Source organism: Planctomycetia bacterium (genome assembly GCA_021413845.1).
Lineage (GTDB): Bacteria > Planctomycetota > Planctomycetia > Pirellulales > PNKZ01 > PNKZ01.
Genome location: JAIOPP010000083.1, coordinates 1 through 57,671, shown reverse-complemented (window position 1 = coordinate 57,671; position 57,671 = coordinate 1). Strand labels below are relative to the sequence as shown.

38 protein-coding genes (1 of these 38 running past the window's edge) are annotated in these 57,671 nt (G+C 57.4%); 23 read left to right on the top strand and 15 right to left on the bottom strand.

Annotated features, from left to right (window positions below; genetic code table 11):
- The 3 genes in view from K8U03_14845 to K8U03_14835 are tightly spaced (at most 19 nt apart) and all read left to right on the top strand, a layout consistent with a single transcriptional unit that may run on beyond the window.
- On the top strand, positions 1–269 hold the 3' end of the coding sequence (locus tag K8U03_14845) for a DUF1592 domain-containing protein (protein MCE9606172.1). Its footprint begins 2,206 nt before the window's first position; 269 of the gene's 2,475 nt are visible here — the last part of the coding sequence; its start codon lies beyond the left edge, outside the window; the stop codon is at positions 267–269.
- Positions 270–284: 15 nt separating this feature from the next.
- Positions 285–1,688, top strand: a complete 1,404-nt coding sequence (locus K8U03_14840; GenBank protein ID MCE9606171.1) for a DUF1552 domain-containing protein — start codon at positions 285–287, stop codon at positions 1,686–1,688.
- 19 nt (positions 1,689–1,707) lie between these two features.
- Positions 1,708–3,174 carry a hypothetical protein gene (locus tag K8U03_14835; GenBank protein MCE9606170.1) on the top strand — a complete coding sequence of 489 codons (1,467 nt, stop codon included), beginning with the start codon at positions 1,708–1,710 and terminating at the stop codon, positions 3,172–3,174.
- A gap of 26 nt (positions 3,175–3,200) precedes the next feature.
- Here K8U03_14835 and K8U03_14830 read toward each other — a convergent pair whose 3' ends face one another.
- Positions 3,201–4,772, bottom strand: a complete 1,572-nt coding sequence (locus K8U03_14830) for a PQQ-binding-like beta-propeller repeat protein (GenBank protein MCE9606169.1) — start codon at positions 4,770–4,772, stop codon at positions 3,201–3,203.
- Positions 4,773–4,842: 70 nt separating this feature from the next.
- Entirely contained in the window at positions 4,843–6,042 is a 1,200-nt protein-coding gene (locus K8U03_14825; GenBank protein MCE9606168.1) for a right-handed parallel beta-helix repeat-containing protein, read from the bottom strand.
- Between the two features lie 198 nt (positions 6,043–6,240).
- Here K8U03_14825 and K8U03_14820 point away from each other — a divergent pair, with 198 nt between their 5' ends.
- The 7 genes from K8U03_14820 (at position 6,241) to K8U03_14790 (ending at position 13,314) form a co-directional block, all read left to right on the top strand.
- Complete coding sequence (locus tag K8U03_14820; GenBank protein MCE9606167.1) at positions 6,241–7,479, top strand: GntR family transcriptional regulator; 1,239 nt, start codon at positions 6,241–6,243, stop codon at positions 7,477–7,479.
- A 347-nt stretch (positions 7,480–7,826) separates the two neighbouring features.
- Positions 7,827–8,939: a glycosyltransferase gene (locus K8U03_14815; protein MCE9606166.1), complete on the top strand. Its 1,113-nt coding sequence runs from the start codon at positions 7,827–7,829 to the stop codon at positions 8,937–8,939.
- Positions 8,939–10,102, top strand: a complete 1,164-nt coding sequence (locus K8U03_14810) for an FAD-binding oxidoreductase (GenBank protein MCE9606165.1) — start codon at positions 8,939–8,941, stop codon at positions 10,100–10,102. The genes K8U03_14815 and K8U03_14810 overlap by 1 nt, the downstream gene beginning before the upstream one ends.
- 8 nt (positions 10,103–10,110) lie before the next feature.
- Complete coding sequence (locus tag K8U03_14805) at positions 10,111–10,905, top strand: pyridine nucleotide transhydrogenase (GenBank protein ID MCE9606164.1); 795 nt, start codon at positions 10,111–10,113, stop codon at positions 10,903–10,905.
- The gene (locus K8U03_14800; GenBank protein ID MCE9606163.1) at positions 10,902–11,720 is read left to right on the top strand and encodes a sugar phosphate isomerase/epimerase; all 819 of its coding nucleotides are present in this window, start codon (positions 10,902–10,904) and stop codon (positions 11,718–11,720) included. The genes K8U03_14805 and K8U03_14800 overlap by 4 nt, the downstream gene beginning before the upstream one ends.
- A gap of 71 nt (positions 11,721–11,791) precedes the next feature.
- A complete protein-coding gene (locus tag K8U03_14795) occupies positions 11,792–12,604 on the top strand; it encodes a glycosyltransferase family 2 protein (protein MCE9606162.1) in 813 nt (270 codons plus the stop codon).
- A gap of 539 nt (positions 12,605–13,143) precedes the next feature.
- The gene (locus tag K8U03_14790; protein ID MCE9606161.1) at positions 13,144–13,314 is read left to right on the top strand and encodes a hypothetical protein; all 171 of its coding nucleotides are present in this window, start codon (positions 13,144–13,146) and stop codon (positions 13,312–13,314) included.
- Positions 13,315–13,428: 114 nt separating this feature from the next.
- On the opposite strand, the gene K8U03_14785 is transcribed toward K8U03_14790, so the two are convergent.
- The 4 genes from K8U03_14785 to K8U03_14770 all read right to left on the bottom strand — a co-directional run bounded on the left by K8U03_14785 (position 13,429) and on the right by K8U03_14770 (position 16,878).
- Complete coding sequence (locus K8U03_14785) at positions 13,429–14,745, bottom strand: hypothetical protein (protein ID MCE9606160.1); 1,317 nt, start codon at positions 14,743–14,745, stop codon at positions 13,429–13,431.
- Between the two features lie 18 nt (positions 14,746–14,763).
- Complete coding sequence (locus K8U03_14780) at positions 14,764–15,504, bottom strand: hypothetical protein (protein ID MCE9606159.1); 741 nt, start codon at positions 15,502–15,504, stop codon at positions 14,764–14,766.
- 27 nt (positions 15,505–15,531) lie between these two features.
- Complete coding sequence (locus K8U03_14775; protein MCE9606158.1) at positions 15,532–16,266, bottom strand: hypothetical protein; 735 nt, start codon at positions 16,264–16,266, stop codon at positions 15,532–15,534.
- 273 nt (positions 16,267–16,539) lie between these two features.
- The gene (locus K8U03_14770; GenBank protein ID MCE9606157.1) at positions 16,540–16,878 is read right to left on the bottom strand and encodes a hypothetical protein; all 339 of its coding nucleotides are present in this window, start codon (positions 16,876–16,878) and stop codon (positions 16,540–16,542) included.
- A 633-nt stretch (positions 16,879–17,511) separates the two neighbouring features.
- On the opposite strand from K8U03_14770, the gene K8U03_14765 reads away from it, so the two are divergent.
- The 4 genes from K8U03_14765 (at position 17,512) to K8U03_14750 (ending at position 28,950) form a co-directional block, all read left to right on the top strand.
- The gene (locus K8U03_14765; GenBank protein MCE9606156.1) at positions 17,512–18,873 is read left to right on the top strand and encodes a hypothetical protein; all 1,362 of its coding nucleotides are present in this window, start codon (positions 17,512–17,514) and stop codon (positions 18,871–18,873) included.
- Positions 18,874–19,501: 628 nt separating this feature from the next.
- On the top strand, positions 19,502–21,028 hold the full coding sequence (locus tag K8U03_14760) for a hypothetical protein (protein MCE9606155.1): 1,527 nt from the start codon (positions 19,502–19,504) through the stop codon (positions 21,026–21,028).
- Positions 21,029–21,118: 90 nt separating this feature from the next.
- Positions 21,119–25,210, top strand: coding sequence for a hypothetical protein (locus tag K8U03_14755; GenBank protein MCE9606154.1), 4,092 nt, complete (start codon positions 21,119–21,121; stop codon positions 25,208–25,210).
- Positions 25,211–25,308: 98 nt separating this feature from the next.
- Positions 25,309–28,950, top strand: coding sequence for a hypothetical protein (locus tag K8U03_14750; GenBank protein ID MCE9606153.1), 3,642 nt, complete (start codon positions 25,309–25,311; stop codon positions 28,948–28,950).
- 33 nt (positions 28,951–28,983) lie between these two features.
- Here K8U03_14750 and K8U03_14745 read toward each other — a convergent pair whose 3' ends face one another.
- Entirely contained in the window at positions 28,984–29,811 is an 828-nt protein-coding gene (locus K8U03_14745; GenBank protein MCE9606152.1) for a hypothetical protein, read from the bottom strand.
- Positions 29,812–30,735: 924 nt separating this feature from the next.
- On the opposite strand from K8U03_14745, the gene K8U03_14740 reads away from it, so the two are divergent.
- Positions 30,736–30,921 carry a hypothetical protein gene (locus tag K8U03_14740; protein MCE9606151.1) on the top strand — a complete coding sequence of 62 codons (186 nt, stop codon included), beginning with the start codon at positions 30,736–30,738 and terminating at the stop codon, positions 30,919–30,921.
- Between the two features lie 24 nt (positions 30,922–30,945).
- A complete protein-coding gene (locus K8U03_14735; protein MCE9606150.1) occupies positions 30,946–31,491 on the top strand; it encodes a transposase in 546 nt (181 codons plus the stop codon).
- 161 nt (positions 31,492–31,652) lie between these two features.
- Here K8U03_14735 and K8U03_14730 read toward each other — a convergent pair whose 3' ends face one another.
- From K8U03_14730 to K8U03_14695, 8 genes are all read right to left on the bottom strand, one after another.
- Positions 31,653–36,824 carry a ThuA domain-containing protein gene (locus tag K8U03_14730; protein ID MCE9606149.1) on the bottom strand — a complete coding sequence of 1,724 codons (5,172 nt, stop codon included), beginning with the start codon at positions 36,822–36,824 and terminating at the stop codon, positions 31,653–31,655.
- 63 nt (positions 36,825–36,887) lie between these two features.
- Complete coding sequence (locus K8U03_14725) at positions 36,888–38,231, bottom strand: sulfatase (protein ID MCE9606148.1); 1,344 nt, start codon at positions 38,229–38,231, stop codon at positions 36,888–36,890.
- 130 nt (positions 38,232–38,361) lie between these two features.
- On the bottom strand, positions 38,362–39,849 hold the full coding sequence (locus K8U03_14720) for an arylsulfatase (protein MCE9606147.1): 1,488 nt from the start codon (positions 39,847–39,849) through the stop codon (positions 38,362–38,364).
- Entirely contained in the window at positions 39,846–41,222 is a 1,377-nt protein-coding gene (locus K8U03_14715; GenBank protein MCE9606146.1) for a sulfatase-like hydrolase/transferase, read from the bottom strand. The genes K8U03_14720 and K8U03_14715 overlap by 4 nt, the downstream gene beginning before the upstream one ends.
- Complete coding sequence (locus tag K8U03_14710) at positions 41,219–42,700, bottom strand: arylsulfatase (protein ID MCE9606145.1); 1,482 nt, start codon at positions 42,698–42,700, stop codon at positions 41,219–41,221. The genes K8U03_14715 and K8U03_14710 overlap by 4 nt, the downstream gene beginning before the upstream one ends.
- Complete coding sequence (locus K8U03_14705; protein MCE9606144.1) at positions 42,697–43,593, bottom strand: alpha/beta hydrolase; 897 nt, start codon at positions 43,591–43,593, stop codon at positions 42,697–42,699. Before K8U03_14705 ends, K8U03_14710 begins: the two co-directional genes overlap by 4 nt.
- 17 nt (positions 43,594–43,610) lie before the next feature.
- Entirely contained in the window at positions 43,611–45,572 is a 1,962-nt protein-coding gene (locus tag K8U03_14700; protein ID MCE9606143.1) for a hypothetical protein, read from the bottom strand.
- A gap of 105 nt (positions 45,573–45,677) precedes the next feature.
- Positions 45,678–47,060: a sulfatase gene (locus K8U03_14695; protein MCE9606142.1), complete on the bottom strand. Its 1,383-nt coding sequence runs from the start codon at positions 47,058–47,060 to the stop codon at positions 45,678–45,680.
- 511 nt (positions 47,061–47,571) lie between these two features.
- Here K8U03_14695 and K8U03_14690 point away from each other — a divergent pair.
- The 7 genes from K8U03_14690 (at position 47,572) to K8U03_14660 (ending at position 57,550) form a co-directional block, all read left to right on the top strand.
- Positions 47,572–48,123, top strand: a complete 552-nt coding sequence (locus tag K8U03_14690; GenBank protein MCE9606141.1) for a sigma-70 family RNA polymerase sigma factor — start codon at positions 47,572–47,574, stop codon at positions 48,121–48,123.
- Positions 48,120–49,724 (top strand): LamG domain-containing protein, encoded by a 1,605-nt coding sequence (locus K8U03_14685; GenBank protein MCE9606140.1) that lies wholly within the window; start codon positions 48,120–48,122, stop codon positions 49,722–49,724. Before K8U03_14690 ends, K8U03_14685 begins: the two co-directional genes overlap by 4 nt.
- 167 nt (positions 49,725–49,891) lie before the next feature.
- Entirely contained in the window at positions 49,892–51,883 is a 1,992-nt protein-coding gene (locus K8U03_14680) for a hypothetical protein (GenBank protein ID MCE9606139.1), read from the top strand.
- A gap of 79 nt (positions 51,884–51,962) precedes the next feature.
- Complete coding sequence (locus tag K8U03_14675; protein ID MCE9606138.1) at positions 51,963–52,694, top strand: sialate O-acetylesterase; 732 nt, start codon at positions 51,963–51,965, stop codon at positions 52,692–52,694.
- A complete protein-coding gene (locus tag K8U03_14670; protein ID MCE9606137.1) occupies positions 52,691–54,358 on the top strand; it encodes an arylsulfatase in 1,668 nt (555 codons plus the stop codon). Before K8U03_14675 ends, K8U03_14670 begins: the two co-directional genes overlap by 4 nt.
- Positions 54,359–54,441: 83 nt before the next feature.
- Entirely contained in the window at positions 54,442–56,424 is a 1,983-nt protein-coding gene (locus K8U03_14665) for a BNR repeat-containing protein (protein MCE9606136.1), read from the top strand.
- Positions 56,425–56,650: 226 nt separating this feature from the next.
- Positions 56,651–57,550, top strand: coding sequence for a c-type cytochrome (locus K8U03_14660; protein ID MCE9606135.1), 900 nt, complete (start codon positions 56,651–56,653; stop codon positions 57,548–57,550).
- Positions 57,551–57,671: the final 121 nt, after the last annotated feature.

Genomic DNA, 57,671 nt, shown 5'->3' with positions numbered 1-57,671 from the left:
CCGACCCGACGCTCGATCCGAGCGGCCGGCTTGCCGACGGCCGCGCCTTTCAAGACAGTGCGGAACTCCGCAAACTGCTCGTCGCCGATGTCGATAAGTTCGCCGCTGCGTTGAGCGAAAAGCTCGCTACCTACGCGCTGCGGCGGAGCCTGACGTTCGTCGACCGCGAGGCGCTCAAGCCGATCGTCGCCCAAGCGCGGCGGCAAGATGATCGTCTCGTTTCGTTCATCGAAGGGCTTGTGACATCCCCGTTGTTTTCCAAACGCTAACCCTCGGTCGCACCCATGGCTCACATTCGATCTCAGCGATGGCTTCTCGATCGCCGCCGCTTCGTGCGCGGAGTCGGCGCTGCGCTGGCGCTTCCGTTGCTCGATGCCATGCTTCCGATTCGAGCTCGCGCTGCCGCCGCAGATGTGACGAAACCGCGCCGGAGCGTGTTCGTCTATATTCCCAACGGCGTCAACGGCATGACGTGGCAATGCACGCAAGCGGGCCGCGAGTTCGACTTGTCCCCGTCGCTCAAGCCGTTGGAAAAGCATCGGGCCGACTTAACGGTCTTCAGTGGGTTGCATCATCCGAATTGCCTCGGTCAGGCACACGTTTGTGCCGACACTTGGCTGACCGGGGCGAAGATCGAGGCGCAGAGCGGTCGCAAATACGAAAACTCGATCTCCTGCGACCAGCTGATGGCCGAGGTCGTGGGCCGACAGACACGCTTCCCTTCGCTGGAGCTCTCGGTTTCCGCGGGAACCGGTCAGCCGTTCAACTCGACGACGCTGGCGTTCTCGCGCGACGGCGTGCCGCTGCCGGCGGAAGACAATCCCAAGCTGGTATTTCAACGGTTGTTCGGCGAGGCGGTCGGCGGGGTCGAAGCGCAACGGGCGCAGCTCACCAAGCGCCGCAGCGTACTCGATGCGGTGCTCGAAGATGCGAAGTCGCTCCGGCTCGGCCTCGGGCAAGTCGATCGCTCGAAACTCGATGAGTATCTGCACTCGGTTCGCGACGTCGAGCAGCGCATCGAACGACTCGACTCTTGGCTCAACGTCCCCAAACCGGTCTTAAAGCGCAACGACTCCGAGCCGTTCCAGCGAGACGTTTCCAAGGCTCAGGCCGGCGACTATTGGCGCACGATGTTCGACCTGATCGTGCTGGCGCTGCGCACCGACATGACTCGCGTGGTGACTTATATGAACGGCAGCGAAGTCATCGGACTCGCCATTCCGGAACTCAAGATCACACAAGGTCGTCATAATCTTTCGCACCACAACGGCGATCCCGTCGTGCTCGAACGGCTGGCGAATAGCGACGCGTTCATCATGCAACAGTTTGCGCACTTTCTCGACTCGCTGCGTGCGGTTCACGACGGCGACGAGCCGCTGCTGGATCGGACGATGGTTCTGCTCGGGAGCGGCATGAGCTACGGGCACAGCCACAGCAACAGCAACTTGCCGATGCTGCTCGCCGGCGGCCGGGGCTTAGGACTCAAGCATGGGCAACACATCGACTACAACCGGCCCCACTTGAAGGACGGCTACACGCTCAGCTACGACGAATGGCGCGCGTTGTGCGGCAAGCCGAAGGATGAAAAGGCGCGCCTCAGCAACGTCTTGCTGACGATGCTGCAGAAGATGGAAGTGAACGCCGAGAAGTTCGTCGACAGCCTCGGGCCCGTGAGTGAATTGGTCTAGTTGTACGAATCGAGTTGCTATGTTTCGCAAATTGGGATTAGGCAGCGTCGTCGTCGCTGCGATTCTTTGCAACCGGCTTACGGCCGGTGCCGACGACCTCGTCTTTCCTGCGCTGGGCTCGGCCCAAAGCGTTCGAGGGGAATTGGTCGGGGCGGACTTCATTCATCGCACCGGCCGCTTTCGGACCACGGACGGCGAGTTGAAGCATTTCAGCATGCCGCCGTACGCCATCATGAGCTACCGCGGCACCGAGTCCGACTTGCGCGATGTGCCGCTCGGAACGGAAATGGAATTCCTCTTGCTGCCCGATGAAGATGGCGGGCTCACACGCCTAGTCGGCACGAAACACGCAGGAACATTCGACGCGGCGCAGCGGAAGCGCTTCATCGAGTTCACGACGGCGCGAGGGATCGCCGGCCGGGTCGACCGCACCGCCGGCAAGACGCTGACCGTGACGTTTTTCAGCGGCGATCCCGAGTTGTTCGCCACGACCTGGGACCGAGATTTCGCGCAGGGAAAGGAGGTGCGCGTCTGCGTCGGCAACGACGAGCTGCGCACTTGGCAACCTACTTCGTGCTCCGAACGGGGAACGATCGTCGAGGTCGGGAGCGTGCCGGTCGAAGGTTATGGGTGCAGCGGGCGACGCGTCGTGATCCAAGTGAACAACATGCTCGAAGGATTTCGTCGCGGCCGAGTCGTGCGCGTCTTCGGGGCGGGTTGGAAATTGCAGAACCAATTTTTTCAAGAATGCTTGATCAACTACGGCTACATGCATCGGCCGACTCCCGACTTCCGCGAGTGCCTGGCTAAGCACTATCCCGATCAATTTCCGTATCGCACCGACTACGGAAATCGACAGCTCCCTTGGTTTCAAGCGAAGGAAGGCAGCCAGCCGCCGATGTATTCCGAGCATGTGATGTTCGGAGAACTAAGCGATGTCGATGCCGCGAACGGAAGCGGCGAGTTCAAGGCCGAGCCGACCGGCGAGGCGGTGAAGTTCACGATGCTCGACACGGGCTCCAGGTCATCTGCCGTCCGATTTCAGACCGACAGCTTCGAGGAAAGCCGGTCGAAACTCGCGGACTTGCAACTCGGCGTTCGCTACCGCTTCCACATGTACCAAGATGCCGAGGGTCGTTTCACTCGTTGTGGTTTCATCTGCGACGACTACAGCCAGGCGACGCTCAACGGCTTCCGCTATCGAATCCGCAATCTCGATCTCGAGCGAGGACGCGTGGAAGTCCAGTGGCAAAGCTTGCCGGTATTGAACTACCAGAAAGATACGGAAACGCCGCCGCCTTACGGGCAGAGCGTTCTACGATTGGTCCCGGAGACGCGAGTCTGGAAAGGGAAGACCGCGGCGGCGTCCAAAATGCTCAAGGTCGGCGACATGCTCAAGTTCAACGCCACGGGCGAGTTCGCCGGCCGCCCGTCGCACTGCGTCGACGTCTGGATCGACGACGGCTCCGGCGGCAAAGCTCGCTAGCGCTTCGCTGCGGTCGTGCATCCGGCTTATTTGCCGATGCAATACAAATACTTATCCGAACGGATCAACAGTCGCGAGCCGTCGACCGAAGGACTGCCGTTGAAAATGCTGCGATCGCGCAGTTCGTTCGCCGCCAGTTGCTCGAACTCCGGCTTGGCCGCTAAGACGAACGTCTTGCCGTCGCGCGTGAGGTAATACAGCCGGCCGTCGGCCAGTAGCGCCGAAGAATAAACCTGACCCGCACGTTCCAACCGTTGCTCGTAGACGATCTCGCCGCTATCGGCCTTGGCGCAGTACGCCGTGCCCCGCTGCTCGTGCATCCAATACAAATGGCCGTCTAAATAGACGGGAGAAGAAACGTTCGAGCCCTTCATGCTCGTCCATAGGCGATGCGACGACGTCACGTCGCCGTCGCCGCCGGCTCGTACGGCCAAGGCCGCCACGCCCGAGCGACCGCCGAGGCAGTACACCACCCCCTCGTGGGCCACGACGCTCGGGACCATGTACCAACCGATGTCGGTCTTGCACGACCAAAGTTCCTTGCCCGTCTCGGGATCGAATGCCAAAACCTTACCTTGCGTCGCGACGATCAATTCTTTTCGTCCGGACGTAGCGGTGATCACGAGCGGCGTGTTCCACGCTTCGCGAATGCCGCCGGTGCGCCATTTTTCGGCTCCGGTTTTTCGATCGAGCGCGATGAGCGATTCGCTTTCGACGCTGGCGTTGATGAAGACGAGGTCCTTGTAGAGGACGGGAGAAGCCGAGGTACCCCAGCCGTTCGTCTTCTCGCCGACATCGGCTTGCCACAATTGTTTGCCGGCGTGATCGAATGCGAACACGCCCGACTTGCCGAAGAACGCGTAGATCCGCTCCTCGTCGATGGCCGGCGTGTTGGCGGCAAAACCATGATCGCGAATCCGGCTCTCTTCAGGAAGTTTCGCGGGCACAGGCGTGTTCCATATCAAGCGGCCGTCGGCGCGGTTCATCGCGAGCAGATTGCGTTTCAGTTCTTCGAGGCTTCCTCCCTCTTCACCGGGAATGAAGTAACCGGTGTAGCAAGTGAGGTAGATCCGATCGCCGAACACGACCGGGCTCGATGCGCCGGGGCCAGGGAGTTCGACTTTCCACGCGATGTTCTCGTCGGCGCCCCAAGTGAGCGGCAGCCCCTTAGCCGCACTGGTTCCCATCCCGGTCGGGCCGCGGAACCCAGGCCAATCGCCGTCGGCGGAGGCCGTCGATTGAGACGCAAACTGTGCCGGCGGCGCCGCGCGTGCGGCTTCGTTGACGGCGACGGCTACCGTCGTCTTCGCCGAAGCAATAGGTTTCGGCGCTTCCAACGATCGGACTGGCTCGACCGAGGCAGGGGATGCCGGCAGCTTTGCGATCGGCGCGATGGGCTTGGTCGACTTCGCCGACGCGACGGGCTTAGCCGGCTTGGCGGGTTTGGTCGACGCAACGGCTGCCGAAGCTTTGGGAACCTCGGCCGTGTCCAGTTGCTTCTGTTCGCTACAACCGAGCCACGACAGCGACCCGATCAAGAGTGCGAAACCGTGAGGTCGACGGAACAGGCGACTATCGAAGAAGCGGCGAGCGAGCATCGTTAAATTCCAAGAGAGAGATAAATCGGTTCGATCGTTTGATTCATATTCGATCATCATCGAGCGGCATTCACCGACGATCGTTCGTGTTTCGAGCGGCGTCGGTTGGTAATGTGGAATCGATGCGCGGCCCGAATCCGCTTGCCGGACTGTCGGCGATTAACTGCAGGTCTTTTTTTGCCTCGTTTCGAAAACCGGGTGCTTGGTCGTAAACACCACCGGACTCGGCCGTCGGTAGTTGCACTCTTCGTTGCGTCGTCTCCGGTGCGTCGAGGCAGTACCAAAAGTTGTCGGTGAAGCGAAAAGTTTCCGGTGCCGTCCGAGGGCCGATGTTCACCGCGGAAACGAGCTCTTCGCTTCTAAACGCCACGATATTCTTCATAAACGAACCGTTGCGGCACGTCAAAAATTTCGAGTCCTGATTTTCCTGAAGGATGCGAATCAGCCAGCGAGACGGCCGGAAGAAAGTGTTGTGGCGAACCGTCGCTCCGTCGACCCCGACGAAAGCCACGGGTGCCATCGAGCCGACGAACATACAGTCTTCGACGATGAGATCTTTGGCTTCGTATCCGGCCTGTGCGGGACGAAAGTACGGAAGTCCGGTACTGCCGCCGAGGTTGACGGCCCGGCCCCCCGCGTTTTCGAAGCGGCAGTAGCGCACGGTCACGTCGCGACTGCCCCCTTTCATCTGCACGCCGTTCGCGCCGATCGGGTCGCCGTCGCGAAACGTGCCGTGGGTTACGATGCCACGATGACATCCGACCATGTCGATCGCGGATCCTCGCTTCCCCCACCGCTCGACGGTGCAACGCTCGACGCGAAAATCGTCGAGGCCGGAGAGTTTGATTCCATCATGGTTCCGATCGGAGCCGATATCGCGCACCGTGAGCCCGTGAAGCGAAACGTGATGTGCCGGCGTATCGTGCGAGTCGCCGTCGTCGATGTTCAGCCCGTTCGCGCGTCCCTTCTCTAAAACGAGGTCGCGCAATTCGACGTAGGCAGGATCGGAAAGATGGAGGCAGGAGTTTCCGCCCGAGATAATCGGCGGCCGCATGCGGTCGGCCGCCGCGAGCACGATCGGCCGGTCTTGCGTTCCTTGCAGGCGTGAAAAAGCGAGCCCCCCTTCGTAAGTGCCGGGGGCGATCGCGATCGTAGTCCCCGGCCGAGCTTCGGCGACTGCCTGCTCCAGTTCTTCTCGCGTCCGCACGTTCACGGTCGCGCTGCGATCCTGAGCATTCGCTACGGCGGACACCAGCAAGAACGCCGACATCAGCGACAGCCGACTGCTGCGTTTCATAAAAGGTGCTGTTTTGATGTTCGGCCTATTCGATCGCAAGCGGAACGAGGGGAGATTGCTCAGGCAGTCGACAAACTTATGCTACCACCTCTCCTTTCAGGAAAGTAGAATGAGACCGATTACACCAAGCGGTTGTGAAACTTGTATATCGATGGTTATAGGTTCCGGCCGATGAAAAAAACTCGCAACCTCGGCCGCGCGAAGGCCCCACTCGCACCGGTCAAATTCCGCCGGGTCGAGCGACCGCTCAGCATGGTGAACCAAGTCGAGCTCGCCTTGCGCCAGGCGATCGCCGAGAACCGGTTTCCGAGCGGCAAGCTGCCGACGGAAGTCGAGTTGGCCGAGCAGTTGGGCGTGAGCCGAGAGACGGTGCGGCTCGCGGAAGAGGCGCTGCAGCGCGAGGGGCTGCTGATCAAGATTCGTCGCCGCGGCACGTTCACGCAACCTCCGCGCGTCGCCGGGCAAATCAAAGGGACGGAGACACAAAAGCTCCTAGGATATCTCCAGACCGATTTCACGGCCGCCGGCGGAGCGGAAGAGGTAGCGAACCGCGCGATCAGCGGGCTGATCTTGCAAGGCGTCGTGGCGGAAGCCGGCGCGTCCGGATACCGGCTCGTCGTGCAGCATACTCCGCACCTACATTGGCGCAAGACCGCGAAGAAGCTCACCGAAGAGGGACGGCTGCTCGGTTTGATCTGCGCTTCGTACGACGAAGAGAAGATGCTACGCAACATCGCCGCCTCGGGCCTGCCGACGGTGCTCGTCGACGGAGACACGAACGTCCCTCGCATCCATTCCGTTCGGGACGACAGCTTCGAAAGTGCCCGCGAAGCGATCCGATATCTGGCGCAACTCGGGCACCGGCGCATCGCCTACGCGAATTGGGCGCGCGTCGAGATGAATCCCGTCCGGCCGCTGGGGTATCGCAAAGGACTTCGCGACGCCGGGCTATCGCGCCGACGGCGGTGGGAGATTCTCACCGAGCTGACCGAGGCCGGCGCCGCCACGATGATCGACGAATTGCTAAGCCAGACGCCGCGCCCCACGGCGCTGTATTGTTTCAATAATACGCTGGCGAAGTTTGCGATCGCGGAACTACGGCGACGCGCGCTGCGCGTGCCGGAAGACATGAGCGTCGTCGGAGCAGGGGGCGAGGACGTACCCGAGCTGACTTGCCATCAAGTCGATTGGTATGCCATGGGTCGAACGGCGGTGCAAATCCTGCTGCGCGCGATCGCCGCCGACAATCGTGCCCGAGACGAACATTACCTCTACCCACACACGCTCCGACCCGGTCGCACGACGGCGGCGCCTCGCTCCGACACGGCCGCTTTAAATCCCCGCCGACGACCGCCGATTACTCTTTCCACCCGCCGGCTTTCAGGAACTCGGTCGCCTGCTGCTCCGTAAAGGTATGCGCCTGCGATTTTGGATATGGCGTACCGGCAACTTCCTGATCATTACCGACACAAAATCGAATCCATGGATAGCATTGCTAACAAAACAGGCGCCGAGACCCTTAAGGCAGAGGTCAGGCCCCATTCAAAAACGTGTTTCGAGCATGCTGCGATAGTCGATCGATCCGTCGCTAATACGAGTCTAATCGGCCTTGTCGTGCTGCTAGCGTCGTCTCGCGACGCACCGGAATCTCGATTGAAATTGACCTGCTATATCGCAGTCTATAAAGTCTGTGCCGCTTGAAGGGACGGCATCTTTCAAAGAACCATGTGTTTTTGCTCGACGAGAAAACGGCGCTTATGAAACGACAATCGGCAACTTGCGCCGGCTTGGAATCCGTCGATGCACCGCTGATCCATCTCAACCGCCATCGACAGGCGCCGGCAGATCAGCGCGCCTTCGGCTCCGTTTTTCTGTCGGTAGTGTTCGTCGTACGCAACCAATCCAATTTGATTGAAGGCATCTTATCGGATGCCGCCGAGCGTCTGTCCGCGGTCGTGGGGGATTACGAACTTATCGTCGTCGATAACGCATCGAGCGACGAGAGTGTCGCGATACTTAAAAACCTCACCGGCGAGAGCGGCCTTGCCAACGTACAGGTTTACGCCCTCACGAAAGAAATCGATGTCGATGCGGCGACGTGGGTGGGGCTGGAGAATGCCTTAGGCGACTTCGTGGCGGTGATCGATCCTCTTACGGACGACATCGCCTTCCTTCCCGAGATGCTCGATAAAGCGACGAAGGGTGCCGACGTAGTTTTCGCGAGCAACAAGAATCCGCCCATTCAGAGCCTAGCCTATCTAGGCGCTTTCGCCGTCTTTAACAATCTCTACAAATGGCTTAACGGCATTCATCTAGGTAAAGAGGCGCCTCAGTATCGCCTCCTAAGTAAGCGAATCGTTAATTTCATTCTTCAGCATCCCCAACCCGTTGTGACTTATCGTCACTTGCCCGCCACGGGTGGATTCTCAAGAGTTAATCTCGAATATTCATCAACACCTAAGACTTCGCACACCAAGCGGCTTGTAGAAAGCATTGACCGTGGGATACGCTTATTGGTCTCGACTACGAGAGCTCCGCTACGGCTTGCTACTATTTTATCCTTGTTTGGGGCCGCCTCCAACGTGCTCTATTCCGTCTATGTGGTAAGCATTGGGCTGTTGAAATCGGGTGTGGCACCGGGTTGGATCAGCCTCTCACTCCAACAGTCAGGCATGTTCTTTCTAATTTCGCTGGTCCTGCTCGTACTCAGCGAATACATCCTTCAATTGGCAAGCCTGGCGACTGCGGGGCCTCTGTACCACATCGGGCAAGAATTCACGAGCGTACGAATGACTCGGCGCGAAAAGCTTAATATCGAGACCGTTGCGTCCGTGGGCATGCCCGGCTTCACTTCCGAACGAGCGGCATGATGGTTCTTGCCGATCTCACGCAAGATGCGGTAATCATCGGTGGAGGCTTCTACGGGGCTGCGATTGCGGTCTATCTAGCGAAGACGCGAGGCCTAAAACGCATTCTTTTGGTCGAACGCGAGCCCGCGTTACTCACTAGAGCTTCGTACAATAATCAGGCGCGCGTCCACAACGGCTATCACTACCCGCGCAGTTTCATTACCGCGTATCGAAGTCGAGTGAATCTGCCGAAGTTCGTTCGTGACTGGCCGCAAGCGGTCAAGCAAGACTTTACGAAGCTGTATGCGATAGCACGCCGTAACTCGAAAGTCACGGCCAAACAGTTCGAGCGATTCTGCGGAGAAATCGGCGCCAAGATCGAGCGCGCGGCTCCTGAGCTGCGAAACCTCTTCGAACCGCGCCTGATCGAGGACGTGTTTCTCGTCGAAGAGCATGCGTTCGACGCCGGCAAACTAGCCGTTTGGGCAAAAAACGAATTGCTTGAGAATGGAGTTCGGGTTCGCCTCAACACGCGAATCACGGCGATCTCTCGAGGGTCGAATCGGAATTTAGTCGTTACTGCGCAGCCGGAGCACGGAACCGAAGAACTCATAAATTGTCGGTATGTCTTTAATTGCACTTATAGCGGTCTCAACCAATTCAGAGGCGACTTCCCCGGTACCCGAACGGGCCTGAAACAGGAAATCGCGGAAATGGCGCTGATGCAAGTTCCACCGGTGCTTCAACATTTGGGAATTACGGTCATGGACGGTCCGTTTTTCTCGATGATGCCTTTCCCGGCTCGAGGACTGCATACGCTTTCGCACGTACGGTATACGCCGCACCTAAACTGGCGCGACGAGCTTGGAACCGACCCCTATCAGAAAATCGATCGCTACGATCGAGCGACTCGGGTCGACCGCATCGTCAGAGACGTGGCTCGGTATCTTCCGGCCGTTGCAGATGCGAAATACGTCGACTCTCTCTTCGAGGTCAAAACCGTTCTCGTTAAGAACGAGGGAGATGACGGTCGCCCTATTTTGTTCGAAAAACATGAGGAATTGCCCGGATGCTTTTCGGTGTTGGGGGGAAAAATCGACAACATTTACGACGTTCTGGAAAAGCTCGACACCGAAAAGCTCGACACTGAAGAGCTCTGCACGGACTCGCTCAATAATGCATAGATGACGCTATGACCAATGCACTCATCGGACATTCCGGATTCGTGGGGACTACGCTTCTGAAACAAGCGGTCTTCGAAGCCACTTACCGTTCGACCGACATCGGCGAGATTGCCGGCAAAGTATTCGACAAGATCGTGTGCGCCGGTGCGCCCGCTCAGAAATGGATTGCCAACCGAGAGCCGGAGGCGGATCGCCGAAAGATCGACGCCTTGATCGAGCATTTGAAAACCGTCAGGTGCGAGACCTTCATCCTGATCAGCACCGTCGATGTGTTCAAATGCTCGCTGGGAGCGGATGAAAAGACCTCGATCGACGAATCGGGTCTCAACGCCTACGGACTGCATCGTCGGCTTCTAGAAAAATTCGTCGAGAGCCGGTTTCCGAATTCTTTGATCGTGCGATTACCCGGGTTGGTAGGGCCGGGCCTTCGAAAGAATGTCATCTTTGACTTTTTGAACGGAAATAATCGAGGTTCGATCGAGAGTCGCGGCGTGTTTCAGTTCTATCCGATGGTCAATCTCTGGTCCGACATACAAACCGCACTAAATGCGCAGCTGCGTCTAGTTCATCTGACGGCCGCTCCGATCAGCGTGGCCGATGTATCTCTACATGGCTTCGGTAGACCGTTCGACCAGAGGCAGAGCGGCACGGTTGCGACCTACGATATGCGCACCTTGTACGCCGAACTGTTCGGTGCCGCGGGAAATTACCAATACGATGTGCGCGAGACGATTCAGGCGATTAGATCTTATGCCCAGTCCGAGCCGACAACCTTGAAACCAGCACCGGCGGCGATGACATGAGGCTGGCGATATCCAACATCGCATGGAACGTCTCGGAGGACGAGGAAATCGTTCGCTTGCTTCCTCGCTATGACGTCGACGCAATCGACGTTGCTCCAGGCAAGTATTTTCCTGATCCAGTTAAAGCAAGCGATCGTGATATCGCGAACACGAGAATGTGGTGGGCTGATCGCGGTATCGAGATTACCGGCATGCAATCGCTGCTGTTCGGCACCGTCGGCTTAAACATTTTCGATTCAACGAATGTTCAAGAGGCGATGCTTGCGCATCTTGCTGCCATCTGTCGAATCGGTGCCGGCCTGGGAGCGACAAGATTAGTATTCGGCTCGCCCAAGAATCGCGATCGATCGAAAGTGGCCGACGACGAAGTGATGGAGATTGCGATTCCTTTTTTTAGACGTCTCGGCGATATCGCCGAACGTCACGGCGTATTGATTTGCCTGGAACCCAATCCGGTTTGCTATGGTGCGAATTTCATGACGACCAGCGCCGAGACCGCTCAAGTAGTAGAGGACGTTGCTCATGCGGCAATCAAAATGCAACTGGATACAGGCGCTATCACGATCAACGAAGAAGATGTCGATTCCGTACTCGATCGCTACGCCCATTTGATCGGTCACGTGCATGCCAGCGAGCCGGGCTTAGTGCCTCTTGGTGACGGTGAAACCGACCATGGTAAAGTCTATTCGGCGCTAAAGCGACATTTGCCTACAGCGCTCGTTTCGATCGAGATGTTGGCAACTGAAAAAGAGCCGCACCTAGTGTCTATCGAGAGAGCGCTGGCGGTAGCTGCCGATGGTTATGGAATATCATAATGATGATTTATTCATGACTGCGCAAGAGCAGTAGTCAATTTACGCTTCGCTTTAATTAAAGAATAATAGCTATGAATGTGATCACAGCTGAGCCCTTAGAAACTCAAGCGAATAGACAAGTCCCTCAGTTCCAAACGCCTCTGTGGCTCGGCAAGCAGCATCCTTGGTGCGTCGTCATTCCCGTGATCAACGAGGGAGAACGGATCAAGAGTTTGCTCGCCAGAATGGCAAGCCTAAAGATCGACCGAATCGCCGACATCATTATCGTGGATGGGGGAAGCAAAGACGGTTCCTTGGAACTGCAAGCGCTTCAACAGTTCGGAGTGCGAGGATTGTTGGTGAAGACGGCTCCCGGCAAGCTGAGCGCTCAACTGCGCTGCGCTTACGCCTTCGCACTCGACCAGGGCTATGCAGGAATCGTCACGATCGACGGCAACGACAAAGACGATCCTGAGGCAATTCCGCGATTTATCGATGCTTTAGTCGATGGAGTGGATTTCGTTCAGGCTTCGCGCTTCATCGCGGGAGGCGTTGCCGAAAACACTCCGAAATTGCGAGACTTTGCTATTCGTTTTATTCATGCCCCGATGCTGAACATGGCTTCGGGCTTTAGTTGGACGGATACCACCCAAGGTTTTCGCGCATATAGCAGTAAGATGCTTCTCGACCCTCGAGTCGCCCCCTTCCGCGATGTCTTTATGTCCTACGAGTTGCTGGTTTACCTCTCTTATCGCGCTCCCACGCTCGGCTATCGGTGCCTTGAGCTTCCAACGGCTCGCCGGTACCCCAAAGGAGAAACGCCGACTAAGATCAGCGGAATTAAAGGCAATCTGTCCGTGCTGTCGGTTCTGGTCAAAGCTTGCCTCGGTACATACAACACCTAGCAGGTCGGGTTGATGATGCGTTCGGCGAGCAGCTCTTCGGCTTCCGTAACGCCGTGTTCTGTGCCGCATCTGAGACCGTTTCACCGGCCGGCCTCGGGATATCCGGCGCGACGTGCGGCATCGAGCAGAAGCCGCCGCGCGAGCGACCGAGCGCTTCATTGCTTGTGGCGCCGCCGTCGTCTTTTTCTGACGAACCGGCCCACGTGTCGATGCGATAAGTATCGGTCGCCGAATTCGCTTCTTGTTCAGCCGAACGAAGTAAGCCGCTGAAAATAGGCGAAGTATCGTCGTACGCGGCCTTGCACCCTTTTGATCAGCGGGCATAGCCGTGAGCGACGAACTCGAGAGACGAAGGCTTGCGATGCGTGAGTTCGTACTATAGCGAGCCGAATCAACATCGCTCTTGCAAGTATCAAGCTCAGAGAAGGTTTCGCTGCTCGTTGCAAGCTGCGGCTTAATTCTTGAACGGACTCTCGCATTACGCGCATTTCCCAAGTCCGCAGAGTCAACTCGTCTTCCATTTTGAGAATAATCGCCGCTTGTCGCTCCAAAAGACTTCTTACGTCCGCGGAATCGCGATCGAGCGCTTCGCGCTGGTGAACCCAGCGTTTCAACTCGCGAAGTTGTGCGGTATTTTGCCGTTGATGTTGATCGGCAACCTGGGTGATTTCCGTGACTTCTCGCAATTTTATGCGCAGCTCGGCAACTAACGAACGGCACGTAGATTCAGCGCTATCTTCTTCGGCATTCGTTTTTGCCGAGATAGAAGTACCCGCGGTTTCCGAGCTTTCTGTTTTCATGTTGAGAACCCATGAATGCGTGCGTCACGTAGCTATCGCAGGACATCGAGATGTCTTTTTATCACCGGCTTGCGACAAGAATCGCAAATCGGAATCCTCCGTCGAAGCCTCTCCGGGATAAGCGTCTTCACAGCGAGACAACGTCGCTCCTAAATATACGGAGGAATCGAGCCGATATTTTTGTCGCGGAATCTCGATTAACGAGTTGACGCGAGTCACATCGTTTAGAAAGTCGATCAACTCGGCAGGAGTGTCGAAAACGAGACCCGCATTATTGTGAGAGGCCGCCAGCACATGAGCTATATTGCCGCTGCGAGCGGTTGTTAGAATGGGAATCCCCGCTGCGATCGATTCATACAGCGTGTAGGAGTAGCTTTCCGGAACGACGGACAATAGCACGACGCAATCGATTCGATGTCGTTCCAAAGCGCGCACCGCGGCCATGGAGCCGCCATCGTGATAGGTGTAGCTTACCGTCGTCACATAGGGCGAATATTGTTCGGTGCTACCGATGTGAAATAATTCATATTGCCGCAATAGTCGCGGGTCGTTGAAAATCGAATTCCAGATACTCCAGCCTTTATGTTCGGCCTTATAGCCCAGATACGCTAATCTCGGTTTATTCGGTCCTGCCGTTACCGAAATTTCGTCTGCCGCAGTTTTGAATTTCATTTCGTCAGGGGTCAGGCGGAGATGGCCCCAGGCAGTGATTTTGTGTTCGAAATGCGGAAACACGGCGGCCAATGTTTGTTTGACGAACTCCGACGGAACGATTATTTCATCGGACCAGGAGAAGATTTCGCGAAATCTTCCCCGCCACTCACGAAGATGGTCGCGATAAAGCTTGTCGCCGCAGGTGGGTATCGACGCGCATGAGTTATCGAACGTCTGGCAAAAATCCCCGCTTTTAGGATTCAAGCAGGGGAGAAACGCGCTCGAACAGCAGGAGTAGAAGTCGTGCGCGAAGTAGACGCGAGGAACGTCCGCGTCACCTAAACCGGAAACGATTTGTTTAAAATCGACATGCTGCCACGCCATGAGATGATGCACGTAAACCGAAACCAATCGTGATCGAAGGTCGGCAACTTGTAGCGCAATCTCGGCAGGTGTGAAAAAACCAAGGAACCGGTCGTTCCGGTTTACTCCATACAATGCAGGCCGCGTTCCCAGAAAGGAATATGCCTCACTGGGGAATACGTGCAGCGATTCGATACCTCGCTGCAATAAGCGCGAGACCTGCTCGATCACGCATTTTTCGGTTCCACCCGACCCTTTCAAGTAGTTGGAATGGGTAAAGATCAGGACTATGTTTTCCGTTCCGTCGGCTTTGATTGCGTCCATGCGACAGATAATCCATTTCTAGCGGGAAAGTATGGCTTGCAGTCGGCGGGGCAAGCGACGCTTCACATATCGAAGCGATGCAACTACGTGCCTACGCAGATAACGAAGCGCTCTCAATAAGTTCGCTTCATAGGTGGGTCGTAAGTTCACTCGTTCTGCGAGTTGCCTGTCCTTCAGACGTATCATTTCCAGAAGTTCTTGAGCTTCCGCTTGACGCGCTGCGGCATTGCGAACGGCCGCCGTCGTGGACTTGTCGAAATGCCGTGAAAGAGAGGACAGCAGGCTGGATGAAAGCTCGGTTTCGAAAGCCAGGCTGATGCGGACGATGCGGTCTCCCTCAGGCAGAACATCCGGGCAGATCGTTATTTGGCGCTGGTTTTGAGCAGGAATCATAACCAACGCGCCGTCGAGTACTCGTCGCTCTACGGAAACGGGCTCCAGCATTCCGCGAAATTCGGTCCCGGCGCTGCAACGCCAATAGGGAAACACATGATTCGTTCGCGAGAATATATCGATTTCTCCCAGTCGCACGATGCCCGGAAGCATCGGCAACTCCATGCCTATCGTTTGTAGGTCGGCGTCTGCGGGAAGAAGAAATTCATATACCGCGAAGTCATTCGTCGGTTCGATTTCTAGAGTTTGCAAGCATTCGTGGCGAGCAAAGTTTTTGTGCCCCGGAAAGACTAGCTTTAGCGAAGCGGAAGATTCTCTAAGGAACGGCAATACCTTGCGCGCAGCGACTCCATTCAACTGATTCATAGCCCGATTCCGTGAGAAATATATGTATTAGATGAAGACTGCATTGGACATCGCGAACGGCTTTTTGATTTGCGCGGAAACGGCAGGATCGCTTCGGTAGCGAATGCGCGAATGCTCGTGAATGACTTCTCCGCTACGGAACTTGGCATACGACCATGGGGTCGAACCTAGAAGATCCTGACCGAACGCCGTCAATTCATCCACGTAGCGATCGCGCAATTCATAAATCGGATCATTGAGATCCTTCACGAACTTGCGGAGCATCCCGTCGTTCGCTCCGGAATCAAGTCCGGAGAAATGGAAAAACCTCAGCGGTTGGCCGTTGACGGAATAGCCGCCGGCGCCGTCTCGCACGACCTTGCGTTGCGAGAGGTTCCAGGGCGCTACGTTGTATCCTCGGTGCTTAAAGACGTGGGCTTCGAAGAAGCCGACGGCGAGATCTACCCATCGTTGATCCGTGAAAATACCGTTGGGAATGTCATCGTAGCAGAACATTTCCAAGCGCTTCGTCCACCAGTCGATGAATCGCCGACCTTCGGGATGCTGCGTTACGGCCACGAACCCAAGATTATAGGTCCCGTGCTTGAGTGCACACAATTCATTGTATACCACGGCGTCCAATGTCGATTCCGGGTCGCAAAGATGTGGTGTGAGGGCGATCGGATGATGCTGAAGCGCCTCTTTCAATTCGGTTAATGGTCCATAAACCTTAATGTCGGGATCGAGATAAACGAACTCCTTTTCATCGGGATATTTATCCATTAAATATCGAAACAACTGTCCCTTCACTGCCGTGCAAGCCTCGACCACGCGATGTTTAAAAATATACTGTTCGAAATCGGGAAAGCCGATTTGAGAAGCAAGTACGATGTCGGAAAAATAAGGACAGTCTCGAGCGATCGGCGGCGACTCCCGCTCCGTTAGGCAGACCACGAATCGCGCGTCGGGATTCGTCGCACGAATGGAACGGCCTAATACCGCCGCCTTCGGCAGATAATTCGTGCAGACGGAAGTGCAAATCAACATCCTCTACCCCTACATGATGATAAAAACGTTACTTAGCTTGAATATGACCGAGGACGTGCGCGGCGTCGGTTCGTCGTGATGTTCGATCGACAAGAGGATGTCGAGCGGCGCGAAGTATTGGCCGCGAGATCGGGCTGCCGAACGCAATCCGCTGAGAGATAACTTGACGAACGCGGCATCGAACTCATCTGCCTGCATCGTCGCGGTTGCGACCGGCCTGAGACGTAGAAGGTTCTCGCTCTCCGGCATCGTCGTAAACGCCGGGACGTCAATCGCGCAATCAACCCGCTCTAGGACTTCCGTCAACGCATCACATGCTGCGAGTTGTACATTTTCCTCGTCCATCACGTCGCCAAGCTCGCGTGCCTTGTGATCGTCCTACGACGGTTTTGAATTCGTCTCTACTGGTTTTACTGCGACCGAGCCGCGTGACGTTGCCGATCGATGGTCGTTTTAGAGCCTTCGTTTTACGTCAACGTAATTCTCTACAGGCGAACTTGTACATAAATCGACGGCCTGGGGGAACGGCACATTTATGGGGGGAGAGACCGCCGTTACAGCCTGAAGAAATCAGTGCGAAAATCCGGTGATTTCACAACAGGCATCAAACACGACGATGCTAGCAGCGGCAGCTGATGAAACTAAGGCTAAGCCGCAATCCATATGCTTGCCGGCATATTTTAGAAGCATGACGCGGCGTAACGCTGCGGTGTTCGATCGGAGCGCAGTCTCGATAGCCGAGCCATACCGCGGATGCTATTGCAGCGGTAGTCACGATCGAGATATACAGCATTATGCGGGCAGGTGTTTTCCGCGAAACGATGCACAAGACTTCCTAGATAAACATTCCCGGAGATCGGGCTATTTATGTCGATACCTGGACCCCGATATCCTAGCCGAAAATTTCTAGCCGCCGGCTTTTGGTTGGCCTTTTGCTTCGTCTTAGCGTTGGCGGATTGGGCCGTTTTCTATCCCGGCATCATGTCGTTCGATTCCATCGTGCAATATCGTGAGGCCTATCAACGATCATTCAGCGATATGCACCCACCGATCATGGCAATTTGCCTATCGATGTTTTTGCGCGTCGGATTGAACATTCAGCATCTCATGTTCTTGCAATGCTTGGTGGGAATGATCGGTGTATTCCAATTCGTTTCGCAAGCGATTTGCGTCTTCTCACGGAATCGCATTTCCCTAACGAAGTCACGGATAGGTGCGGCCGCGGTTCTAGTACTGCTGCTGACACCCATTTCGCCGCTCGCGATTTATTTAATGACTTTCTGGAAAGACGTTTGGCTTCTAATCGCATTCTGCTGGATCGGCGCGATCGTCTTGGGATTGCTCAATGAGGAATCGGCGAACTTCTGCCTTAAAGAAAAGATGAAATTGTCGGCGTTGCTTGCGCTCATGGCGCTCTCCGTCATGGTTCGACACAACGCGATCGTCTTACTTCCGGTGTTCGCCGTACTGTTCGGAGTCCTCGTCGACCGCATACTGCCGCGAAAAATCGCGTTTGCGGCAGTGGTAATGCCGCCGCTGCTTTATTTCGCCGCCAATGCCGGTTTAAACGCCGCTTTTCATATTCAACCGTATTCGATGTCGATCTTGCCGATGAGAATGGAATTGATCGGTCTGTGTAAGAAGTACCCGGAACTCGAAACGGAATTTCCTTATACCACTCAAATGTTAAAGCCCGGTTATCGAGAAACGTTCGTGATCGGCGCGATCGAAACCGCAGAGAAGATCTTGCAACCCGGCTTCAACGATGAAGCGAGCATCCGTCGAGAATATCGATACGCCGTATCTCACCATCCGTTGTCTCTTCTAGACATCAAGCTCCGTGCTTTCTCGGGTCACATACGACGGAACCCACATCTGAAATTTATGCTCGAAGTTTATGAAAACGAATTCGGTTTGAAGCTCGGTGAACGGTTCTTAAAATATCGTACATGGTTCGCCGCGACGTTGTGGAACACGTTTCACGAGACGCGGCGCTGGGTCTTCGTAGAGCACGGCATCTGGTTAATGGCTAACCTGCTGATTCTTGCCGGATTGTGCATTCGATGGATTCGAAGGCTTGATCGTCGCTCGCTGGTCGAGATGCTGTTATTGCTTATTCCCCTCGGCTATTATGCTTCCTATCTGCTCGCGTCGATCGCCTTTGACTTCCGGTATATGTATCCATCGACTTTGTTCATGGAGATTCTAGTGCTCGGTGGAGTCGTCTCGCTCGGGATGAGCGCCGCCGATTGGATCTTTGCGCTACGGAGTCGCGGCGTTTCGAGGTCTCCTAATTATGCCCTCAGAGTCGCGGAGATGCCGTCTTCACGGTCCGCCATCTAAATCGGCAGCGTGCTGATAAGCCGAGTTCGCTTTGCCTGTCGTCGCACGGCAACGAAACCGGCTCTGCGAATGCCGCAACTGAATAGAGCCCTCGCGCAAACTTCGAACGTTTCAACCGGCTCCGGCTCGAAGCTCTTCAAAGCTCGAACGCCTTGGGCGGTAAGGGCACGTCGGTCGACTAAGAACAGTGCCGCTTGCGCCATTCGTTGGTCGGCATTAGAGACCATGCGTGGGTCTCATTCGGCTGGTTCCAAGCCTGCCTTCGGCGTCAGACGCCGACTTCCGACCTTGCAGGTCTCGTCAGTACGAGAAATGGATGAGTTTCTTCTGGGCGCCCCGGTTTACGGCGAAGACGCCAAGACCACTCCATTTTACCTCGACAGCATGCCGACCCGCTCGTGCATGATGTGCCCGTACAATTAACGGGCCTGACGCAAGTTCCATGCTGATCGAATGTTGCAATCATTCGCCGGAGTTTTCTGGTCAGCCGAGGGGTTTCTTCGTTATCTTTTCCCTCGGAAGGGTTTTATAACGTCCGGAGTTCTAGGACCGTGGATCTCGGCATCCCGGCTAGTCCGCGGGCTCGCGGAAATAGTTCGCGTGAAAGCTACTTGGAGAGGGTTGCTCTATGGCGAAGGACGACGGGGGCAAGAACGACGGAGATGGGCAAAAGATCGACGGCGAGAGCCGTGAGTGCCTCGACCAGGTCAAGAAGGGAAAGCTCCGCAAGTTCGTGATGATTTGCAAGGGGGCCTCGATCGTCAGCTTGGTCGTGTACAAGAAAGGGAGCGTCGACAAATACAAAAAGCAGGCCAAGGAAGGCGGCACAGGTCAGATCTGCTTCGGCGTAGTTACCGGCAAAGGCCTGGACATCAACTTCCAGTTGGCGCGGTCCGATGGCTTCGAGAAGGAGCCGGTCAAGACGACGGTCTTGAGGCACTACATGGAGGAAGTCGCCGAATTCAAGTGCAAGCCGCTGTTTGAGATCGTCAACTCGCCGTCGATCGTGCTCGACGAAGACGATCCGCTCGTGCAGCGTTTTCTTAAGCTCCAAGCGGCCGCTCTGTCGGCCTGCGACACACATCCCGAGCGGGCCGGCGAAATTAATTCGCTGTGCGTACAGATCGGCGGCCGATTGGATCAGGAGCTTCTTGAACAGGCCGAAGCCGGCATCAACCAATTGGAAGCGCTCTTGCAGTCGCTAGCCAACCCGCCCTCCTCCGGAACGACTGCTCCGGAGAAAACTCCCGAGGTCAAAAACGAGCCGTCGAGTGATCCGAACGCGGCCCAAAAACTCGCCGACACGCTCAAGACGCTCAAGCCCTTGATCGACAAAGCGATTGAACAGGATCCTTCGCGCAAGAACAACCTCTTTCAGTCGATGACGCAGATCGCAGGCGAAATCAAGCAAGGGCTCTTCGACGACGCTAAAACGCATCTCGTCGTCCTCGCAAAACAAGTCCAAGGCTATTTAGCGCAGAAGACTCCCGAGACGACGGTCGGTCCCGATCCCGCGAAGCAGAAGTATGAGAGCCTGCGCAAACAGCTGGAACCGCTGTTGAATGAAGCTCGTCGCGCCAATCCCGAGAAGTCCAACGGCTTACTCAATCTGTGGAATTACGCCATCGATCAGGCGGACGCGGCCAACTTCAACAACGCCGTTTCCGTCTTAGGCAAGCTCGAAGAGGCGATTCGGAAAGCTCTCGCCGAGGCACCTAAGAAAGACACCGACCGGTTCGGCATTCGCGAAGGGATCGTCGCCGAGCGCCGTCAGCAGCTGGAGGAATTCTTCAAGAAGCGGGTCGCCGACATTCAGCTCGCGAATGAATCCGATGTCAACGGTTTGCGGGTAGCCATCGAAGAGCAATCGCCGGATGAAGAGAACCCCGGCAAAATCGAGGATGAGATCAATTCGGCGCTCGAGGTGATTTATACCGACATGCGGGCGACGTTGCTCGATTCGCTCGCCACGGAATCGGTCGATGCCGTTCTGAAAGCGGTGCAGGAGTGCCGCGAGAAGATCGACAACGACGAACTGATCCGGCATCTGATGACCGCGCAAGATTCATTGTCCGTCGAGGTGCGGTTTCAAGACCGCTTCGACGAGTTGTTCGATGAAGTCCTGGCCGAGGTGAGCAAAGATGCCGTTGCCTGACCTTCTCGCCTGAGTAAGTCGATTCTTCGTTCGCAGCTCGCGCCGACTCCCCCCTAGACTCGTTTTCTCGCCCGGAAGAAAGGTATCTCCATGTCCATGAGCGGTAGCCAAACCACCAATCGACATGATCTCGCCAAGACCTGGATCAAGGATCTGAAAAAGATCCTGCATCACAAATGGAGTCTCGTCAACAACGACGACAAGCTGTTCGAAAAACGCTGCAACGAAGTCGTCGAGCGGCTCGGGCAGGCGGAGAAGCATCCCTTTTATCTGCTGCAAAACATTCGAGAAGATCAAACTTCGCAAGCGAAGCAATTCAAGCTCGACATCGAGAATCTGCGCTCGCAATTCACCGCCGCTCTGGAGCGCGGCAAGCGGATCAGCGAACAGCCGCTGAAGACCGAGGCGAAACAGAAGCAGATGCTGACGGTCTCCGAAGACGTCAAGGTCGTGCGCGAGAAGTTGGAGTCGTGCCTCAAGCAAGCCAAACTCGATCTGGAAGCTCAGCCGCAGTTAAACCGGCAAGACGTCAAGAAGGTCGTCACGAGCGACCTCAAGAAGATCTATCAGAAGGCACATGAGAGCTATTTGTCCGTCGCCGAGAAGAAAAGCACGCTCATCAAAAAGCTCGACCCCAAGAAAATCGCCGGCGATACCGGAGCGACCGCCCTTCGCAATGCCAACACGTTGCTGATCGATTGCAATAAGCGGGTTCAGGACCTCGTGGGAGATCCGTTAAGTATCACGCGCACCACGCCGGACCTGATCAAGCAAGAAGAGAAATTATTGGAGAGCATCGATTTTTGGTTGGACCAAGCCCAGCGAACGCCTAAGCCCGACAAACGCGGACGCGACGTGAACGGCAAGGCGCAGGCCCAGTGGATCAAGCTGCTGAGCGCGGCGGAGCGCGGGCGTGATCAGCTGGAGTCGTTGCCCGGTGCGGAGGTCTACCATCGCCGCCTGGTCGACAAGATCGCCCTCGCGAAGGAGCAGATTAAGCCCAGCACCGACGAGGGGAAAGAATCCCTGCTCGTCGGCCATCTGGACGCCATCTTCCAATTGCAAGACTACCAGCAGCTTGTCAACGAAGCACTGAAGTCTTATCAGAACGCGATGAACGACGGTCTGCCGGAGGGCATCAACAAGGAGCTTCAACGAGCGAAAGAAGCCGCTTTCCAATATCAGCAGGTCGGGCCTGCGTCCCGTCATCAAGTTCTGCTGGACGATGTCAACCAATCTGCGGTGCGCTGGCAACTAGCGATTGCGAAATCTCAGGAAAGGCAAAATACCGAGAACGCTTGCCTGCTCGAAGCCGTTAAGTTGGCGGAGCAAATCGAAAACGAAGTCAAGCAAATGGAAGAGAGCAAGAAAAACTCGCTCATTGCTTCCCAATACTTCGTTTCCCTCGTCGATAAACTCAAAAAGGCCGGTGTTTCGCCGTCGCTCTACCGCGATTCTCTGCTACTCGGAAAACAGAGTTCGCTCCTGCTGCCGGTTGAGGCGGAGCCGCGCGTCGAAGTCGAATCGTCCACCAAAGCTTGGCCGCAAATCGTCCGCAATCTGAACGCCGCCTGCTCCGGATTGGAATACATCCAAAAGTATCAATTGAAAACCGCAAAGAAGTGGTCCAAGTTTCAAGCGGCCGCGGCATCGTTCAAGAAGTGGGCGGGAGGGCTGGTCTTCGTGCCGGCTCTGCGAACCGAAACAGGCAGCTTAACGAACGTCATCAGCGACATCGAACTGCGGTTTAAGTCGACCCAGGACCCGATTCAATGCGTCGAGCTCGCGGAGAAGCATGAGTGCGTTCGTCGCATTAAGGAATTGCGGGACCTCGCACGAAAGGAAGTCGGCCAAGAAAAAATAAGCGACGAAGAACTGGGCAAGAATCTGACCGAATCCGCGAACAAGTTCAAGGAAGCGCTCAAAGTCGCCAGAGACGAGTTGTTTCGCAAGACCGACGATGTCTACAAGCAGCTCAAGCAGCTCGAGAAAAAGTTCGTCGGCATCGTGAAGCCGTTGGATCCGTTGAATCACCCGCTCCGCAAAGAACTTGCCGTGATCAGGGAGCAATGGGAAAAGGCCGTCGGCCTGCTCAAGGTGAGCGACTTTACCCAAGGCTTGCCGCAGGCGACGAACAAGGGGATCGAGGATTGCAATCTGTTGTTAAACAAGATTGCCGAGGCCCTAAAAGACGTACCGAAGTATCAGCGCGAGAACTTCGTACCGCCGAAACAAGAGCTCACGGATGATCCGACCGAAGAGCTCCTGCAATTAATGGCGAAAGCGAAAGACTACGGTCATCGAACCGAAGAATTCGAAAACCTCATTCGCCGGACCCCCTACGACAAAGAAAACCCTCAAGTTTGCCAATCGTACGGCACTTGGAAAGAATCGCTTCAAGAGTTGCTGAAGAAGAGCGGCGAAAAGCACGAGCAGCATCTCACGAACGTGCAAAATAAAATCGACACGCTAGGGAGCTTCCTTAAGAAGCAGACCAAATGGAAGTTCGGGAACTTCCGAGGTTTTCGCGACGAGCTCGAGGCCCAGCATAAAGACCTGACGGCGATGCTCGAGTCGGGAGATCCGCAACTGATCGACTTGGCTTCGACCATGGCGGACGAGCTTGGCCGCAAGCTCGAAGAGGTTACGCCCGTCAAAGGACAAGACAAAGACGCCGAAGCCAAATACAAGAACGTCGTCAAGATCTATAAGGCGTTGTCGGCGGAGCTGGGAGGGCACGGCAAGAAGGTGCCCCACAAACTCCCCGAGACCTACAACCGCATCTCGCAAGCGTTGATCACCGCCATCGCGAACTGTGAGAAGTCGAGCCCGACCAAGGGGCTGATCCTGCTCGCCCCTTTCTGGAGCCAGCCGATTACCAAGGTCGAGGACTTGAAGAAACTGGGCAAGGCCGATGCCCTGGACGCAGGGCTGCTTAAGGAAAGCGGCGACACCTGGGTCTTGAAGCCCGACGTGAAGAAGGCGGCGGACTCGCAAATCGGATTGCATGTCGACAAGGCGGTGCGGCTCGCTCAGAACCATAAGCAACTGCACGAGATGTTCAAAGAGACGATCAAGGAGATCGAGGCGGAATGGTCGGGCACGTTGGGCCCGAAGGGACCGAAGGGAGTAAAGAAGACCAGCGGCGCGGATGACAAGGACTGCGAGTATTTCGAGAATTGGTTTAAGGCGCGAATGAAGGAAGCGGAAAAGATTCGCCACGGTGAAGACGGAATCTTTAACGCCATTCCGATCTTGGCCGAGGTTAAAAAGCGACTGAAGGACATCGAACAGCCTGCGAATAATAAGTCGTCGCTGGAAGTTCTGCAGGGCTTCAACGTCGAAGATAAAAAGAATTTCGAATCGCTGTGCAATATGGCGAAGCAGTTTGAAGTGAAAGTGCAATCGCTCAACGACGTAACGTTGAAGCAGGCGAGCGAATATGTGAAGGAACAGGGAGACGATGGCGACGAAGAGATGGTTTCCAGCCTGAAGAAATCGGTCGAGGCCGCGACGAAGATCGTCGAGCCGTATCTGTTGAACCTCTCGAAAGTGCCGCACCGCTCCAAGTACTTGGCCGACAAAGCGCCCAACATCGCGAAGGCGACGTCGGATTTTAATACCGCGGACGCCATGCTCAACAACGTTCGCGATTCCGCGAATCGGTTGATGAGCATCAGCAACACGACGAACGTGAAGATCACCGACGACTTGCTGGACGTCGAGCGGACGTGGTTCGACGGTGTCCGCGCCTTTAAGGGAGCGGTGAAGGAAACGCTCGATCTCATTCGCGAAGTCGATCTCGGTCAGGAAAACGAGAAGCAAAAGACCTCGCTCGCTACCGCGCGGAAACTGATCGAAGAAATCGTGAAGATGTTCGAAGAGACGGCATTCTCGGCGGTCTTCGAAAAGCTGAAAAAAGAAGAGCTCACCGGCGTGAAGAAACTTACGGACAAGAAGCTGGTCAAAAAGCAAGCACAGGAGAAGTTGGCCGCGCGCGAAGAGGCGTTGCGCATCATGCGCGACTTGCGCAGCCGGCTATACAACCATCCGGTGATCATGACCCTCTCCGATCGGAAGGCGAACCCCGCCACGGCCCAGTCGATGATCGAAGCGCTCGCCGTCGTGAATGTCGCCCTCAAGCGGGTTGAGATTCAGTCGCTCATCGGAGTCGGCTCGTAACGTCAGAATCCTTTTAATTTCCGTCGGGATGGACAACCGTTCGTTGTTCCATCGGATTTTACCGGATCACTCCCAGACGAAAGATTGCTGAAACGCACATGGAACCCAAACTAGCGACCTTGGTTGAGAATCTCGTCCACGTCAAAGGGCTGAGCGAGGGCTTCGAAAAGCTTGCCGAAGCGAAGCTCAGCGCCGTAAACGAAATCAATGAATCGTTGACCGATGAGGTCAAGGAAACGCTTCGTATCGGCATGGATTTCAAGCTCGTCAAGCAAGGCCGCATCTTCGACAGCAAGAAAAAGTCGATCGATAAGCGCGGCCAAGAGTATGCCGTCGACGTCGTGGGATCGATCAAGGGGGGGTACCGGCTCCGGGGGACTAAAGAGAAGACGAAGAAAATTACGACGGACGGAGTAGAGAGAAAGCGGAGCGAATACGGTGCGCTGCACGAGGCGATGGGGATGATCATCGAGATCACCGGGAAAGCGCTCGCTAAGAAGTTGCCGACCGGCGAACCGGTCTATGATCCGCGCCCGATCGTTCGCAACGGCAAGTCGATCGAGACCGAGGCCGAAGCGCGCAAGCGAGTCAACGACGAAATCGAGCGCGACATTTTTACGCCGCTCGTGCGCGAGGGTCTGCTGCCCGAGACTTTCGTGCTCGACGAATACAGCGAAGTGGCGAAACTGATTAAGAACTCGCTCAAGTCGTACAAGGCGACTACGCAACGGAAAAAAGAAGAGACCGAGGAAAAGTTCGCCAAGCTGAATTTCAATGCCGCCGGGGGCGGAAAGAAAGGGACCGACTCCCTTTCCGGAGTGGGTGGGCAGCTCGGCAGAATGATCAATCAGCGACTCGGCGACAACGCGCAAGATATTAAGCGTGGAATCAAGGTCGGTGTCGACTTCGCCAAAATGCTCAAACAAGGCGCCGGCGGTTACTCGTCGGTGAAGAGTGTCGCGAAGGGGAAAGCGCTCGAGCGCGCGAAGGATTTTCTCGATCCGAAAAGGCCTGAAGCGCTGAAGAAGCTTTCCCCCTTGAGGCGCGAAGAGCTGGGCCTAACGGGGAAGAATCCGAAGCCCCTCAGTGAGATCGATACGGACATGATCCGAACCCAACTCGATCAGCAGTATCGAGAGAATCGGTACAATCTATTGTTCGACAACGATGTCTCCGTCGTCGAGAAAACGCCTTCGCTCGACGATGACAAAGCGAAGAAACTCAAAATAGTGAAGATCTTCGAAGCGTTCGATAGCGATCCCGTGTTCTACACCAAGATGGGTTTTGACACGCTCAAAGATTACACCGAATGCACGGTGGGGATCATCAAGGAAGCCGGCGAAACGCATAAGGCCTACACCGAAAAGGTGTTTTCCAAGCGCGGCGGCATGACCGTGGCCGCGCAGCGCGTCGCCGAGTTCATCGATCTGCGGCTGCCGGCTGCCGTGGTCGAGAAAACAGGCAACGAAGCATTGGGCGAGGCCTTCGAGGGGGCCTATACGGAACTGTTCGATGTCGACGAAATGATGGAAGTGCTCGTCGATGAATTTAAGGATGATCTAGCGGGCAAGGTCGATCTCTCGAAGCTCGTCGCGGTCTATGCCGATGTTTTCAAAAAGGTCTTCGCCAAGGTATCCCCGAAGCTGAAGACCGAAGGGAAAAAGAAAGAAGGCAACGAGGAGAAGCCGAAAATAGATCTCGCCGCGGCGCTTCAAGCGACGGGAGAGGTGCTCGCCAAAAAGTTTACCGACGTCGCGAATCAGGGTATGGTCGGCAATAAGAAAGAGATGCAGAAGAATCTCGAAGAGAAGCCGGAGTTGGCGTTCCGTCCGCTGGCCGATGCGGCTGCGGAATGCCTTGGCGTCGAATGGCCCAAGGAATTCATCGAAGCGGGAAAAGACAACGAAACCGTTCAGAAAATGTTGTCGGCCTCGCTGGACCTGGGGGACGAAGCCCAGCTCGACGAGTTGATGCGCTCGGAAGAGGAAGCGAAGGAGTTTCAGAAAGCGCTGGTCCTCGTCGACAAGGGAGCGATGTCCGTAAAGACCCTCGAAGCGATGATCCAGCAATTGAAACAAGACAAACAGCTCTTCGATCTCATCGGCTCGATCGGCAAAACGCTGTTCACCGCTCCGGGAACTCCGGTTCAAATCGTCGGTCGTGCTACCGAAAAGTTGACTGCGGAAGTCACCGGCGAGATCATGATGGCTCTGAAGGCGGCGAAGTTGATCATGGAGTTGGTGATTAACATCAAGAAGGCGATCGATCGCCGGACGCTCTTCAACAAATTTAAGCAAGACACGGAGCGTTCGAGAATCGCCGTCAGTTCCCTGACGAGTACGATTCAAGGATTTTTCAACAATAAGAAGGAACAAGTCACGCTGAACACCATCAACGACGTGTTGATGTTCGTGCAGGCTGCGGGCAACATCGTGGGGAGTGTTCCGACCCCTTATACGCTCGTCATCGGCAAGACCATCGACAAGGTCGCCGGTGCATTGCGGCAGACGAATAAGGTCGCCGGCGAACTGTACAACGAGAGGATGTTAAGCAAGGGCTGGACCGCGACCAAGAAAGCGATCAACGATCCCACCAATCGGGCTCAAGGTTTGAAAGCGCTTCGGTTGAATCCCACGCTCGGCATGCATTCCATCGCCTGGGCTGCCATGGAGAAAACGCCTCCCGATCCCGTCGCCCGCATGTTTCTCGCCGACTTAGGCGTCACGGAACAGACCTTGGCGGCCAGCGGCACCGAGCAAAAAATACTCGAATACTTGCAGACGCTTTTAGACGAAGACCGTTCGCTGATCGATTTCTACAAGATCAACTCGAAGTGGGCGCCGGACAATCCGCAGCTCACGATCAAAGATTGGTTCATCACCGTCTCGCGTGCGCAAAGCGACGCCGAGCCGCCTTTGGCTAAAGGGGGCGACGAGCAGATTATGAACGCCCTCAAAGCGATCGCCGGCCGGAAGCTGGACCTCAACGAGCTCACTAAGAAAGCCGACAAGGGGGAAATCGAGTTGATGCTCATGGAAGAGCTCATCGGAGAAGCCGAGGAACTGTGCGCCGCATTGGATGATTACGAGCCGGTGTCGGCCCTCGATTCCCAGACCCACGACGAGATGTTGCTCGTTGCAGGCGGGTTCCTCAAAAAGGCGGGGGAATTCAGGGATACCGTGTTGGCGATCGCCAACACGAACACGCGACAAGCGCTGGAGCTCGATGAAGCGGTTGTGAAGGCCTTGAACGGCTTAAACGGTAAGATCGGCGAAATTTTGAAATACCCCAAGGAAGAGGTCGCGAAGCGATTTGCCGTTAAGAAAATGATTCAGCTCCAAAACACGGCGAAAAAGACCATCGAGGAAGTCGGAGCGACGAGGGAGCTAGAGAAGAATGAAAACAGCGAAGTTCTCAAACCTCTCGCGACGTGCAAAGAAAACGTGCGGAACTTGAGTGCCGTCATTATTTATTGCGAACCTCGCCTGGCTCTCGACGTGATCGAAGAACAGCAGGACAAGCTCGACCAGTGCGAAGAGATCCGAATCGATCTCTTGATGGATCCGGGCATTCAAAAAGAGGTCGCGAAGCTGTGCGACGAAGCCGGCGATATGATCAAGAAAATCAGCGAGACGGGCACAACCGATAAGGTAGTGATCCAACGCTCGGCCGAGCTCAAGGAAACCATCGAGAGAATCAAGAAGACGTTGGAGAACGTCAAACAACCCGTAAAGAATTAAGAACGGAAACCATCCGCGTGAGCGCCACGACGGTCATGGGACGAAGCGGTAGGTCCCCCCGGTCGCTCGCGCGAGTTCGCTGAGCACGCCCTCTCCTTCGCGGCTCTCGAAGGCGATGGTGTGAATCGGGATTTTATCCGACTTCGAATGCAGCGCGAGAATCCGCTGCAGTCGGGCATCGGCGAACTTACCGTCGGTGAGCAGAAAGATCGCGTCGGGACTTTGCGCCAGCGATAGCCCAAGCGCTGGGAGCGGGTCCGTGCGACCGGTCGCCGCAACGCTTCGCAGCCAATCGTGCGTGACGGAAAGATTGCCGGCATCCGCGTCGACGAGCTTGCGGCCCGGCATCGGAAACGACTGGCTATTGAAAAAGACGACGAAATACTGCTGGTTCGGTTTAAGGCCGGCGAGCGATTTTTTAAGTTCCTCGCGACAACGCAGGTAGCGTTTGTTCTGCTTCATGCTTCCGGAAGTGTCGACGACGAACGCGATCCGCCGGCCGGTCGCTTGAACTCCGAAGAACGTCGCGCCGTCTCCGTCGACCGCAGAGCCTCCTTTCCCATCTCCTTCCCCGTGCCCGGTCTCGGTTCCGTTTCCTGCGGCACGAGTTGCAATCGGTGCGCGAATGTCCATGCTTACCGATTCCGAGACGTTGAGGCGGCTCGTTTGCTTCGTGGGGTTTCGGAACGCGGCGCCGCCGGTTGCCGCGGAAGTCCTCGAAAGCTCGACAAGTTCGATGCGCTCGGTCGTGGCAAGCTCAGGCTTATGAGGCTTTGCCCATGAGACTTCGAGCGCTGCGCAACCGGCGAGCCCGACCGGTGGGCGCTCGGTAAGAATCAGTCCCGACGTCAACAGCAGCAAAAAGTGGACGACTGCCGACGACGCGGAAGCAATGGCCGCACGGCGACGAATCGGGGCTCCCTTTCGAATGCTCTCCGAACTCCGCGGGAGGACCGTGGCGTCTGTTCTCGAATCGCACATGCCGGTTCGCTCGACAACCGGTGTGCTGAGTGCAGCGATTCGGAAAGACCCCACGGAATGCGACCGTAATACTTGAAAGAGATGCTGACCGTTATTCGATATCGGCTTGCGCTGCGTAACGAACTTCAAGGAAGCCGTGTCGGCACGGGAGATTCGGACGCGGGGCTTAGTACCTGTACGCGAAATAGGGGAGTATTAAACCATTGTGATTGCCGGAACTGGGAACGAAAGCGGGAGGTCGAAAACGGGCACTCCAAGGCCATTTTTCGCTGTTTTCGCTACTACCGGCAGTCTAATAATAGGTCACGAGTTTGAATTGTCTACGATTCATGCCCCGAGGTCCGATGCAATGAAAAGGCCACGGTTTCGGCAAGTCTCCTGAACGATTAGCAACACAAAAAGGTTCCGGCGACGTTCGCCGGAACCCGTACTACTTTACGTTCCTAAGTCTTTTGCGAGAGAGATTTTGCGAATCGTAGCCTAAGGTCACGAACCAACCCATTGCTGGGCATCTGATTTCGAGTCGTTGCAAGAGCTTCGGTTGTTACCTCGTTGCCCTTCGGTTACCTGCTTTTTCTCGAAGAATCGAAGTGCGTCATTCGCCGCAAATCAGATGCTCCGGCCGCTCTCAGGTAACTGTTTCGGTAACATCGCGAATCGGTAGAAGGATGCGGACGAGTTTCGTCCGACGGTCGGTGACGCGACCACCGTCGATCACGCCGGCCGAATTCCCTTGCGCAAGCCCGACTCGCAACGCCGCGGCCGGGGTGTAAAAATGAAGGCGTCTCTCGAACAATCCATCCTTTGCGCAGTTGCCTGCCATGGGGTTACGCTCGGATCGTCGGTGAGCTGAAGAAACTCGGAATCCGTTCGGTCAAGAAAAGCACGGTTCGCAACATCCTGAAAGAGGCCGGTCTCGATCCTTGTCCGCAGCGGAGCGGGGCGACTTGGGATGAATTCCTGACGCGCCACGCCGCGAGCCTGTGTTAATGCGACTTCTTCACGCAGAAGGTTTTGACCATCAAAGGGTTGCGCGAGGTGTACGTGTTGGCGTTCTTGAACATTCGGACACGACACGTGTTGTTGTCGCCGGCTACGGTCCGACCGGACGCCTTTTGGGTCGCGCGGCAAGCGGAGACGTACGTGCGGCAGGCACGGCCCAGCGGCCTGCGAGTCCGTTACGTGCAGTGCGATCGGGATGCGAAGTTCGGCGCCCCGTTCGACGCGATCGTGACCAAGTTGCGCGCCGCGGCCGTTCCCAGTCCGGCCAAGTCGCCCAACACCCAGGCTTTCGTCGAGCGTTTCATCGGCTCGATTCGCAGCGAATGCTTGAATCATTTCTTATTCTTCGGCACGAGGCATCTCGACAGCGTCATTCGCGCTTGGCTCGAACATTATCACGGCGAGCGTCCGCACCAAGGAGTCGGAAATGAGTTGCTGGTGAAACGTTCGGACGGAACGAAGTCCTCTCCTCGTAACGCTCCTTTCAAGCTCCGCGACGTCCGTTGCCGCCGACGCCTCGGCGGATTTATCAAGCATTACGAACGGAGCGCGGCTTAGCAACACGAACTCGTAACTCTGCACCGGGACCGCGGTGCGCGCTGCGCTCCGCCCGATCAAGATTCGGTCGTCGTTCGTGCGCCGTAGAGGCTCATCCGCCACGCAACGCCGCCTTCGCCGCCGCCGGACTTCTTCGATAATTACCCGGTTCCGATCGGATCCTAATTTTTAAACGGGACGGGTGCCTTCTTAAAGGTCGCGTGGTCGGCCTTTCCGCCGGCGAGCAGATAGGCCAACAGGTCGAGGATTTGTTCCTTGTCGAGCGTGTTGAGCTGGCCGACGGGCATGATCGAGAGCGCGGAGGGGAGCCGTGATTCGATCGTGCGCTTGGGGACCTTATGCTCCTTCGCCGTGGGTCGGGCCGTGTAAATCGTCACCGCTTCTTTGTCTTCGGCCAGGACGTTGCCGGTGAGCGTGGAACCGTCTTCGAGCTCTAAAGTGATCGTGCGATATTTTTCTTCGATGTTGCGCGACGGCTCGAGAATCTCCTGCAGCACCGCTTTCGCTTCACCACGGTACTTCTTCACCACGTCTTCCAAATTCGGGCCGACCACCGGACTCATACCGGCGGCATGACTTGACGCAGAATGCCCGTGTGATGCGGAATGACCGTGGCTGTGCATGCCGGCGAAACTTTCCGTCCCCAGCTTGTGGCACTGAGCGCAAGCCAACGATGTAAACAGAAGCTTGCCCCGCGCGAAGTTCCGGTTCTGCCCGACGCGCTTCAAGTCGTCGGAGAAGTCGGCGGTTTTCCATTCGGTGATCTTGGTCACGGCTTGCGGATTCGCGGCGAGGAACCGCTTGAGGTCGTTCGTCACGAAGAGCGTGCCGCGCATGATGAGGTGGTGGCCCGGGAAGGAGCAGATATAGGGATAGGCTCCTTCCGTCGTCGGGGCGGTGAACTCGATGGCTTCTTCTCGGCCATGGTCGACAAGCTTGATCGACCAAAGGATGTCGTCGCTCTTGGGGACGAAGCCGACATCGAAGCCGCCGGCGCCGAGAGCGATCGCCGCAAGGCCGACGTCGTCGGCCTTGCCCGGCTTGACGAGCATGATGTTGTGCGGCATGTAATCCGGATTGGCGAACGTGAGATGCACCTTTTTACTAGGTTTCACCGTCAATTCCTTCACGTCGTACATCATCCGTTCGGGAATGGTGGCGACGCGAACGGTCGTGAGTTCGGGCGTGTCGCTGAGAATGCCCGACTTCTTCGCTGCGAGCTCCGGAGCTCCGGAAATCACCCCGCCGCGGACGCCGCTGTCGACGTTCGTCCAAAAGTGTTTCACCGTGGCGGCGGCGATGCGCGCGTGCGGCTCCGGCGATTGAAGAAGTAGCTGGTTGAGTAGCCCGACGTTCCGCACGTTGTGCTGCTGATAGACCCAGAGCGCTTCGAGCAAGTGGTGCGCATCTTCCTTCTTGGTGGGGTCGAATTGCTTGACCCATTGCTTGGTGCCGGCGATCACGTCTTTCGTGTCGCGCTCGCTCAGTTCGATGCGGGTGCGGTGCCGAATGCCGTCGACGGGCGACTTCAAGTTGTCGAGCAATTCCGGAATCGGTCGTCCATCGACGGCGACCGGCTTCTGCAGCGGTCGACCGACGGCCGTCATGCGGTAGATGCGGCCGTGCGTGTGATCGCGGTTCGGGTCGCGCACGTTGTGCTGCATGTGGCCGATGATCATGTTGTGCCAGTCGCTGATGTAGAGCGAACCGTCGGGCCCGAAGATCGCATCGGAGGGGCGGAAGTTCTTGTCGGCGCTCATCAAGAGTCCGCGTGATTTCTCTTCCGTCTTAGAGCCATCGGCGTTTTGTCGCACAACGACGAGCTCGTCGCCCGCCGGTTCGCCCCAAACGTCGCCGGTTTCCGGATTGCGCTCGAGGTGATAGTGCTTGATGCCGAGGAAGCCGATGACGTTGCAGATCAAGAAGTCACCTTGCATCGACTCGGGGAAGTGCGCGCTGCTCACGACTTCGCTCGCCGTCACAGGTCGCACTTCCTTCTTGAGCAGCTCCTGCATCTTGAAGCCGTTTTGATCGGGACGGACTTGATAGGCACGGCCGCCGGTACCGTCGGTGGCGTAGTGGTAGCCCCAAGAGTCGAAGGCGATGCCGTGCGGATTCGGCGAGTTCGGCGCGTGCATCGCAATGGTGAAGCGGCGCGGGTCGAAGCGATACATCGCACTGGCCGACGCCTGCAACGACGGGCCCCACGGATGTTCGTGGTTGTGCTGCATGAAAACGCCGCTCTGCCAGTAGATGCCGCCGTCCGGGCCGTAGATGAGATTGTTCGCGCCGTGGTGCGTGTCGGAGGAATCAAGGCCCTGCAGCACGACCGTGCGCACGTCGGCCACGTCGTCGCCGTCGGTATCTTTGAGGAAGAGAATCTCCGGCGCGCAGGTGACGATCACGCCGCCGTTCCAGAATTCGAAGCCGAGCGGATTCTGCACCTTGGCGAATTCGGTAACGCGGTCGGCTTTGCCGTCGGCATCGTCGTCGTGCATGATCAGCAGCGCATCGTTCATCGTCTTGAGCGGTTCCCAAGTCGGGTAGGTCGGCCACACGGCGACCCAGAGGCGACCCTTCGTGTCGAACTGCATTTGCACCGGGTTGGCGAGTTGCGGAAACTTCGCTTCGTCGGCGAACAGGCTGACTTGGAAGCCCTTGGAGACGGCCATGTGCTTGATGGCCTCCTCGCCGCCGATGTAGTCCAACGTCCCTTCCTTCTGAGCGCTCGAGCTCTTGCTCTTGCCACCGACGTTCGAGATCACCTCGACCGGCTTGGCGACGTTGCCGTCGTCGACCTTGATGTCTTTGCCGCCGGCGGCGGCCCACACGCGCACGTCGCGATTCGCCGTCATTACGTCGAGCATAGAGAGCTCATGCTGCAAGACGACGGCGTTGGTTTGACCGTTGGTGAAAGCCAGAGTGGAGCGGCCGCCCCACACGTCGTTGCCGTCGCGAGCGCGATAACGATTGTTCCAATAGTAATCCTTGTCGCGCACCGCAGTGCGGAGCGATTCCAGCGACGAGGCCGCACTCACCGGCTTGCCGAGCAAGGCCCGAGCGATGACCTCGGCCAACTGCCGATTCCCTTCTTCGGACAAATGCACGCCGTTGATCGTGAGCGGCGACGTCGCTTTGCGGAACAGTTCCAGCGAAGGGTGGAACAGATCGACATACCCGACGCCGGCTTCCTTCGCCGCTGCTTCGGTCGCAAGCGTATAAGATTCGAGTTGAGCGTTGTGTGCCTTGCCGTCGGGCACGTTCGGATTGTGCGTGTCTTCATGGGCGATGGGGCTGAAGAGCACGATCCGCGGAAAGGTTTTGCCGTTCGCCTTCGAGCCGCGCGTCTTTTTGACGAACTCGAGCAACTGCCGTTTGTAGTCGTCGGGCTTGTCGTCATACGATTCGTTGTAGCCGAAGAAGGCAAATACGACGTCTGCTTTCACGTGCTGAAGATAGCGCGTCATTGAAGTCGCGCCACTGCTGCGCGGGTAGGAGTTCGGCCGATCACCGCTGGCGCTCATGTTGCGGAAGCGAACCTGCTGTTCGCGCAGCTCGCTTTGCAACAGCGTTTCGAACCAACCGTCGTGCTGCATCCGATCCGGCAAGCCGTTGCCCAAAATCGCGACGACGTCTCCCTGCCGAAACGTAAACGGAGTCGGATCGCGATAGTCGGCCGGAACGTCGGCAAGCGGCGGTTCGTTCGACGCGGCCGGCGGTGCAGCAGCGGTGCTCTTCGAAGGCTCGCCGGGCTTGCCGTCGTAGGTGAGATAGACGGGTTGCGCGTCGGTCTTGACGTCGATCTTCAGCGCTTGGGGTGCGGCCACGCCGGCTGCGCGGAACACCACCTTGCGATCGGCATCGAGCAGCGTGAGCGTGAAGCCGTCGAGTCGGCTCTCGAAGCCTTGCCGATTCCACAGGCCGACGGATTCGACCTCGACGGCCCGACCGAGATCGAGTTCCCACCAGGGGAGAGTCGTACCTTCGTTGGCGGTGTGGGTCTGACCGCCCTTGCCGTAGTCGGGGCTCTTGTTGCCGTCGATGGCGCGCGACGCCGGTGCACCGCCGTAGGTGCTCGACTGTGTGGCCTTGCCGCCGAGCGCGACGTTCTTGCCGCCGCTGGTGACTTCCACTTCCGCGAGCGTGAGGATGCGTTTGTCGCCCGGAAGTTCGATGCGCACGAAGCGGGCGGGCTTACCGGTGCTCGTTACGGTCGCGGCGGGCGCGGCGTTCTTCGGCCCGCTGTTGTCGGCAGCCGGCTTCTTAGTAGGCCGCGAGTTCATATCCTTCGTGCAGTTGTTCGCCGGGATCGGGCTTTCGAATCCCGCATACATCTCCGGCTTGATGCCGCGCGCATACGCGCCGCCGCCGAAGGTGTTGGGCTTGAACGGTCCGACGAATGCGATGTTCGCGTCGGGCTTGATTGCATCTTCGAGGCCGAGAGCCCAGAAGCAGCCGTTGACGAGCAGGCGACGATAGCCGTCGTTCAGAATGTCTTCCGACGTGCCGTACAGCGACGTGAAGACGCGGCCGGTTTTTCCGGAGGCGGATTTATAGGTGCGAGTCCACTCGGAAGGCATCGGCGGCTTCGTCGCATCGGCGGGGGAATCGGGCGTCATACCGTTGAGCGGCTGCGCCGTCGTAAGGATCTCGCCGTCGATCGGTTTGCCGACGTAGCCGCCGGCTTGCACCCAAACGTCCTTCACGCCGTGCAAGATCGGATGTGCTTTCTTGTCGTGGATGATCGTAATCTTCGTGCTCTGGCGATGATTAGCGCCGTAGTGTCCGACCCAAGTTTGCCCGAGCACTTGGTGGCCGAAGCCGAGCTCGAAGTCCTTCCCCTTGTAGTCGTACGATTGTTTCGCGAACGGATCGCCGGCCTTCATTTTGAAGGCATGCGTCGCCGTGCGCAGCCCGACCACCGGGCCGCCGCGGTTAAGATAGTCATCGAAGTGCTTCATCTGCTCCGGCGGGAAATTCTGGAACCGTAGGAACACGACGGCGAGGTCGGCCGTGTCGAGTGCTTCGAGGCCCGGCATGTTGGAGTTGCCGGCCACGATCTCGCCGGTCGCCGGATCGATATTGAACAGCACCGTACACTTGAAGCCATGATGCTTCGCCAAGATGCGGGCAAGTTCCGGCAGCGACTCCTCGGAGCGATATTCGTGATCGCCGGCGAGGAAAACGACGTGCCGTCCCTTTCCGGGGCCTTCACCGCCTTCGAAAACAAGCGGCGCGGCGACGGCGAAATCGGCCGCGGCAAACACCAAGCAAAGCGCCACGGACCAAACGGATTTCAACAAGGGGAGGGGAGCGGCGACGAGTTGTCTCATGGAGCTTTCCGAACGCGATGACTTGAGAGGAGCTAATTGAGGGAGGAGCGACCGGCTCACAGTTTAATTCAACTTCTTCTTGGTGGTGCGGGTTTTGGCGGAATCCGTCGGATAAAGTGTTTGCGGATTCTCGACGACCCCCGCCGGGCGACGTTCGCTCGGCTCATTTCCACCGATGCGCGCGCTCATTGCCGCGGCCAATGCTTGGAGACGCTGCACCATTTCCGGGTTTTCGACCGCGAGATTCGTCTGTTCGCCGATCTCTCGATCGAGATGGTAGAGGCGAGGTGCCTTGCCGGCGGCGTCGCTAGGAACTCCTTTCCCCATCGACTCCGACTGCGGTACCAGAGCCAACTTCCAAGGGCCTTGCCGCACTGCTTGAATGTTATAGCCTGCGAAGTAGTAATGTGCGTCGCGCGGCGATTCCTTGGAGGTGCCGAACAAGAGCCCGCTGATGTCGCGGCCATCGATCATCGGCTCCGCGGGAACCGTTCCTCCGGAGAGCTTGACGAACGTCGGGAGCAGATCGATCGTGCCGGCGACGGCGTCGCAGGTCGTTCCCGGCATCACTTTCGTAGGCCACCAAGCGATCGTCGGCACGCGTACGCCCCCTTCCCATGTGCTTCCTTTACCTCCGCGGAGCGGTAGGGCGCTCCCTCCATCGGAACCTTTGATCAGCCAGGGGCCGTTGTCGCTACTGAACATCACCAACGTGTTTTCAGCGAGCTTCAACTCGCGCAGCGTATCAAGTACGCGGCCGACGCTCCAATCGACCTCTTCCACCCAATCGCCGAAGCGACCGTTGGCCGACTTGCCGCGGAACGCCTCGCCCGGATAGATCGGAGTGTGAACCGCCGTGTGCGGCAGGTAAAGAAAAAACGGTTGCTGCCGATTCTCGCGAATGAACTTCAAGGCTTCGTCGGTGTACCGCTCGACGATTCGCGACTGGGCTTCATCCGTGAGCAACTCGGCGACCTTGTCGTCGCGGACGAGCGGCACGACCCGCTCGCCGGTCTCTCGAGCTGGCCGTTGCATGTCGTTCGAATATGGAATGCCGAAGTAATGATCGAAGCCCTGTTTGGTGGGTAAAAAATCCGGCTGATCGCCGACGTGCCACTTGCCGATGCAGATCGTAGCGTAGCCCTGCCGCTTGAGCAGGTCGGCGATGGTGTTTTCTTGGGGATGCAGTCCGTTCTTATTGGCGGGACCGAACACGCCGGGGACCGAAACGCGCGCTCCGTAACACCCCGTCAACAATTGGGCTCGTGAGACGGAGCAGACCGGCGCGGCGTAGAAGCTGGTGAGCTTCAGCCCTTCTTGCGCCATCCGGTCGAGGTGCGGCGTCTTCTGCTTCGTTGCGCCGAACGGGCCGATGTCGGCATAGCCCAGGTCGTCGATATAAATCATCACGACGTTCGGCTTGACCGACTCGGCACCGTGGCTCGTTGCCGAGGATTGAGGAGCGATGCTCGATAAAGCGAGGAGGACAAACAGGGCGCGTTTCACGAGGCAGTCCTTCCGATGGGGCGTGATTGATTTAGCGGACTTGGCCTTTGCCGCGGACGGCTCGGAGGCGTTCTTGCAACTCCGTGACCTTCTCCGGCATTTCGGCGTAGAGATTCTTCTTCTGTCCGAGGTCGTTAAGCAGGTTGTAGAGTTCGCCTGGCTGCGTGTTTTCGGCGTAACCATTTGCTTCGTCGAACCAGGACGGGACTTTCGTCACGCCTCCGGTCTTCGCCTCGATAAGTACCCAGTCGCCGTGCCGCAGCGCGTAGCCTTTGGGATTGGTGTTGTGTACGAGCGTGTCGCGTGCGGATGGTGACTCGCCGCGGAGCAACGGGAGTTGATTGTAGCTGTCTTCAGCAGAACCGGCGGGGATTTCGACACCGACGACGGCGGCGATCGTGGCATAGAGATCGATCTGGCTCAACAGGTCGTCGCTGACCCGTCCCGCAGGAACGGTTTTCGGCCAACGCACGACCAGCGGCACGCGGTGGCCCCCCTCCCACAGATCACGTTTCACCCCTCGCAGCGGTCCCATACTACGGTGGTTGAACTTCTTCACGCGCTCGTAGGCGTATCCCTCCGGCCCGTTGTCGGCGGAGAAGATGACGAGCGTGTTCTCGGCGAAGCCTCCCTTTTCCAAGGCTTGCATCACGCGTCCCACGGTCGCATCGGTCTGCGCCACGAAGTCTCCGTAGCCTCCGGCCTGCGACTTACCTTGAAAATCCGACGTGGGAACGATCGGCGCATGAGGCGAAGTGAAGGGGAAGTACAGGAAGAACGGTTCGTCTTGCTTCCGCTTCCCGATCCAGTCGACGGCCTTTTCCGTGAGGGTCGGCATCACGGCCCAGAAGTCCCAGTCCTTCACGGCCGGTCCGGGACGCGATTCCCATTTCCCTTCGGCGGTCGGCTTTGTGGTCGTCAACCGCTGCGTCGGTTCGGTGACGACGCGATCGTTCTCGAACCACGCGTATGGCGGGAAGTTGGGAATATCGTCGCCGAAGTAATAGTCGAAGCCGTGGGATAAGGGACCGCCGGGAATCGACTTCGACCAATCGAAGGCATCAGGAGCGAAGCCTTTGCCGTCGCCTTTCGAGCCATGTCGCTTAATCGCATTCCAGTCCCACCCCAAATGCCATTTGCCGATGCAAGCGGTCCGATACCCCTTGGTTTTGAGCAACTCGGCCAGCGTCGTTTTCTCGTCGTCCAAAACCGGTTGATCGAACGAGTTCACGATGCCGTGGAACTTGCGCCAATGGTAGCGCCCTTCGAGCAGGGCATAACGGCTCGGCGTGCAAATGCCCGATGAACTGTGGGCATTCGTAAATCGCATCCCTTCGCCGGCCAAACGATCCAGGTGCGGCGTGGGAATCTTCGACTGCGGATTCTGAACGCTCAGATCACCCCACCCCAGATCGTCGGCATACAAGATGACGATGTTGGGCTGCTTGGCATCGGCGACATGTTGTTCAGTCCACTGAACCAACAATAGGCAGACAAACGCGATTGGGATTTGCTTCATGGCGAGTCCTTAACTTTCTTCTTTTTTGCGGAGGCTCCCTTGCCGTCGCCGATACGGGAAAAAGGCGCCTCGAAGTCGATCGGATCTCCGGATGCGTCACGAGCGGCAGCGAGTTTTTGGCGGAGATTCGCCAAAGTCTCTGCGTGTGCCGTATCGGCGGCCAGGTTGCTCAACTCATCCGGGTCGTTTTCGAGATCGAACAGTTGGGTATGACGACCGTCTGCGGCTCGGTACTCGATCAGCTTCCAGCGTTGGTCGCGAATCATCCGCTGGCAGTCGCGATAGCCGCCGAGCAACAAATCGCGGACCCCCTTTTTCTCTCCCTTGATCACCGGCAGCAAGCTACGGCCGTCGACTCGTTCAGGAACCGCGAGGCCGGCGTAGTCGCAGAGCGTGGGGAACAAATCGTAGAGATAGACGAGCGCATCGCTCTTACCTGGGGCGATGCCTGGTCCGGCGATGATCAGCGGCGGCTTGTTGTGCTCGTAGAGATTTTGCTTGCCCATCAGACCGTGCATTCCGCCGACCGCAAGGCCATGGTCGCTGGTATAGACGATGAGCGTGTTCTCGAGCCGACCTTGCGCTTTCAACTCATCTAGAACCCGACCGACGTGAAAATCGAGATGCGACGTGATCGCGTAGTAGTCCGCCAGTTGTCGACGCATCTCCGCTTCCGTGCGTGGGAACGGAGCCAGCATTTCGTCACGGATTCGCAACTCGCCGTTGTCGAACGGATGTTGCGGCATAAAACTCTTCGGCAGCGTGAGTTTCGCCGGATCGTACATTTCCATGTACTTCGCCGGGGACACGCGCGGATCGTGCGGCACCGGCGGACCGAGATAGATGAAGAAAGGTTTGCCTGCGCCGCTAGGGTGCTCGCGCAGCCACTCGATCGTCTTATCCGCCATGTAGATCGGGGCTTCGATATGGTTCTTCTCGCCGTGGTAAACGAACGTCTCGAAGGCTTCGTTACCGGGTCGATAGGTGTTGCCCTGCTTGCCGATAAACAACGTGTCGTAACCCGCTTTGCGGAACACCGAACCCATCGTCGGCGTTTCGACTTCGGTACGCCCCGGAACTCGCCACAGAGAACGGCCCGTCATCAGCATGGTTCGACTCGGCTGACAGACCGCGCCGACCATGCTACCCATGCAGTAGGTATTGCGAAACACATGGCCGCGCGCGACAAGCGTATCGAGGGCCGGCGTTTTCAGATCGGGATGTCCCAGCGCGCCGACGCAATCTCCGCGTTGATCGTCTGAGACGATGAACAGAATATTGGGCTTAGGTGGAGGCGGCGTATCCGCTCTGTCGGCGGCGTGACAGGCCGCTGCACCAATGAGAACGAGCAACAAGAAAAGCAACCGAATCATTTTGTTCTCTTGGGCGATGGAATCGGCTTCTTGAACAACTGAATGTTGACATCGTTCGGCTGCTTCGCCCCGGGAGTGCTACGTCCGTCGGCGATGAATTGCTGCATCTGAGTAGTCAGACGCGCGACGACCTCCGGATATTCTTGTTGCAGGTTGGTTTTCTCGCCCGGATCGTCGGCGAGATTATATAACTGCACCTCGGCGAGCGCCTGTTGTCCGGCGACTTCGTCCTTCGGACTACCCCAACCGCCCGAGCCTGAGCAGAACGCCAGTTTCCAGTCTCCGGCGCGAATTGCGAAGCGACCGTTAATCGAGTGATGCACGACCGCGTCATGAACCGGCTTGTCGTCGCCTCGCAGCAGCGACAGAATGCTGATACTATCCTCGGCAGCGGCTTCGGGTAGTTTTGCTCCTAGCAACTCAGCGCATGTCGCCATCAGATCGCCGAGGCAGATCGTTTGCGAGCTTTTGCTCGCAGGCTTGACGATGCCCGGCCAACGCACGAAGAACGGCACTCGATGGCCTCCTTCCCAGATATCGGCCTTGTAGCCGCGAAACGGCCCGCTCGCGAAGTGACCTTGAGCTTCGAGCTTTTTGATACCGGCCTGCGGTGAGCAGCCGTTGTCGCTGGAAAAGACAACGAGCGTGTTGTTCGTTAAACCGTGTCGATCGAGGGCCGCGAGCAAGTCGCCGACCGCGGCGTCGGTTTGCATCACAAAATCGCCGTAGTCGCCGAGACCGCTTTTGCCTTGCCACTCCTCGGTCGGGATGATCGGCGTGTGCGGCGATGTCAGCGGCACATAGAGAAAGAACGGGCGGCCGGCATTAGCGTCGGCGGCGCGTTCTCCCAGATAATCGACAGCCCGCTTCGTCAAACGCGGCAGCATCGCGATCGGTTCGACGCTTTCGATTACGCGGTCATTTTCGATCAGGCTCGACATCGTGCGGGCATTGGAACAGCCCCAGTAGTAATCGAACCCGCGGGTCGTCGGGCCGCCGACGATGCGAGAGCCTACGGGCAGCCCGCCGCGCGGCTTTTTTGCGGGCTTAGAGGAAGCCATCTCGGAGTTGAAGCCGAGGTGCCACTTGCCGATGCAACCTGTCGAGTAACCGTGTTGTCGGAGCAGGCCCGGCAAGGTGAGCCGATCCGCGACGATGAGCGGTTCATCGTTACCGCCGTCGAGCACGCCGGCTTGCAATCGCGTTCGCCAGGCGTAACGACCGGTCAGCAGTCCGTAACGCGTCGGTGTGCAAACCGACGAGCCGCTATGAGCGTCGGTGAATGTCATCCCTGCGGCGGCGAGGCGGTCGAGATGCGGCGTCTTGATCTTGCCATGCCCGGGATTCAATAAGTGCATATCGCCGACCCCCAGGTCATCGGCGAGGATGACGAGGATGTTGGGCTTGTCGGCAGCAGAGGTACTAGCCTGAACGCAAAGGAGCAGGCAGGCCGTCAGGATAATAATTCGTTGTTTCATTCTTTGGGATCGGCAATAAGTTTCTCCGCCGTGGCCGGGGCCTGGAGAGTCGGCTTGCCGGCGAGCAAGCCTTGCTTGACCAAAAACTCGTCGGCGGAGATGAGCGTGAGGGTGCGCCATGGCTCTTTGTTGAAGAAGCCGTGCGACTGGCCGGGAGCGATCTGAAGTTCGATGGTTTTCGTGCCGAGAGATCGCCATTTCCCTTGGGCCGTGTCCCAGCCTTCCTTCCAGTTGTCCTGATCGCCGAAGAATACGATTGCCGGCGGGACATCCGCCTGTTGATGGTGCAGGATGTGGATCTCGGGATCCTTGTCATCACCCGGGGAAAAGGCGGGGTTGAACCAAAGATAGGCGACAACGCTCGTGTTGATGTCCTTCGGATCAGCCGGATCGTTGAGGCCGGGGTTCATGGTGGCTAGAGCGCTGATGTGGCCGCCCGCACTGCCGCCGCCGGTGATGATGCGAGCGGGATCAATGCCGAGTTCACCCGCATGTTGCTTGAACCAACGGATGGCGCTCTTCGCATCAACGACACAAACGCGCTTGCGCGATTCGCCCTTTGGCAGGTCCGCAGTGTCGTCCTTGCGGAGCATCTGATACTCAGCCGTAGCGCAGACCAACCCACGGCCGGCGAAGTAGGCGCAGGCGAAGCGGAACTGATCCAGCGAGCCGCCGCTCCAGCCGCCGCCGTGAAAGAGGATCATGCCCGGCACTTTCGACTTCGTAGGGTCGTGATTCGGCGGAAAATAGATTTCCATCGCGCGCGGTTTGCCGGCGGATGTTTTGTAGGTGTACGACCGACCGGAAGGCACTTTGGTAGACTTTTCCTCCGCGAGGGTCGTCGTCGACAAAGCGATTAGTAACAGGATGCTCGGAAAGTTGGTGAATCTCATTTTGGTATTCGGATTTGTTATTGTATGTCATCGCCGATGGTTGACTGCGAAAAGTCTAACAGCCGATGTACCGGGCCGACGCTCACGGAAATCTTGTCGCTGCCGAAGTCGGCATTGAGAAAAGGACTCTGGTAGGTCTTCGCCGGGCGCAAGTCCGCGGGCTTGCCGTTGATGAGCGGCATTGTAAAGCGCTCGAGGGCCTTGGCATCATAGATCGCGACTTCGAGATGCGTGGAAGTTGGGCCGAACCGGTAATCCACCTTGTCAGGCGTGACGTTTAGGCGTCCGGCCAGCACGTCGGCTTTGAATTCGTCGAATGACCCGTGGCTCGCGATGTCACCGGCGTGCAGGAGGACGCGCGACTTGTCGGTGGCTTTGTCGAACTCGGCGGGCGTCGCCAGCGACTTCTTCTCGTCCCATCGGTATCCGCCGTCGAGGAATTTCACGCCGACGAAGGCCTTACCGTTGTGAGCGAAGATCCAGCCACCGTCCTCGACCTTTTTGAGCGCCTCGCCCTCGAAGCCGATGCCGATCGCGTCGGTGTTGTAAGACCCGAGGAAGGTGCGGCCCAGGGGCGCTATGCGCTGGAGGATGAGCACGTTCTCGTGCTGCACGCTCCAGAAAGAGTGTTGAGGTCGGCCGCCGCCCCCATGCTCGATCATCGGGTAGACGGCGCATATCTCTTTACCGGCCGGGTCATCGAAGAGCATGCCGCAGGCACGATTCTGTCTGGAGATCCCGGCATACTTCAGGGTCAGGCCCCCTTTAAGATCGGGTGTCGTGAGAGCCGGATCCTGGAGGGTGCTGCCGAGGAGATAATGGGGCGTACGATAGGCGTAGTTGACCAACGCGGAGTCGGCGGCGAGCCGCTCGCCTGCGTCTTCACCTGACTTGGCCCTTTCGAGCTCACCGAGGACGCGATTGCGGATGACGAACGGCTCCGTCGCCGCAAAGGCCCGCTTGCGTAGGAAGATCGCCTCGGGCGGCAGTTGGTAGCGGCTGGTTTCGATCACGCGGGAATGACTGGATCCTGTCGAATGACCTTCCGCAGCGAAGAGGAGGTTCTTGTAGGGCTCGAAGCTGTTGGCGCCGGAATAGGCCCGACTTCTTCCCCCGCCGCGGCGGCCGCGCACGGAGATCTGCTCATCTTCGATGAACGCCAGATCGAGCAACAGGCCGAAGCGCTTGCGGATGACAGGATCGGGGGCGAGTTCGTGCAGATTGAACAGTGCCGGCCAGGAGTATTTCTGATAGCCGTTCGAACCGACCTCAACCCAAAGTCCGGCAGCTGCTCGACGACGGGGCCATTCGCGGAGAAACGCCGCGTGGGCTTCGGCGTGTTCCGCAACGCTGTGGCCGTCACGCAGTTTACGATCACGAAAAGCCGGGTCATCGTTCAACATCGCGGTGATCAGATAGTAGTTCGGCCGCCGGTTCAGATCGTGATTCTCCGTACCAAGCAACAGGAACAGTTTGTCCTGGCCTGCGTCGGCAATCCGACTTTCCCCACTGACCCAAAGCCAGAGTGCCTCCTTCATTGCGGCTTCCGTTTCCGGCTTCAGTCGGCCGGGAAAGTGTGTGCTCTTCGAATGAAAGAGGCAGAGGGTCCGCACATAGTCGGTGACGGAAAAGAAGGTCCAGGGCGCGATTCCCGGCTGCTCGGGAGTGGTGACGGGTTGGTTCCCATGTTTCCGAATCAACTCGATGTAGTCGTTCGCCGGCTTGAGCAGGCGTGCGTTAGCCGTATCCACCTGCTCGTTTAAATAGAGGGCCGCGAGGGTCCAGAGATTGTCCCCCCAAGTGCCCGAGGGCCAAACCGTGTCCTTGGCGATGGTCTTGCGTAAGGCCTCATCTCTCAGCTTAAGCGAAGCGTCGTGAGTCTCCGCCACGAGTCGATCAAGGTCCGCTTTGTCGGCAGCTTGTAGCGTCGTCATTGGGACGAGTAGCAAAACGGTGAGGAGAGTAATGGTTTGATTCACGGCAGTTAATCGGTGGTTTTTTTGGTGGCCTAGTTGAGGCGGAAATATTGATTTCAGAGTGCTTCGTCAAAACGACTAATGGAGTTCAAGTGGATGTGCATAGACTCATTGCGGTATGAGCGACTTCCCCTTCTCGTTTACCTCGGCGTGCTTCCTTGCCACCACGGCGGGGTCGAGGAAGGGATCTCGTGTTTCCGTTTGCCAGTCGTGCAGTAGTCCCTGCATCCGCTTGAGGGTTTCGGCATGGGCGGGATCGGCGGCGAGGTTTTGGAATTGCCCTGGGTCGGCCTCCAGATCGTAGAGTTCCCACTCCGGCGGATTGGGTAGAAGTTCCATCGCCTTGCGGGCCGAGGTGCCTGCGTAGGCCGCTGCTTGGGCGACGAGGTGTGCGGTGTCGCCATCGACGCTAGGCAATGTGATGGCTTTCCCGGCGAGCAAGTTGTGGATGACTTGGAACCGCGCGTCACGAAGCGCTCGGCGGGGGAAGAACGGACTCTCGCCATGCTGATGATATTCACCCGCCAACGTGTTGCGCCAACCGGTGACGTCGCCGGCTCCGACCTTGCGCAAAGAGCGGCCTTGGGCATGCGCGGGGATCTCGATGCCGGTGGCGTCTAGGATCGTGGGCAGAATATCTACCGAGGAGACGAAAGCGTCGCTCACGAAGCCGGGCTGAGTCACGCCCGGCCAACGCAGCAAGAAGGGGACGCGCAGGCCGGCTTCATAACAACTCGTCTTGGCGCGTGCGAACGGCGGTCCGTGATCACCGAGGAAAACGATCAACGTGTTTTCATCGGCGCCTGCCGCCTTGAGTTTTGCCATCAACAGACCGACCCCCGTATCGAGGCGACGCACGCAGTTGTAGTAGTTCGCCGCTTCCTTGCGCGTGGTCTCGTCCTCGACCTGCTGAAACGGCCACGGCGGTACCTCGCCGGGAAGGGTCGGCTTTTCCGGCAGGCCGTCCATTTGCGCGGCGAAGGGATGATGCGGGTCCACATAGCTCATCATCAGGAAAAAAGGCTTCGCGCGATCGGCGCCGATGAATTCTCCCGCCGCCTCCGCCATGGCGCGGATCTCGCGAGCGCCGTTCGGCCCGAGATCGGCATTACGGTTGAATTCAAAAGGAAGCGCGCTCTTGGGATTCACATGCAGCTTGCCGATGATCCCGGTGCGATAGCCTGCGGCCTTCATCAGCGCGGGCAGGGTCTGGTCGCGGAATTCCTCGCGCAGCGGGGGATTGTTCGGCTTCGCCAATCCGATGTGGCCGTGGGTATGCGGAAACAGCCCCGTGAAGATCGAGGTTCGTGACGGGCTGCAGGAGGCCTGCGCGACGTACGCGGTTTTGAATCGAGCACCGGAAGCAGCCAGCGCGTCGATGTTCGGCGTGCGGATATGTTTGTCGCCATAACAAGACAGTTGCAGGCCGAGGTCGTCGGCGACGATGAGCAGGACGTTCGGTTTCGTCTGCGCATTTGCCGACGTGGCCACGGCGCAGAGGACGAGGAGCAGGAAGATTAGGGATGGTTTCATGGGGACAAACGCAGGGATTTTTTCGGCGGGAGAAAGCTTCCGGTAGCAAACATTAGTTTTTCGCTGCTTGCAGCAATGGCCTGGGTCGGTTGTCAGCTGCGCGACAACTTCGGGGTGCTCGGTTGGAAGATTGAGATAACGCCTCGCCTTATCACTCCCGCTCGTGCCGATTCCTGATGTGCAAAAACGGCTTTCTTATCGAAAGTCGCGGAGTTCACCGTGAACCAGCAATGAATATTTGCTCAAAAGACTCCCCAAACGGCGGGGCCGGCGTGGATCCGCGCGGACGTCAATGAGGCTAGGCGACTGGGCATAGATTTTGCTTTGCGCCGCCTCGGCGGCGATTACCTACCGGTTCGTTGGAAAGGATTTGGGCAAGCCGCGTCTGCGGGACTTTCCCGACTTTTGATGAGAAAGTCATTTTTCGCATCAGACTTCGGCACGAGCGGGAGTGATAAGACGAGGCATTATGTCAGACTCAGATCCAACCCACCCGCAGAGCGAAGGCCGCTTCGTCCAGTTGCTGACGAAGCATGAACCCGAGATACGCGCCTTTATTCGGGCCTCGCTCCCTTCGTCCTACGACGTCGCCGAGGTGATGCAGAACGTCAGTCTGATCGCATGGAAGAAGTTTCACGAACTCAAGCAGGCGGACGCCGACTTCGCCCGCTGGGTCTGCGTGATCTCCCGGTTCGAGATCATGAAATTCCGCCGGGGCTTGGCCCGGGACCGGTTTGTGCTCGACGAGGATGTGATCGAGCAACTGTGCAAAGAAGGTGAAGAAGAATTGTCGTTGAGGTCGCAACAAATCGCACAACTCGAAGGTTGCCTCGAGAAACTACCGCGGGAGCGGCGAGATTTCGTAATCGAGGCATACACCCCCGGCGTATCGATCAATGCTTTGGCTCGGCAACGTGGTAAGAAGCCCGATGCGATGTATCAGCTGTTGAGGCGTATTCGTCAGGAACTCGAAGCGTGTATCCAGCGCCAACTCGAGCAACGGAGCGACCCGGCCGTATGAACGATACCACTAGCGATCTGATCGACGGTTATCTCGATGGAAGCCTGACGCCCGAGCAAGGCGAATTGCTTCAGCAATTGCTGAGAGACGATCCCGAAGCCCGCGCTAAGTTGCGTCGTCGCGCAACGATCGACGAGGGGCTGATCGACTTGGCGACGGCGGCGTCCGTCGCAAATCAATCGCGGCTCGGCGAACCGTATGGATTCATTTCCGCTTCGGGGCCGCGGACTGCGCCGCGATCGTTGGAGACGAGTAATGAACCGAAAGCGACATTGAGACCTGTGATCGGCGCACATGGCTTACGAATTCAGGTCATCATTCCTTGGGGCATTGCCGCGGTTCTTGCGTTCGTGCTGTTCGGTAAGCAATACACTTCGCCGGTCGTCGACCCCAAGTCGCCGCCGCAGGCCGAACGATTTCTGGGGCTGCTCGTCGATGAGGCCGACGCCAAGTTTGAAGACGGCTTCGGCCCCGATAACGTCAAGTTCGATTCCGGGGAGTATCGCCTTACGAAAGGGGCGATCCATCTCCGATTTGAAAATGGTGCCGATATCCTGATGAAGTCTCCGGCTGCCTTTCGGATCGATAATGCCCTCCGCCTGACGCTCCATGATGGTGCGATTCGAGCGATCGCCCCGCCGGCGGCGAAGGGTTTCACCGTTGCGACGCCGGGAATGGATTACGAGGATCTCGGGACCGAATTCGGAGTCGCCGTCGATCAAAAGTCCGGGGCGAACGAGTTGCATGTTTTCGACGGTCAGGTAGATGCCCGAGGGCCGGGTTCAAAAAAGCTGATCGCATCGGTAACCCAGGGGCAATCGGTGGTCCTCAAGCAGGGAGTCCTGAAGCCGACCGGCTCACCGCAAGAGGGCCGCTTCCTCGCGCCTGGCGCGATCGGCTTCTTACGTTGGCAAGCCCACTGTGCGGAGCTAGTGCAAGACCCTGATCTGATCGGGTTCTATCCCTTCGAGGAAGCTGAATCGCTGAAAAACCACGCGGCTCATCCCGTTGCCTCGGATGGTCGAATCGAAGGCGCGCGTTGGACGTCAAGCCGCTGGCCGGGCAAGTCGGCGCTGCTGTTCGATCGCGACGACGATTTCGTTCGCCTCACGATTCCCGGCGAGTACGAGGAGTTCACGATCGCATTCTGGGTAAACGTCGACCGACTCGATTACGAATACAACGCGCTACTCAACTCGGACCGTTTTGATTCCGGCGACCTCCATTTTCAGATCAATCGCCGCGGGCAGGTTTGGGCCAATGTGAACGGCAGGCCCCCTTCGGCACGAGCCGCAATGGGCAATCCGCTTCAATTCGGGAAATGGCAGCACGTCGTCGGCGTCGTCTCGATCGCCGAGAAAAAACACCGGACATATGTGAATGGCGATTTGATGGGGGAGCAGGCCTGCCCAGCGGATGTCCGCGTCGCTCCGGGTGAGTGCCGCCTGGGGAACTGGCTGGCGATAACCGATTGGCACCATGTACCGAAACGCGCGTTCAAGGGCCGCATGGATGAAGTCGCCATCTGGAAACGATCGCTGACTTCACAGGAAATCAAAGTCCAATACGAGGCCGGGCGGCCGAGTCTGCTCGACAAGTAAAACGAAATGACCGCACGTCAATGAGACAACTAGAACGATTGCTGCTCAATCACTCCAATCGGAGCCTCTGACGGAAGCCATGTCATCTATGAGACCTTCACTCCACCGACGCCTTTCGCTACCGAGAAAAACATCCAGTCAATAATGACAATAGGAACGATCTAAATATGAAAACAACAAGTAAACCATGGTCTGTACTGGCCATATTCATTGCATCGGCGAGTCTGCTGACAGGGGGCGGGATCGGCAATGCTTCCGAACTCGCTTCCGTGCCGCCGGAACTTGCGACGGGCGACCTGCAACTGGTCTTTGATCAAGGCGTCGATCCGAAGAACCTGCAGGGAATGGTTGAGGAAACCTGGGAGAAGTCCAAAGCGTTGCGGATTGAGGCGCTGGCCAAGCGAATGGCTCCGGAAGCAGCCAAGGTCGGTGGCCCGGACAATTGGATGGCGGCCTTACAACAGAAGAAGTGGTTGCCGGAAGCCAACGCCTTCATCCGGGCCTCCGTGACCGCATCCAGAGAGAAGCAGACCCACGCGGATGTGAGCACCGGTTGGTATTGCTACTTCGGACCGGGCGGCAAATTTCCCGATCGCCTGGAACCCGAAACCATCGCGCTCCTCAAAGAGACGATGTGGCGTTTCGCGAATTATTGGCTGAATCCGGAGGGGTCTTCCGAAGGCCCGAAGGGGTCTTTTGCGCAAAACATGAGCAAATACCAGGACGGAAAACCCTATGAACTGCTGCCGTTGGATTGGAGCAAGATGTGGGGCAATGAAAACCATGAAATCCGCTACAAGCCGCCGATGTACCTCGCGCTCGACGTCCTGCGTAAAGATCCGGCGTATGCGAATCGGCGTATCGACGGCAAGACTATTGAAGAGTGGTTTGCAATCATTAAGCCGCATCTGATCGACATGCTTCGCGACCGCGTGATGGCGGGGCTGTGGGCGGAACCGGGCTCGGGTTATGCCCATATCACTCATGAACACCTTGTGCGCTTATGCACACTGGCCCCAGATCGGGAAATCCGCCAGGTGGCGAAGATGGTGTTGGATCTGGTGTTCATCGAAGAGGAAGAGCTCTCCGTCAATGGTGTCCGGGGTGGCGGACGCAGCCGGGCGGGAATGCCCGGCATCAACAAACATGCCGGAATCATAAATCTGGTGTATGGCGAGGGAGTGGGAGATGGCAGGTTTAGCATCGATTTTGAACTGAGCGACTATCAGGCGCCCGCGATTGCTGTGGTGTTGCGCCGGGCCAAGGGTACGGTCAAGCCCTATGTGATTTATAACCGGTTGCCAGGCGAGATCCGCAAAGAGTTGCCGATACCGGGGTACGCCCGCGATTCAAGGCTGATCAATTACGTGTATCGCACCCCGGGATATTCCCTGGGCTGTGCCTTGTTGAATCCGAATCTGACCTACCATCCCTCGTCGGATCAGCAGCGTGCGAACACCCTGCTGTTCCAGAGCGGACAATGGGTTTTTCCCACGCAAAAGAATATTCCCAGCAAGGTGGCCAGCGGGCGCAGCGGCAGAGCGTATTGGAACATCCAGCATGAGAATGTGTTGATACTACAACAATTTGGGGACTCGGAGAGAGTCGAGGAGATGCAAGTGCTTTTCTCCGGCGCCCTCAAGATGGTCGACATCAAGGGCTGGATCTTTGCGGCGGCCGACAGCGGTTATGCCGCCGTCCGTTTTATTGATCCGGCCGCAGGGGCGGCGGCTACAGGCTACAAATGGGATACTGATTACAAGCCTCACTGGACAATCAAGGAGGAGCAGCGCATAGCGGCGCCGACCGGCAAGTTTCTGCCGATCCTGATCCATGCAGGCTATCCGGACCGAGACGGAACGTTCGAGCAGTTCCAGAAGACGGTTCTGGAAGGCACCATCACAATCGAGCAGGCCAAATCCCGCATCGAATATCAGCCGAAAGGTGGCGCGGTGATCACCTGGTTTTACAATCAGAATGCCAAGCCGCTGGAGCGGGCACTGATCAACGGCGAACCGCCGAATCTCGAACCGGCTCTCGTGTTCGACGGTCCGTTTATGAAAGCGAAATTCGGGGATCCGCAGGTCTACGTCGGCGCCGGTCCGTTCCGGGCGGTCTATGACTTGGAGAAAATGACCGTCACGGAATCGAAAAAATGAAGGTGATAAACCAGGAAGCATTTTTCCATCGTCTCCAAGTCCTGGCCACGCTCAAGAAACTTCTTGCTACTTCTACGCCATGAAACAAAGCGTCACGTTCCTGACCACCTGTCTGCTGTTGTATGCCCATGCTTTCGCTACCGCGGCTGAAGACGGAAAGCACCTGTTCATCCTCTCCGGCCAGTCCAACATGAAGAAACTCAATCCAGATATTTCGTTCACGCCCACGGTGGAAGCTGCATTTGGCAAAGAGAACGTGATCGTCGTCAAGGATGCCCAGAACGGTAAACCCATTGCCCTCTGGTATAAGGCGTGGAAATCGCCCGAAGGTCATCCGCCGAAAACGGTCGGAGGTTTATACAACCGCCTCATGGGCAGCGTGAATGTCGCTATTCAAGGCAAGAACATTAAGACCGTGACATTTGTCTGGATGCAGGGTGAGTCAGATACCAATCCGGATCTGTCGGGGGATTATGAAGTCAGCTTGAAGGGTTTGATTGAGCAACTGCGCACGGACATGGGACGCCAGGACATCAACGTGGTGATTGGACGTCTGAGTGATTTTCAAACGGATGACGAGAACCCCAATTGGATGGTGGTGCGTAAAACCCAAATGGCGGTTGCCGAGGCTGACCCGCGCGGAGCATGGGTGGATACGGACGACCTCAACAACGACAAAGGCACGGTCGGTGCGGACGGGAAGCTAATAAAAGACGTGCATTATACGACCGAAGGTTTCCGGCTCCTCGGTGAACGCTTCGCGAAGAAGGCGATCGAACTCATCAAGAAACCAAACAAGACAAGTCCATGAAAACAATTTTAACAACCCTGGCGATCTGCCTGCTGCTCGGCACCCAGGCTTTGGCTGCCGACACGAAGCCCAACATCCTCATCATCTACGCCGATGACCTCGGCTACGGAGATGTGCAGTGCAACAACCACGATCGCGGGAAGATTCCCACACCGAACCTCGACAAGCTCGCGTCACAAGGGATGCGATTTACGGATGGGCATTCGTCCTCCGGTGTGTGTTCGCCGTCGCGCTACACTTTGCTCACCGGGCGCTATCACTGGCGCACGCGATTGCAGGGCGGGATCGTCGGCCCGTTCGGCGAGCCGTTGATCGCAGCGGATCGCGTGACGATCGGCACGCTCGCGAAACAACAGGGCTATCGTACCGCGTGCGTCGGGAAATGGCACCTGGGTTGGGATTGGCCCATCACGAAGGAGCAGCGTTCGTTGCTCTCGCCTGCCAAGCAGCCTGCCGACGAAGCGAGCCGGGCAAATAAGAAGGCTGCCACCGCCGGAGCAGTCGCAACCGAGCAGCAGATCGCGGCTTGGCGTAACATCTTCTCCAAGCCCATCGCTGGCGGCCCGACAACGCGTGGCTTTGATCTCTACTTCGGCACCGACGTGCCGAACTGGCCGCCGTTTTGCTTCCTCGAAAACGATCGCACGTTCGGCATTCCCACCGAGTTCCTTCCGCGACAGATGATGGGAAACAATCAGGCCAGCAACCAAGGCCCGGCGCTCAAGGATTGGAAACTCGAAGGCATCCTGCCGGCGCTCGCAGACCGCACAATCCGGTTCATCGACGAGTCCGTGCGAAAGAAAGAGCCCTTCCTCGTTTACATGCCGCTCACGTCGCCGCACACCCCGCTCGCCGTGAATTCCGAGTGGAAAGATAAGAGCCACCTCAATCTCTTCGCCGATTTCGTGATGGAGACGGATTCAGTCGTGGGTCGCGTGCTCGATGCGCTGGAGAAAAGCGGCGAGGCGGACAACACGCTCGTTATCTTCACCGCCGACAACGGCTGTGCGCCCTATGTCGGCGTGAAGGACCTGGAGCAACTGGGCCACTATCCGAGCGGCCCGTTACGTGGCTACAAGGCCGATGCCTGGGAAGGCGGACATCGCGTGCCGTTCGTCGTGCGTTGGCCCGGCGTGGTGAAGCCTGGCGGTGTTTGCAGTCGGCTCGTGCATCAAGCCGACTTCCTCCGAACCTTTGCCGACATGTTCGGCGTTCCGCTTCCAGACAACGTCGGTGAAGACAGCTTCAGCCTGTTGCCGTTGCTCAAAGGCGAGGACAAACCCATTCGTGAGAATGCCGTGAGCGCATCCATTCGCGGCATACCGGCGCTGCGCAGCGGTTCATGGAAATACATCCCCGCGCCCGGCTCCGGCGGCTGGGGCACCGGCGGGGATCAATCGCAACTCGTGCAACTCTACAACCTCGCCGACGACCTCGGCGAAACGAACAACCTAGCCGCTGCGATGCCGGAGAAGGTCGCCGAGATGAAGACGCTGTTGGAGACGCTCATCGCCGAGGGCCGCAGCACGCCCGGCGTGGCGCAGAAGAACGATGTCGAAGTGAAGCGCTACCCTGAACAAACACGAAGCCGTACGCCCACTCCAAGCAGTGCTCGCCGAGAGTGGAGTCGAAACGATGAGCAAGGCATCAGCAAAGAATTCTAATTCCCAGCATTCAATAATCTCCATGGTTGGCCACTGACAACCCCGCCTACCGAAAAAAGCCAACCAACAATAAGGAGAAACATATGATGACAACAACAACTAAACCATGGGCCGGACTGGCTAAATTTATTCTATCGGCAAGTCTGCTGACTGGCTTCGACATCAGCCATGCTTCCGAGCCCGTTTCAGTCGCGCCACAACGTGCGGCTGCCTCTACAGGCCCGGTCGATGAACCGTTCCTGCTTACAAGTCAAACCTTCACAACCCGCACGCTTTTCACCACGGCTTCCATCAATAGGAACGCTAATAGTTGTAAGACTGCGGTTTATAGGGGGAATGTTTATACGATTTACGCGCGACAGGGTGACGAAAGAATGATGGTCGCCAAGATTCCCCTCGATGGTTCGGCGGCGGCGAGCCAGCCCCTGGTCGGAGGCACCGATCCCAAAGCGAGAGGCTACACGGCATCCAACAATAATCATAAGACTTGGCAAATCGCCGTCGACCGCGCCGGTTACATCCATGTGACTGGCGACATGCACACTCGTATGGATATGGGTTATTGGCGTTCCAAAAAACCCGAGGATATCTCCTCTTTTACTCAAATACTGGAATATGACGCGCCCCCCGGCACCCCTCTTCCCTTTCCCATTTCCAAGCACACCACTTTCCCGCACTTTCGGAAAGATCGTAAGGGCCAGTTGTTCTGGAGTGCGCAGCAGTCTTCTTCATTCCTTCCGTTGTGTTCTTACGACGAAACCACGCGGCTATGGACTTCGCTTGGCGGCCTCGGACCCAAGGGGAAAGCAATCTCCTTTGCATCGGCAGAAGGAGCTGCCGCATACAGCAGTGCTACCGACAAAAGTGGATTCAGCGGATCAGCTTTCTATCCGTGCTGGGACAGCAACAATCGCATGCACATCTCGATCGGGATGCTCGGCAAAAACATACGCGGCCCACACCCGGCTGCCGTTGGGTCCCACATTCTCTACGCCTACTCCGATGACGGTGGCAAGACGGTGTTCAAGTCGGATGGAACACCCATTCAATTTCCGATCGTTCCCTCGGCGGGCCCCAATCAGGGCGAAGTCATCATTGAGGAGATGAAGGATGACCCTAATCATAATTGGCTCAATCGTCACGGGACTATTAGCTTGGACAAAGCCGATCGGCCTATGATTGCGGTCAAGAGTTATTCGACTGGCAATCACCGCTTTCGTCTGGAAAACGGGCATTGGGTTGACCATCCCGATTTTGATTCCAATAGTGGTGGTTCAGCAGATCCCAGTGGCGTGAAGATCTCTGAAAACGACAATGGGAAGGGGTTTATTCGTTCCTGGAATCCGAACAGTAGTAACATGGCCACCATCCCAACACCGGCCGCCGTGCATGGAGTTGATTCGGAACACTATCGCGATACGGGCGAGCTGGTTTGGACCTCTCTGACCGGCTCCGAGAGCAATGGCACCTTCACCATCTACCTCACGGTATTTGATCGCGTTTCCAAAGTAATCAGCGTCGACTTCGAGCCCGCCACCAACTCTCAAGGCACGAAGTCCGGAGACGCTGCCGGCGGCTTTTGCTTTTATACTGGTCTGAGCAGTGGAATCTGGAACACTTTGACCGGGCCGGTAGACACACTGAGCACATCCGCGACTTCTCAAGCCCTTGTGCCCATGGATGGCTCCGCGACAACGAATCCTGTCAAAGTCACCATTGGAGCGGAGCGCGGCGAGAAGTTTACATTTGGCAATTGGACCACCGTGCGAGACGCGTTGAGAGGCGACGGCATCAAATTGGATACCACAACCGGCACCTCAGCCGGCATCACGGTCAGCGGCCTGATTCCGGAAAACAAATACGACTTTGCGCTGTTTGGATCGGACCCCGCTTATCCCGCCTATGTCACTTTCAACGGGGTCACAAGGTTGGCCGATGGGGTATTCAAAGACGTGACCGCCGACGCCAATGGCAACATCAGCGGGTCCGTTGCCCGCAAGGGCAAAAGTGCCCGTTTAGCGGGCCTTCAGATCCAAGGAATCTTCGAGAAACTCATAAATCGCTGAACAGTGATTTATGTCAGCCCCCTTTGCAGCGCACGTGTGAAGTTCTCCAGCCGTTTACACCTTGCGCTTCGTCTGCGCGTCGCCGAGATGAAGGCGCTGTTGGAGAAGCTCATCGCCGCCGGCCGCAGCACGCCCGGCGGGCCACATAAGAACAATGTCGAAGTGAAACGCTACCCTGATCCAACACGAAACCTTTCTCCCGCTCCAAAACAATCGATGGAATGCAATGAGCCGCTTGTCGAAACTTGGGATTCTCTGCGCAGTCTGGTTTCTCGTCGTCGGCCGAGACTCGTTCGCCGAGGCTCAGACGCTGGATGATGTTCTCCGGCAACAGCCGGCCGCCGAGTTGGTACGACTCGCCAAAGCCGAGGGGGACGCTGCGCGCGGGGCCGTTGTGTTCTTTCAACATTTCATGGCATGCTCCAAATGCCATGCCGTGGGGGAGCCGAGCGCATCGGCCTTGGGGCCGGACTTAACGAAGCTGAGCGGTGACGTCTCGGACGAAGCGCTCGTGGAGTCGGTGCTGCTCCCCTCGAAAGTGATTCGGAAGGGATACGAAACAGTCACGATCCAAACCGTCGACGGCACGACGCTGACCGGCCTGCTGGTACAGCAAACCGCCGATAAGGTGACGGTTCGCGACGCCTCGCGCGGCGGCAAGTTGACGACGCTGCGCATCGCAGACGTCGAAGAGCTGAAGCGGCCGCCCCTTTCCATCATGCCCGCCGGGCAAGTCAATCAACTCGCGGGGCGGCAACAGTTCTACGACCTGATCCGTTATCTCATCGAGATCCGGGAAGGAGGCGCGGCGCGAGCTCGTGAGTTGCAGCCGTCGCCCGCCCTCACGTCGTTCGTTTTGCCGGAGTATGAGCAACGTCTCGATCATCGCGCGTTGATCCGCGATTGGAACGCCGAGTCGTTGCGCCGTGGCGAAGCGATCTATCGGCGCGTCTGCGCGAATTGCCACGGCACAAAGGACCAACTCGGCTCGCTGCCGACGTCGCTGCGGTTTGCGGAGGGGAAGTTCAAGAACGGCAGCGACCCGCTCACGATGTATCAGACGCTAACCCGCGGCTTCGGGCTGATGGCCCCACAAACGTGGATGGTGCTGACCTGCCCCCCTTAAACGAGTCCGGTCGTCAGTCGTAGACTGACGACCATCACTTGAAAAAGGGAGGGGATCATGGGCACGAAGCGTTTGCAGGTCGAGCAGATCATTCAGAAGTTACGGGAAGCGGAATTGGAGA

What these genes read in the sequence shown, in the direction of transcription:
- K8U03_14750 (MCE9606153.1), top strand. Translation starts at nt 25,309, where the DNA reads ATGGAACCCAAACTAGCGACCTTGGTTGAGAATCTCGTCCACGTCAAA.
- K8U03_14725 (MCE9606148.1), bottom strand. Translation starts at nt 38,231, where the DNA reads ATGATTTATATCGACGACCTGGGCTATGCCGACATCGGCCCGTTCGGC.
- K8U03_14755 (MCE9606154.1), top strand. Translation starts at nt 21,119, where the DNA reads ATGTCCATGAGCGGTAGCCAAACCACCAATCGACATGATCTCGCCAAG.
- K8U03_14715 (MCE9606146.1), bottom strand. Translation starts at nt 41,222, where the DNA reads ATGATTCGGTTGCTTTTCTTGTTGCTCGTTCTCATTGGTGCAGCGGCC.
- K8U03_14730 (MCE9606149.1), bottom strand. Translation starts at nt 36,824, where the DNA reads ATGAGACAACTCGTCGCCGCTCCCCTCCCCTTGTTGAAATCCGTTTGG.
- K8U03_14660 (MCE9606135.1), top strand. Translation starts at nt 56,651, where the DNA reads ATGAGCCGCTTGTCGAAACTTGGGATTCTCTGCGCAGTCTGGTTTCTC.
- K8U03_14690 (MCE9606141.1), top strand. Translation starts at nt 47,572, where the DNA reads ATGTCAGACTCAGATCCAACCCACCCGCAGAGCGAAGGCCGCTTCGTC.
- K8U03_14720 (MCE9606147.1), bottom strand. Translation starts at nt 39,849, where the DNA reads ATGAAGCAAATCCCAATCGCGTTTGTCTGCCTATTGTTGGTTCAGTGG.
- K8U03_14800 (MCE9606163.1), top strand. Translation starts at nt 10,902, where the DNA reads ATGAGGCTGGCGATATCCAACATCGCATGGAACGTCTCGGAGGACGAG.
- K8U03_14820 (MCE9606167.1), top strand. Translation starts at nt 6,241, where the DNA reads ATGAAAAAAACTCGCAACCTCGGCCGCGCGAAGGCCCCACTCGCACCG.
- K8U03_14775 (MCE9606158.1), bottom strand. Translation starts at nt 16,266, where the DNA reads ATGGATAAATATCCCGATGAAAAGGAGTTCGTTTATCTCGATCCCGAC.
- K8U03_14815 (MCE9606166.1), top strand. Translation starts at nt 7,827, where the DNA reads ATGAAACGACAATCGGCAACTTGCGCCGGCTTGGAATCCGTCGATGCA.
- K8U03_14825 (MCE9606168.1), bottom strand. Translation starts at nt 6,042, where the DNA reads ATGTCGGCGTTCTTGCTGGTGTCCGCCGTAGCGAATGCTCAGGATCGC.
- K8U03_14665 (MCE9606136.1), top strand. Translation starts at nt 54,442, where the DNA reads ATGATGACAACAACAACTAAACCATGGGCCGGACTGGCTAAATTTATT.
- K8U03_14840 (MCE9606171.1), top strand. Translation starts at nt 285, where the DNA reads ATGGCTCACATTCGATCTCAGCGATGGCTTCTCGATCGCCGCCGCTTC.
- K8U03_14835 (MCE9606170.1), top strand. Translation starts at nt 1,708, where the DNA reads ATGTTTCGCAAATTGGGATTAGGCAGCGTCGTCGTCGCTGCGATTCTT.
- K8U03_14795 (MCE9606162.1), top strand. Translation starts at nt 11,792, where the DNA reads ATGAATGTGATCACAGCTGAGCCCTTAGAAACTCAAGCGAATAGACAA.
- K8U03_14780 (MCE9606159.1), bottom strand. Translation starts at nt 15,504, where the DNA reads ATGAATCAGTTGAATGGAGTCGCTGCGCGCAAGGTATTGCCGTTCCTT.
- K8U03_14680 (MCE9606139.1), top strand. Translation starts at nt 49,892, where the DNA reads ATGAAAACAACAAGTAAACCATGGTCTGTACTGGCCATATTCATTGCA.
- K8U03_14765 (MCE9606156.1), top strand. Translation starts at nt 17,512, where the DNA reads ATGTCGTTCGATTCCATCGTGCAATATCGTGAGGCCTATCAACGATCA.
- K8U03_14670 (MCE9606137.1), top strand. Translation starts at nt 52,691, where the DNA reads ATGAAAACAATTTTAACAACCCTGGCGATCTGCCTGCTGCTCGGCACC.
- K8U03_14705 (MCE9606144.1), bottom strand. Translation starts at nt 43,593, where the DNA reads ATGAGATTCACCAACTTTCCGAGCATCCTGTTACTAATCGCTTTGTCG.
- K8U03_14810 (MCE9606165.1), top strand. Translation starts at nt 8,939, where the DNA reads ATGGTTCTTGCCGATCTCACGCAAGATGCGGTAATCATCGGTGGAGGC.
- K8U03_14675 (MCE9606138.1), top strand. Translation starts at nt 51,963, where the DNA reads ATGAAACAAAGCGTCACGTTCCTGACCACCTGTCTGCTGTTGTATGCC.
- K8U03_14785 (MCE9606160.1), bottom strand. Translation starts at nt 14,745, where the DNA reads ATGGACGCAATCAAAGCCGACGGAACGGAAAACATAGTCCTGATCTTT.
- K8U03_14685 (MCE9606140.1), top strand. Translation starts at nt 48,120, where the DNA reads ATGAACGATACCACTAGCGATCTGATCGACGGTTATCTCGATGGAAGC.
- K8U03_14830 (MCE9606169.1), bottom strand. Translation starts at nt 4,772, where the DNA reads ATGCTCGCTCGCCGCTTCTTCGATAGTCGCCTGTTCCGTCGACCTCAC.
- K8U03_14760 (MCE9606155.1), top strand. Translation starts at nt 19,502, where the DNA reads ATGGCGAAGGACGACGGGGGCAAGAACGACGGAGATGGGCAAAAGATC.
- K8U03_14805 (MCE9606164.1), top strand. Translation starts at nt 10,111, where the DNA reads ATGACCAATGCACTCATCGGACATTCCGGATTCGTGGGGACTACGCTT.
- K8U03_14710 (MCE9606145.1), bottom strand. Translation starts at nt 42,700, where the DNA reads ATGAAACAACGAATTATTATCCTGACGGCCTGCCTGCTCCTTTGCGTT.